At 40.6% G+C, this 57,671-nt stretch carries 61 protein-coding genes (2 of these 61 cut by a window edge); 51 read left to right on the top strand and 10 right to left on the bottom strand.

The features are described from left to right. The 10 genes from hrcA to IRB43_RS01755 all read left to right on the top strand — a co-directional run. Positions 1 to 214, top strand: partial view of a heat-inducible transcriptional repressor HrcA gene (gene hrcA, locus IRB43_RS01710; protein WP_203361697.1) — the 3' portion only. 815 nt of this gene lie to the left of the window's left edge; the window shows 214 of its 1,029 coding nt (coding positions 816-1,029); its start codon lies beyond the left edge, outside the window; it ends in the stop codon at positions 212 to 214. 103 nt (positions 215 to 317) lie between these two features. Further along, positions 318 to 875 (top strand): nucleotide exchange factor GrpE, encoded by a 558-nt coding sequence (gene grpE / locus IRB43_RS01715; protein ID WP_203361698.1) that lies wholly within the window; start codon positions 318 to 320, stop codon positions 873 to 875. A 34-nt stretch (positions 876 to 909) separates the two neighbouring features. Beyond that, entirely contained in the window at positions 910 to 2,736 is a 1,827-nt protein-coding gene (gene dnaK, locus IRB43_RS01720; RefSeq protein WP_203361699.1) for a molecular chaperone DnaK, read from the top strand. A gap of 169 nt (positions 2,737 to 2,905) precedes the next feature. Beyond that, on the top strand, positions 2,906 to 4,024 hold the full coding sequence (dnaJ, locus tag IRB43_RS01725; RefSeq protein WP_203361700.1) for a molecular chaperone DnaJ: 1,119 nt from the start codon (positions 2,906 to 2,908) through the stop codon (positions 4,022 to 4,024). 22 nt (positions 4,025 to 4,046) lie between these two features. Then, on the top strand, positions 4,047 to 4,985 hold the full coding sequence (gene prmA, locus IRB43_RS01730) for a 50S ribosomal protein L11 methyltransferase (protein WP_203361701.1): 939 nt from the start codon (positions 4,047 to 4,049) through the stop codon (positions 4,983 to 4,985). A 69-nt stretch (positions 4,986 to 5,054) separates the two neighbouring features. Further along, a complete protein-coding gene (locus IRB43_RS01735; RefSeq protein WP_203361702.1) occupies positions 5,055 to 5,807 on the top strand; it encodes a 16S rRNA (uracil(1498)-N(3))-methyltransferase in 753 nt (250 codons plus the stop codon). A gap of 5 nt (positions 5,808 to 5,812) precedes the next feature. Next, positions 5,813 to 7,153: a tRNA (N(6)-L-threonylcarbamoyladenosine(37)-C(2))-methylthiotransferase MtaB gene (mtaB, locus tag IRB43_RS01740; protein ID WP_203361703.1), complete on the top strand. Its 1,341-nt coding sequence runs from the start codon at positions 5,813 to 5,815 to the stop codon at positions 7,151 to 7,153. 145 nt (positions 7,154 to 7,298) lie between these two features. Further along, complete coding sequence (gene deoC / locus IRB43_RS01745; protein ID WP_203361704.1) at positions 7,299 to 7,979, top strand: deoxyribose-phosphate aldolase; 681 nt, start codon at positions 7,299 to 7,301, stop codon at positions 7,977 to 7,979. A gap of 124 nt (positions 7,980 to 8,103) precedes the next feature. Continuing rightward, a complete protein-coding gene (gene rpsU / locus IRB43_RS01750; RefSeq protein WP_203361705.1) occupies positions 8,104 to 8,277 on the top strand; it encodes a 30S ribosomal protein S21 in 174 nt (57 codons plus the stop codon). A gap of 19 nt (positions 8,278 to 8,296) precedes the next feature. Continuing rightward, positions 8,297 to 8,740: a GatB/YqeY domain-containing protein gene (locus tag IRB43_RS01755; RefSeq protein ID WP_203361706.1), complete on the top strand. Its 444-nt coding sequence runs from the start codon at positions 8,297 to 8,299 to the stop codon at positions 8,738 to 8,740. Positions 8,741 to 9,115: 375 nt separating this feature from the next. Here IRB43_RS01755 and IRB43_RS17955 read toward each other — a convergent pair whose 3' ends face one another. Continuing rightward, the gene (locus IRB43_RS17955; RefSeq protein ID WP_275296741.1) at positions 9,116 to 9,247 is read right to left on the bottom strand and encodes a hypothetical protein; all 132 of its coding nucleotides are present in this window, start codon (positions 9,245 to 9,247) and stop codon (positions 9,116 to 9,118) included. Positions 9,248 to 9,374: 127 nt separating this feature from the next. Here IRB43_RS17955 and IRB43_RS01760 point away from each other — a divergent pair, with 127 nt between their 5' ends. The 23 genes from IRB43_RS01760 to IRB43_RS01870 all read left to right on the top strand — a co-directional run bounded on the left by IRB43_RS01760 (position 9,375) and on the right by IRB43_RS01870 (position 31,732). Beyond that, the gene (locus tag IRB43_RS01760) at positions 9,375 to 10,691 is read left to right on the top strand and encodes an NfeD family protein (protein ID WP_238941777.1); all 1,317 of its coding nucleotides are present in this window, start codon (positions 9,375 to 9,377) and stop codon (positions 10,689 to 10,691) included. Between the two features lie 13 nt (positions 10,692 to 10,704). Next, a complete protein-coding gene (gene floA / locus IRB43_RS01765) occupies positions 10,705 to 11,703 on the top strand; it encodes a flotillin-like protein FloA (protein ID WP_203361707.1) in 999 nt (332 codons plus the stop codon). Between the two features lie 28 nt (positions 11,704 to 11,731). Beyond that, the gene (locus IRB43_RS01770) at positions 11,732 to 12,094 is read left to right on the top strand and encodes a hypothetical protein (protein WP_203361708.1); all 363 of its coding nucleotides are present in this window, start codon (positions 11,732 to 11,734) and stop codon (positions 12,092 to 12,094) included. Between the two features lie 58 nt (positions 12,095 to 12,152). Next, positions 12,153 to 12,437: a sporulation protein YqfC gene (yqfC, locus tag IRB43_RS01775; protein WP_203361709.1), complete on the top strand. Its 285-nt coding sequence runs from the start codon at positions 12,153 to 12,155 to the stop codon at positions 12,435 to 12,437. Between the two features lie 12 nt (positions 12,438 to 12,449). Continuing rightward, positions 12,450 to 13,682, top strand: coding sequence for a sporulation protein YqfD (yqfD, locus tag IRB43_RS01780; protein WP_203361710.1), 1,233 nt, complete (start codon positions 12,450 to 12,452; stop codon positions 13,680 to 13,682). Then, complete coding sequence (locus tag IRB43_RS01785; RefSeq protein WP_203361711.1) at positions 13,642 to 14,604, top strand: PhoH family protein; 963 nt, start codon at positions 13,642 to 13,644, stop codon at positions 14,602 to 14,604. The genes yqfD and IRB43_RS01785 overlap by 41 nt, the downstream gene beginning before the upstream one ends. A gap of 140 nt (positions 14,605 to 14,744) precedes the next feature. Then, a complete protein-coding gene (locus IRB43_RS01790; protein WP_203361712.1) occupies positions 14,745 to 16,868 on the top strand; it encodes an HD family phosphohydrolase in 2,124 nt (707 codons plus the stop codon). Positions 16,869 to 16,886: 18 nt separating this feature from the next. Next, on the top strand, positions 16,887 to 17,360 hold the full coding sequence (gene ybeY / locus IRB43_RS01795) for an rRNA maturation RNase YbeY (RefSeq protein ID WP_203361713.1): 474 nt from the start codon (positions 16,887 to 16,889) through the stop codon (positions 17,358 to 17,360). Further along, the gene (locus tag IRB43_RS01800) at positions 17,338 to 17,718 is read left to right on the top strand and encodes a diacylglycerol kinase family protein (RefSeq protein ID WP_203361714.1); all 381 of its coding nucleotides are present in this window, start codon (positions 17,338 to 17,340) and stop codon (positions 17,716 to 17,718) included. The genes ybeY and IRB43_RS01800 overlap by 23 nt, the downstream gene beginning before the upstream one ends. Positions 17,719 to 17,813: 95 nt before the next feature. Next, positions 17,814 to 18,212: a cytidine deaminase gene (locus IRB43_RS01805; RefSeq protein ID WP_203361715.1), complete on the top strand. Its 399-nt coding sequence runs from the start codon at positions 17,814 to 17,816 to the stop codon at positions 18,210 to 18,212. After that, positions 18,205 to 19,122 (top strand): GTPase Era, encoded by a 918-nt coding sequence (era, locus tag IRB43_RS01810; RefSeq protein WP_203361716.1) that lies wholly within the window; start codon positions 18,205 to 18,207, stop codon positions 19,120 to 19,122. Before IRB43_RS01805 ends, era begins: the two co-directional genes overlap by 8 nt. A gap of 109 nt (positions 19,123 to 19,231) precedes the next feature. After that, positions 19,232 to 19,387 carry a YqzL family protein gene (locus IRB43_RS01815; RefSeq protein WP_203361717.1) on the top strand — a complete coding sequence of 52 codons (156 nt, stop codon included), beginning with the start codon at positions 19,232 to 19,234 and terminating at the stop codon, positions 19,385 to 19,387. Between the two features lie 24 nt (positions 19,388 to 19,411). Beyond that, positions 19,412 to 20,185, top strand: a complete 774-nt coding sequence (gene recO / locus IRB43_RS01820) for a DNA repair protein RecO (RefSeq protein ID WP_203361718.1) — start codon at positions 19,412 to 19,414, stop codon at positions 20,183 to 20,185. A gap of 293 nt (positions 20,186 to 20,478) precedes the next feature. After that, complete coding sequence (gene glyQ / locus IRB43_RS01825; protein WP_203361719.1) at positions 20,479 to 21,369, top strand: glycine--tRNA ligase subunit alpha; 891 nt, start codon at positions 20,479 to 20,481, stop codon at positions 21,367 to 21,369. Continuing rightward, entirely contained in the window at positions 21,362 to 23,434 is a 2,073-nt protein-coding gene (glyS, locus tag IRB43_RS01830) for a glycine--tRNA ligase subunit beta (RefSeq protein ID WP_203361720.1), read from the top strand. Before glyQ ends, glyS begins: the two co-directional genes overlap by 8 nt. A gap of 264 nt (positions 23,435 to 23,698) precedes the next feature. Further along, complete coding sequence (gene ccpN, locus IRB43_RS01835) at positions 23,699 to 24,331, top strand: transcriptional regulator CcpN (RefSeq protein WP_203361721.1); 633 nt, start codon at positions 23,699 to 23,701, stop codon at positions 24,329 to 24,331. A gap of 29 nt (positions 24,332 to 24,360) precedes the next feature. Then, on the top strand, positions 24,361 to 25,170 hold the full coding sequence (locus IRB43_RS01840; protein WP_203361984.1) for a pyruvate, water dikinase regulatory protein: 810 nt from the start codon (positions 24,361 to 24,363) through the stop codon (positions 25,168 to 25,170). A gap of 436 nt (positions 25,171 to 25,606) precedes the next feature. Continuing rightward, the gene (gene dnaG / locus IRB43_RS01845) at positions 25,607 to 27,415 is read left to right on the top strand and encodes a DNA primase (protein WP_203361722.1); all 1,809 of its coding nucleotides are present in this window, start codon (positions 25,607 to 25,609) and stop codon (positions 27,413 to 27,415) included. 38 nt (positions 27,416 to 27,453) lie between these two features. Next, positions 27,454 to 28,575 (top strand): RNA polymerase sigma factor RpoD, encoded by a 1,122-nt coding sequence (rpoD, locus tag IRB43_RS01850; protein ID WP_203361723.1) that lies wholly within the window; start codon positions 27,454 to 27,456, stop codon positions 28,573 to 28,575. 146 nt (positions 28,576 to 28,721) lie between these two features. Further along, the gene (locus IRB43_RS01855) at positions 28,722 to 29,252 is read left to right on the top strand and encodes a YfhO family protein (RefSeq protein WP_238941738.1); all 531 of its coding nucleotides are present in this window, start codon (positions 28,722 to 28,724) and stop codon (positions 29,250 to 29,252) included. A gap of 195 nt (positions 29,253 to 29,447) precedes the next feature. After that, complete coding sequence (gene cccA, locus IRB43_RS01860; protein WP_203361724.1) at positions 29,448 to 29,816, top strand: cytochrome c550; 369 nt, start codon at positions 29,448 to 29,450, stop codon at positions 29,814 to 29,816. Positions 29,817 to 29,909: 93 nt separating this feature from the next. Then, positions 29,910 to 30,617, top strand: a complete 708-nt coding sequence (locus IRB43_RS01865; RefSeq protein ID WP_203361725.1) for a tRNA (adenine(22)-N(1))-methyltransferase — start codon at positions 29,910 to 29,912, stop codon at positions 30,615 to 30,617. Continuing rightward, positions 30,614 to 31,732, top strand: coding sequence for a Nif3-like dinuclear metal center hexameric protein (locus IRB43_RS01870; RefSeq protein ID WP_203361726.1), 1,119 nt, complete (start codon positions 30,614 to 30,616; stop codon positions 31,730 to 31,732). The genes IRB43_RS01865 and IRB43_RS01870 overlap by 4 nt, the downstream gene beginning before the upstream one ends. A 115-nt stretch (positions 31,733 to 31,847) precedes the next feature. Here the strand turns inward: IRB43_RS01870 and IRB43_RS01875 are convergent, their stop codons facing one another. Continuing rightward, the gene (locus IRB43_RS01875; protein WP_203361727.1) at positions 31,848 to 32,804 is read right to left on the bottom strand and encodes a 4-hydroxy-3-methylbut-2-enyl diphosphate reductase; all 957 of its coding nucleotides are present in this window, start codon (positions 32,802 to 32,804) and stop codon (positions 31,848 to 31,850) included. Between the two features lie 90 nt (positions 32,805 to 32,894). Beyond that, a complete protein-coding gene (gene vrrA, locus IRB43_RS01880) occupies positions 32,895 to 33,446 on the bottom strand; it encodes a VrrA/YqfQ family protein (protein WP_203361728.1) in 552 nt (183 codons plus the stop codon). Between the two features lie 182 nt (positions 33,447 to 33,628). Here vrrA and IRB43_RS01885 point away from each other — a divergent pair, with 182 nt between their 5' ends. Then, positions 33,629 to 34,951, top strand: a complete 1,323-nt coding sequence (locus IRB43_RS01885) for a DEAD/DEAH box helicase (RefSeq protein WP_203361729.1) — start codon at positions 33,629 to 33,631, stop codon at positions 34,949 to 34,951. 93 nt (positions 34,952 to 35,044) lie between these two features. Next, positions 35,045 to 35,938 (top strand): deoxyribonuclease IV, encoded by an 894-nt coding sequence (locus IRB43_RS01890; protein WP_203361730.1) that lies wholly within the window; start codon positions 35,045 to 35,047, stop codon positions 35,936 to 35,938. A gap of 59 nt (positions 35,939 to 35,997) precedes the next feature. On the opposite strand, the gene IRB43_RS01895 is transcribed toward IRB43_RS01890, so the two are convergent. Continuing rightward, the gene (locus tag IRB43_RS01895; RefSeq protein WP_203361731.1) at positions 35,998 to 36,252 is read right to left on the bottom strand and encodes a DUF2624 family protein; all 255 of its coding nucleotides are present in this window, start codon (positions 36,250 to 36,252) and stop codon (positions 35,998 to 36,000) included. Between the two features lie 97 nt (positions 36,253 to 36,349). On the opposite strand from IRB43_RS01895, the gene IRB43_RS01900 reads away from it, so the two are divergent. From IRB43_RS01900 to IRB43_RS01915, 4 genes are all read left to right on the top strand, one after another. Continuing rightward, positions 36,350 to 37,222, top strand: a complete 873-nt coding sequence (locus tag IRB43_RS01900; protein ID WP_203361732.1) for a YitT family protein — start codon at positions 36,350 to 36,352, stop codon at positions 37,220 to 37,222. A gap of 113 nt (positions 37,223 to 37,335) precedes the next feature. Next, a complete protein-coding gene (locus IRB43_RS01905; protein WP_203361733.1) occupies positions 37,336 to 38,121 on the top strand; it encodes a metal ABC transporter ATP-binding protein in 786 nt (261 codons plus the stop codon). Continuing rightward, a complete protein-coding gene (locus IRB43_RS01910) occupies positions 38,118 to 38,951 on the top strand; it encodes a metal ABC transporter permease (RefSeq protein WP_203361734.1) in 834 nt (277 codons plus the stop codon). The genes IRB43_RS01905 and IRB43_RS01910 overlap by 4 nt, the downstream gene beginning before the upstream one ends. Before the next feature lie 15 nt (positions 38,952 to 38,966). Beyond that, positions 38,967 to 39,380, top strand: coding sequence for a Fur family transcriptional regulator (locus IRB43_RS01915; RefSeq protein WP_203361735.1), 414 nt, complete (start codon positions 38,967 to 38,969; stop codon positions 39,378 to 39,380). 66 nt (positions 39,381 to 39,446) lie between these two features. On the opposite strand, the gene IRB43_RS01920 is transcribed toward IRB43_RS01915, so the two are convergent. Beyond that, complete coding sequence (locus IRB43_RS01920) at positions 39,447 to 40,028, bottom strand: hypothetical protein (protein ID WP_203361736.1); 582 nt, start codon at positions 40,026 to 40,028, stop codon at positions 39,447 to 39,449. 360 nt (positions 40,029 to 40,388) lie between these two features. Here IRB43_RS01920 and IRB43_RS01925 point away from each other — a divergent pair, with 360 nt between their 5' ends. Further along, positions 40,389 to 40,685 (top strand): hypothetical protein, encoded by a 297-nt coding sequence (locus IRB43_RS01925; protein WP_238941779.1) that lies wholly within the window; start codon positions 40,389 to 40,391, stop codon positions 40,683 to 40,685. A gap of 105 nt (positions 40,686 to 40,790) precedes the next feature. Here IRB43_RS01925 and ispG read toward each other — a convergent pair whose 3' ends face one another. The 3 genes from ispG to IRB43_RS01940 all read right to left on the bottom strand — a co-directional run bounded on the left by ispG (position 40,791) and on the right by IRB43_RS01940 (position 43,303). Beyond that, entirely contained in the window at positions 40,791 to 41,885 is a 1,095-nt protein-coding gene (gene ispG / locus IRB43_RS01930) for a flavodoxin-dependent (E)-4-hydroxy-3-methylbut-2-enyl-diphosphate synthase (protein WP_203361986.1), read from the bottom strand. Positions 41,886 to 42,045: 160 nt separating this feature from the next. Continuing rightward, positions 42,046 to 42,369 (bottom strand): hypothetical protein, encoded by a 324-nt coding sequence (locus tag IRB43_RS01935; RefSeq protein ID WP_203361738.1) that lies wholly within the window; start codon positions 42,367 to 42,369, stop codon positions 42,046 to 42,048. A gap of 160 nt (positions 42,370 to 42,529) precedes the next feature. Beyond that, a complete protein-coding gene (locus IRB43_RS01940; protein ID WP_203361739.1) occupies positions 42,530 to 43,303 on the bottom strand; it encodes a DUF1189 family protein in 774 nt (257 codons plus the stop codon). Between the two features lie 208 nt (positions 43,304 to 43,511). On the opposite strand from IRB43_RS01940, the gene IRB43_RS01945 reads away from it, so the two are divergent. From IRB43_RS01945 to pstB, 8 genes are all read left to right on the top strand, one after another. Next, positions 43,512 to 45,146: a Na/Pi cotransporter family protein gene (locus tag IRB43_RS01945; protein ID WP_203361740.1), complete on the top strand. Its 1,635-nt coding sequence runs from the start codon at positions 43,512 to 43,514 to the stop codon at positions 45,144 to 45,146. 163 nt (positions 45,147 to 45,309) lie between these two features. Continuing rightward, the gene (gene sodA, locus IRB43_RS01950) at positions 45,310 to 45,915 is read left to right on the top strand and encodes a superoxide dismutase SodA (RefSeq protein ID WP_203361741.1); all 606 of its coding nucleotides are present in this window, start codon (positions 45,310 to 45,312) and stop codon (positions 45,913 to 45,915) included. 101 nt (positions 45,916 to 46,016) lie between these two features. Then, positions 46,017 to 47,249 (top strand): MFS transporter, encoded by a 1,233-nt coding sequence (locus IRB43_RS01955; protein WP_238941740.1) that lies wholly within the window; start codon positions 46,017 to 46,019, stop codon positions 47,247 to 47,249. A gap of 204 nt (positions 47,250 to 47,453) precedes the next feature. Then, positions 47,454 to 49,583, top strand: coding sequence for a peptidoglycan D,D-transpeptidase FtsI family protein (locus IRB43_RS01960; RefSeq protein WP_481748105.1), 2,130 nt, complete (start codon positions 47,454 to 47,456; stop codon positions 49,581 to 49,583). A 162-nt stretch (positions 49,584 to 49,745) separates the two neighbouring features. Beyond that, positions 49,746 to 50,720, top strand: coding sequence for a PstS family phosphate ABC transporter substrate-binding protein (locus IRB43_RS01965; RefSeq protein WP_203361742.1), 975 nt, complete (start codon positions 49,746 to 49,748; stop codon positions 50,718 to 50,720). Between the two features lie 117 nt (positions 50,721 to 50,837). Next, the gene (pstC, locus tag IRB43_RS01970; RefSeq protein WP_238941780.1) at positions 50,838 to 51,761 is read left to right on the top strand and encodes a phosphate ABC transporter permease subunit PstC; all 924 of its coding nucleotides are present in this window, start codon (positions 50,838 to 50,840) and stop codon (positions 51,759 to 51,761) included. Between the two features lie 63 nt (positions 51,762 to 51,824). Continuing rightward, complete coding sequence (gene pstA, locus IRB43_RS01975) at positions 51,825 to 52,652, top strand: phosphate ABC transporter permease PstA (protein ID WP_481748106.1); 828 nt, start codon at positions 51,825 to 51,827, stop codon at positions 52,650 to 52,652. A 35-nt stretch (positions 52,653 to 52,687) separates the two neighbouring features. After that, positions 52,688 to 53,488: a phosphate ABC transporter ATP-binding protein PstB gene (pstB, locus tag IRB43_RS01980; RefSeq protein WP_203361745.1), complete on the top strand. Its 801-nt coding sequence runs from the start codon at positions 52,688 to 52,690 to the stop codon at positions 53,486 to 53,488. 40 nt (positions 53,489 to 53,528) lie between these two features. Here pstB and IRB43_RS01985 read toward each other — a convergent pair whose 3' ends face one another. After that, positions 53,529 to 54,002 (bottom strand): endolytic transglycosylase MltG, encoded by a 474-nt coding sequence (locus IRB43_RS01985; RefSeq protein WP_203361746.1) that lies wholly within the window; start codon positions 54,000 to 54,002, stop codon positions 53,529 to 53,531. 4 nt (positions 54,003 to 54,006) lie between these two features. Then, positions 54,007 to 54,369 (bottom strand): hypothetical protein, encoded by a 363-nt coding sequence (locus IRB43_RS01990; RefSeq protein WP_203361747.1) that lies wholly within the window; start codon positions 54,367 to 54,369, stop codon positions 54,007 to 54,009. Between the two features lie 137 nt (positions 54,370 to 54,506). On the opposite strand from IRB43_RS01990, the gene IRB43_RS01995 reads away from it, so the two are divergent. The 3 genes in view from IRB43_RS01995 to IRB43_RS02005 are tightly spaced (each overlapping or abutting the next) and all read left to right on the top strand, a layout consistent with a single transcriptional unit that may run on beyond the window. After that, positions 54,507 to 55,205, top strand: a complete 699-nt coding sequence (locus IRB43_RS01995) for a DUF4912 domain-containing protein (protein WP_203361748.1) — start codon at positions 54,507 to 54,509, stop codon at positions 55,203 to 55,205. Beyond that, entirely contained in the window at positions 55,198 to 57,510 is a 2,313-nt protein-coding gene (locus tag IRB43_RS02000) for a glycosyltransferase (protein ID WP_203361749.1), read from the top strand. The genes IRB43_RS01995 and IRB43_RS02000 overlap by 8 nt, the downstream gene beginning before the upstream one ends. Beyond that, positions 57,507 to 57,671, top strand: partial view of a nucleotidyltransferase family protein gene (locus IRB43_RS02005; protein WP_203361750.1) — the start only. The gene runs 693 nt beyond the window's last position; the window shows 165 of its 858 coding nt (coding positions 1-165); the start codon lies at positions 57,507 to 57,509; the stop codon falls past the right edge of the window. Before IRB43_RS02000 ends, IRB43_RS02005 begins: the two co-directional genes overlap by 4 nt.

The raw sequence follows: 57,671 nt of genomic DNA on the forward strand, positions 1-57,671 counted from the left end.
AACCGGCATTCAAGTCAAGATAGGGAAAGAAAATAATAATGAAGCGATGGCGCATTGCAGCTTAATTACCGCTTCGTATTCCATTGGAGAAGAACAAGTGGGAACCATCGCGATCCTTGGACCGACCCGAATGGAATATTCGCGTGTGATCAGCCTCGTCGATTTTTTAAGTCACGATATGACAAAAGCATTGACGAAGTTGTATGAGAGCTAAGTAAGCATGGGAAGAGTATGGAAGTTATTGCTGACTTCCCTCTCTTTCTGTGTATAATATAAAAGGTGGATTGTTAGGGTGAATTTTGAAGGAGGTGAAACCAATGGCAGAAGAGAAGCAACTACATGAAGAAGAACTCAAACAAACTGACGAGCAGCTAGTAACAGAAGAAGCGGTAGAGACAACAGAAACTGTTGAGGAAGAGGCTTCTTTTGACAAAATAAATGAATTAGAACAAAAATTAGAAGAAGCAGAGAACTCTTATTTGCGTTTACGTGCTGATTTTGATAACTTCCGTCGCCGCACGCAAATTGAGCGTGAAGCAGCAGATAAGTATCGTGCGCAAAATTTAATTTCTGACTTGCTTCCATTGTTAGATAACTTCGAACGTGCACTGAAAGTCGAAGCAACGAACGAGCAGACAGAATCCGTTCTTCAAGGAATGGAGATGGTTTATAAAGGATTGCTCGCAGCGTTAGAAAACGAAGGTGTCGAAGTAATCGAAGCTGTTGGCAATGAATTTGATCCGCATATTCATCAGGCAGTGATGACAGATAATGATGAAAATTACGGATCAAACATCGTGGTGGAAGAATTTCAAAAAGGGTACAAATTAAAAGACCGTGTTATTCGTCCATCAATGGTCAAAGTTAATCAATAGTGAACTACATAAATTTTTTCAGGAGGTAGTACAAATGAGCAAAATTATCGGTATCGACTTAGGTACAACAAACTCATGCGTGGCGGTTCTTGAAGGGGGAGAAGCGAAAGTTATTCCGAACCCAGAAGGCAATCGCACAACACCATCTGTTGTCGCATTTAAAAATGGTGAGCGTCAAGTAGGGGAAGTAGCAAAGCGTCAAGCGATTACAAACCCAAACACAATCATTTCTATTAAGCGTCACATGGGTACAACTCATAAAGAAACGATTGAAGGAAAAGAATACTCTCCTCAAGAAATTTCTGCGATGATTCTTCAGCACTTGAAATCTTACGCAGAAGAGTATTTAGGAGAAAAAGTAGATAAAGCGGTTATTACAGTTCCTGCTTACTTTAACGATGCAGAGCGTCAAGCAACTAAAGATGCGGGTAAAATTGCTGGTCTTGAAGTAGAGCGTATCATTAATGAGCCGACAGCTGCCGCTCTTGCATACGGTATGGATAAAATGGATGAAGATCAAACGATTCTTGTATACGACCTTGGTGGCGGTACATTTGACGTTTCGATTTTAGAACTTGGCGACGGTGTGTTCGAAGTTCGTTCAACAGCAGGTGATAACCGTTTAGGCGGAGATGACTTCGACCAAGTAATCATCGATTATTTAGTACAAGAATTCAAAAAAGAAAACGGCATTGACTTATCTCAAGATAAAATGGCGATGCAACGTTTAAAAGATGCAGCGGAAAAAGCGAAAAAAGACCTTTCTGGTGTGACTTCTACACAAATTTCTTTACCGTTTATCACAGCGGGCGAAGCTGGTCCACTTCACTTAGAATTAACATTAAGCCGTGCTAAATTTGAAGAGCTATCAGCGAACCTTGTAGAACGTACAATGGGACCTGTACGTCAAGCGCTTCAAGATGCAAATCTTTCTGCTTCTGAACTTGATAAAGTTATTTTAGTTGGTGGATCAACTCGTATCCCAGCTGTTCAAGAAGCGATTCGCAAAGCAACAGGTAAAGAGCCTCATAAAGGCGTAAACCCGGATGAAGTAGTAGCTATGGGTGCTGCTGTTCAAGGTGGGGTATTAACAGGTGATGTAAAAGACGTTGTTCTTTTAGACGTTACTCCACTTTCATTAGGAATTGAAACAATGGGCGGCGTATTTACAAAGTTAATTGATCGCAACACTACGATCCCAACTTCTAAATCACAAGTATTCTCTACGGCTGCTGATAACCAAACAGCTGTTGATATTCATGTGCTTCAAGGGGAGCGCTCCATGGCAGCGGCAAACAAAACATTAGGTCGCTTCCAATTAGCGGACATTCCACCAGCACCGCGTGGTATTCCACAAATCGAAGTAACATTTGATATCGACAAAAACGGTATCGTGAATGTTAGTGCGAAAGATATGGGCACAGGTAAACAACAAAACATCACGATTAAATCATCTTCAGGTCTTTCTGATGAAGAGATTGATCGCATGGTGAAAGAAGCAGAAGAAAATGCTGAAGCAGATAAAAAGCTAAAAGAAGAAGTCGAACTTCGCAATGAAGCGGATCAACTAGTTTTCACAACAGAGAAAACATTAAAAGAGCTTGAAGGCAAAGTAGATGCTGAAGAAGTGAAGAAAGCGGAAGAAGCAAAAGAAGCATTGAAAGCAGCCATCGAGAAAAACGAAATTGAAGAGATTCGTACGAAGAAAGATGCGCTATCTGAAATTGTGCAAAACTTGTCCATGAAACTGTATGAAGAAGCAGCCAAGCAAGCCCAGGCGCAAGAAGGACAGGCACAAGGCGGACAAAAAAGTGATGACGTCGTCGATGCTGAATTTGAAGAAGTAAACGACGATAAGTAACACACGCTTGAGCCTTTTCGCTAGGCAGCTAAAGTCAAAGTCAGGGGTTCCTTGGCTTTGACTTTTTTCATGATGAGCTGAAACAATCGATTGGTATTAACTATTCACTATTAAGGAGTAACTATGTTAAAATAGCCTTTATGTGAAAGGAATCGGGGAGTGGAAAGTGATGAGTAAACGGGACTATTATGAAGTGCTTGGTGTAGAGAAAAGCGCCTCAAAAGAAGAAATCAAAAAAGCATATCGCAAGCTCTCAAAAAAATATCATCCGGATATTAATAAAGAAGCGGGAGCCGATGAAAAATTTAAAGAAGTCAAAGAAGCTTACGAAGTATTAAGTGATGACCAAAAACGGGCACAATATGATCAATTTGGTCATACAGATCCGAACCAAGGATTTGGCGGGGCTGATTTTGGTGGCTTCGGAGGGTTTGAAGATATTTTTAGCACGTTCTTTGGAGGCGGCGGCGGTCGCAGAAGAGATCCGAACGCTCCACGCCAAGGAGCAGACTTGCAATACACGATGACCATCAAATTTGAAGAAGCGGTTTTTGGAAAAGAGACAGATATTGAAATTCCGAAAGAAGAAACTTGTGAAACATGTACAGGTACAGGGGCCAAACCTGGCACGAATCCAGAAACTTGTTCACATTGTCATGGTTCAGGCCAGTTAAATGTCGAGCAAAACACACCATTTGGTCGTATTGTGAACCGTCGTACTTGCCCATATTGTAGCGGTACAGGTAAGATGATTAAAGAAAAATGCTCGACATGTGGCGGTGATGGAACCGTAACGAAAATGAAGAAAATCCATGTGAAAATACCGGCTGGAATTGATGATGGTCAGCAACTTCGCGTCTCTGGGCAAGGAGAGCCAGGGGTGAACGGAGGACCTTCTGGAGATTTATTTATTGTGTTCCGTGTTCTTCCGCACGAACTGTTTGAGCGAGATGGCGACGATATTTATTGTGAAATTCCAATCACTTTTGTTCAAGCTTCCCTTGGTGATGAAATCGAAGTACCAACGATTCATGGAAGAATTAAACTGAAGGTACCAGCAGGAACACAAACGGGAACAAAATTCCGTCTGCGCGGCAAAGGTGTGCCAAATGTTCGCGGTTATGGTACAGGAGATCAACATATTCGCGTGAAAGTGGTTACTCCAACGAAATTAAATGAAAAGCAGAAAAACTTGCTTCGAGAGTTTGCAGAAGTAAGCGGTGAGATGTTGGATGAGCAGCAAGCAAGCTTTTTTGATAAAGTAAAACGCGCGCTAAAGCGTGATTAATAAAGAATGGAGCTGGCAACAGATGAAGTGGTCGGAGATTAGCATTCAAACAACAAATGAAGCAGTAGAGGCTATTTCTAATATTTTGCATGAAGCAGGTGCAAGTGGCGTTGTTATTGAAGATCCTTTTGAATTACAGAGAGAGCGTGAGGATCAATTTGGTGAAATTTATCAGCTAAATCCCGATGACTATCCTGAAGAAGGTGTAATCGTTAAAGCGTATTTACCTGTAAACAGCTTTCTGGCAGAAACCGCTGAAGGGATTGCTCAATCGATTAAGAATCTTGTTGAATACAATATTGACATTGGTCAAAATGTGATGACATTGATAGAAGTCAATGAAGAAGATTGGGCAACTGCATGGAAGCAATATTATAATCCAGTGAAAATCTCTGAGAAATTTACGATCGTGCCTACTTGGGAAGAGTATGAACCGGTCAGTACAGATGAGTTAATTATCGAATTGGACCCAGGTATGGCTTTCGGAACAGGTACACACCCGACAACAGTCATGTGTTTGCAAGCGTTAGAACGATACGTTCAGTCAGGTGACCATGTAGTAGACGTTGGTACTGGTTCTGGCGTGTTAAGTATTGGAGCAGCCTTGCTTGGTGCCAACAAGGTGACAGCTTTAGACTTAGATGAAGTAGCTGTTGAGTCGGCGAAAGAAAATGTTCGTCTTAATCACGTGGAAGAAATAGTGAATGTGTCGAAAAATAATTTGTTAGATGGCATTGATGAACAGGTAGATGTAGTGGTAGCCAATATTTTAGCGGAAGTGATTATGTCATTTACCGATGAAGTAGCTCAAGTGGTGAAGCCAGGCGGCTATTTTATTTCTTCAGGGATTATTAGTCAAAAGCGTGATGATGTGAAAGAGGCTGTTCTGGCGGCTGGCTTTGATATTGAAGAAACTGTGTTAATGGAAGACTGGGTCGCTATTATTGCCAAGAAAAAATAATAAAGATGGAGCTGTCTTAGAAGTCTGTGAGACAGCTGGAATGAAAATGAAATAGACGGGGTGACAATCGTGCAGCGCTACTTTGTAAATGAACAGTTAGAGGACGGCAAATCAATCAAAATCGAAGGAGAGGATTTTCATCATTTGTCACGAGTGATGAGGATGGAAGTAGGCGATCATGTCTATGCTGTGTTTCCTAATGGAGAGACAGCAGAGGTAGAAATTGAGCACCTTTCTAATGATTATGCTCTTGCCTTTCTCGTGGAATGGATTCATGATAAGAAAGAGCTGCCGGTTGATATCGCCATTGCGAGCGGTCTGCCGAAAGGGGATAAATTTGAACTGGTCATTCAAAAGGGAACCGAACTGGGGGCTAACTTGTTTGTCCCTTTTCATGCGGATCGCTCCATCGTGAAATGGGATGAAAAAAAGGGTGAGAAAAAGACGGAACGCTGGTCGAAAATAGCAAAAGAAGCCGCTGAACAATCCCATCGTAACCGTGTGCCAAAAGTAATGAAGCCGGTGAATATAGATCAATTGATTGAAATCGGAAAAGACTATCCGTTTAAATTATATGCTTATGAAGAAGAAGCGAAGCAAGGAGAAAAACAGGCATTTCATCAAGTATTAGCCGATATGCATCTTGGTGATCGGCTGTTCATTGTTTTTGGGCCTGAAGGTGGAATTTCAGAGAAGGAAGCGGAAAAATTACGGAGTCATGGTTATATTCCATGTGGGTTAGGACCGAGAATTTTACGCACAGAGACTGCTCCGCTATATGCTTTATCTGCAATCTCCTACCATTTTGAATTAATGAGGTGATGATCATGCCAACAGTGGCATTCCAAACGCTTGGATGTAAAGTAAACCATTATGAAACAGAAGCCATCTGGCAGCTTTTTAAAAGCCAGAATTACGAGAGAGTCGACTTTGAAGCAACAGCAGACGTATATGTCATTAATACATGTACAGTAACGAATACAGGAGATAAGAAAAGTCGCCAAGTCATCCGTCGAGCCGTTCGAAAAAATCCAGATGCGGTCATTTGTGTAACGGGTTGTTATGCACAAACATCGCCAGCTGAAATTATGGCAATTCCAGGAGTCGATGTCGTTGTTGGAACGCAAGATCGTGCGAAAATGCTCGACTATATTGAGCAGTTTAAACAAGAACGCCAGCCGATTAATGGCGTTGGCAACATTATGAAAAACCGCGTGTACGAAGAGTTGGATGTACCAGCTTTTACAGACCGTACACGGGCTTCTTTAAAAATTCAAGAGGGTTGTAATAACTTCTGTACGTTTTGTATTATTCCGTGGGCGCGCGGCTTAATGCGTTCTCGTGACCCGCAAGAAGTGCTTCGTCAAGCACAGCAGCTAGTTGATGCCGGTTACAAGGAAATTGTGTTAACAGGCATTCACACCGGCGGATACGGTTCGGATATGAAGGATTACAATTTAGCGATGCTTCTTGCTGATTTAGAAAAAGTCAAAGGCTTAAAGCGCATCCGTATTTCTTCTATTGAAGCGAGTCAATTAACAGATGAAGTGATTGATGTCATTGATCGCTCGAACATTGTAGTGAGACATTTGCACGTACCTTTACAATCAGGCTCAAATACCGTATTAAAAAGAATGCGACGCAAATACACAATGGAGCAATTTGCCGATCGTTTAAATCGTTTGAAGCAAGCATTACCAGGTCTAGCTGTGACATCAGATGTCATTGTAGGCTTCCCGGGCGAAACAGAAGAAGAGTTTATGGAAACGTATAATTTCATTAAAGAACACCAGTTTTCTGAGCTTCACGTCTTCCCATATTCGAAACGAACAGGAACGCCAGCTGCCAGAATGGACGATCAAGTGGATGAAGAAGTGAAAAATGAACGGGTTCATCGATTGATTGCTCTTTCTGATCAATTAGCGAAGGAATATGCTTCTCGCTTTGAAGGAGAAGTGTTAGAAGTGATTCCGGAAGAGCCGTTTAAAGAAGGGGAAAAAGAAGGTTTATACGTCGGGTATACCGATAATTATTTAAAAGTGGTCTTTGAAGCGACAGAAGAAATGGTAGGCCAAATCGTGAAAGTGAAAATCACGAAAGCGGGCTATCCATACAATGAAGGTCAATTTGTCAGAGTGTTGGAAGAAGAATTAAAAGCAGTGAATTAATTTCCCGCCTTTTGTGCAATAACTAATTGCATGAAAGGCTTTTATTTTTTTTAGAAAAAACAATATCGTGCATTCTCGCAATTTTATGACGGTGGTGGTAAGATAGAGATGTACGGACAACTTGTCTGAAGGGAGATAATCATTGATGACGAAACAATTTGAAGAGATGGCAAAAATGATTGACCATACATTATTAAAAGCAGATGCAACGAAAGCGGAAGTAAGTAAACTTTGTGAGGAAGCCAAGACATATGAGTTCGCTTCTGTTTGCGTTAATCCGACATGGGTACCTTTTGCTAGTGAACAGCTAAAAGGGACACCAGTAAAAGTGTGTACAGTCATTGGCTTTCCATTAGGAGCGATGACGTCTGAAGTGAAGGCGTTTGAGACAAAGAATGCCATTAAAAATGGTGCACAAGAAGTAGATATGGTCATTAATATCGGCGCCTTAAAAGACAAAGATTACGACACGGTATTAAAAGACATTCAAGCAGTGACATCCGCTGCGAAAGGCAAAGCCTTAACGAAGGTGATCATTGAAACTTGCTTGTTAACAGATGAAGAGAAACAGAAAGCTTGTGAACTTGCTGTCGAAGCAGGAGCAGACTATGTGAAAACATCGACCGGTTTTTCAACAGGCGGCGCTACAGTTGAAGATATCGCGCTGATGAGAAAAACAGTTGGCCCTGATATTGGCGTGAAGGCATCAGGCGGCGTCCGCAGCCAAGAAGACGCGGAAAACATGACGAAAGCCGGGGCAACAAGAATTGGAGCAAGCTCTGGTGTGAAAATTGTTCAAGGGCTTCAATCGGATACTGATTATTAATTAGCCGATGTTTTGTAAAGAAAATTTCTTGACGGTTATAATTGCTTGTATTATAATTATTTAGTACATGGAATTTCCATAACGGAACATGTAATCGTAAGTGTTCGGAGGGAGGGAAAGAGAAATGTCAAGAACAGTTGTTCGTAAAAACGAATCGCTTGAAGATGCTCTACGTCGTTTCAAACGTTCTGTTTCCAAAACTGGAACTTTACAAGAATATAGAAAACGTGAATTTTACGAAAAGCCAAGCGTAAAGCGTAAAAAGAAATCTGAAGCGGCTAGAAAACGTAAGTGGTAAAGAGAGAGAGGGTGTAAGAATGAGTCTTCTCGAGCGTTTAAATAATGATATGAAGCAAGCGATGAAAAACAAAGAAAAAGATAAGTTGACTGTCATCCGCATGCTTAAGGCCGCGTTGCAAAATGAGGCCATTAAGGCAGGCAAAGAGCTGACAGAAGACGATGAATTGACCGTACTTTCTCGCGAAGTGAAACAACGCAAAGACTCCCTCCACGAATTTGAGAAAGCAGGACGTGAAGATCTGGTTTCGAAAATTCAAACTGAACTAAATTACGTGAACATATACATGCCGAAGCAGCTTTCAGAAGAAGAACTAGAAGCAATCGTTCAGGAAACAATTGCCGAAGTTAATGCTTCCTCTAAAGCTGATATAGGTAAAGTAATGAGTGCACTCATGCCGAAAGTAAAAGGTAAAGCAGACGGCGGAACAGTGAATAAGCTAGTTCAGACAAAATTATCATAAGAAAGAGATGGCAGCAACCTGCCGTCTCTTTTTTATATTTTCGGGAGCTTTTGCTTGTCGTGTCTAAACAGTCGTCTCCGCTTTTCGTGTCCAGCTCCAGGCGCTATCGGCTCGAGGTCAAAAGCCGATGATCGAGCGCCTTTCGCTTTTCTATGTCCAGCTCTAGGCACCAGCGACTAGTGAACTTCTACGAACCTCCTTACGATAAGTCAACATCGATTCACTATCGTTCATCGTGTTTCCTTTATCTCATACGGCTGGCTCCAGTTCATACGTCGCTAAACGGCGCCTTCCGCTTTTCGTGTTGTCCAGCTTCGACTCCTAGACACTCGAGTCAAATGTCAGCCTGACTGCATGGCAAAGAGCGCCATTCCGTCATTCTGTCATTTGCTTGTCGTGTCTAAACAGTCGTCTCCGCTTTTCGTTTGTCCAGCTGCAGGCACCAGCGACTAGTGAACTTCTACGAACCTCCTTACGATAAGTCAACATCGATTCACTACCGTTCATTGTGTTTCCTTTATCTCATACGGCTCGCTCCAGTTCATACGTCGCTAAACGGTGCCTTCCGCTTTTCGTTTTTTCTTGAAACTTTTTTGTTGGGTTGTTCGTATAGTAGGAGAGTGAGGTGGTGAGTTTGGGCAAAAGATATGGGGTTTGTTGGTTGTGGTTGGTATTATTAGCGGTGGGGATGTTTGTTCCAGCTGTTTCGCAAGCGGAGGGTCAGCCTGTTTATGTGATTCCGGTTCATCATGAAGTAGAGAAAGGTTTATTCGGATTTATGAAGCGTGGGGTAGAAGAGGCAAAGGAACAGAGTGCCCAGTTAATTGTGCTTGATATCCATACTCCTGGTGGACTCGTTAATGCAGCAGGAGATATTGGTAAACTATTAGATGAAACAGATATTCGTACCGTTGCGTTTATCAATAATCAAGCGTTGTCAGCGGGTGCATATATTGCTCTTCATGCTGATGCCATTTACATGACGCCTCATGCACAAATAGGAGCGGCAGCGATTATTGATCAGGAAGGAAATATGGCTGATAAAAAAGCGCAAAGTTATTGGCGATCAGCGATGAAAAGCGCCGCTGAACAACAAGGGCTTGATCCTGAATATGCCATGGCTATGGCGGATCCGATGATCGACTTACCACAATACGATGCTCCTAAAGGCGAGTTGTTAACGTTTACTTCTAAGCAGGCGCTAGAAACAGGTTATTCTAAGGCTACTGTTGAGCAGTTAGAAGATGTATTAAAGCAAGAAAAAGTGGAACGTGCTTCGATTAAACAGGTGGAAGAAAGCTGGGCGGATAAGATTGCTCGGTTGGTTACCCATCCCATTGTCGTACCGATCCTATTATCTCTTGCTAGTCTTGGTCTCATTTTAGAGCTGTATTCTCCTGGTTTTGGGTTGCCGGGTTCGGTTGGCTTAGTCTCCTTGCTATTATTTTTCTATGGTCATCTTGTGGCGGGTTTAGCAGGATATGAATCTGTGTTATTATTTGCTATCGGCGCTATATTAATTATAGCAGAGTTGTTTTTGCCAGGTGGAATTGCTGGCTTTCTTGGGATTACAGCCGTCACAGGTAGTATTTTGCTTGCTGGTGATAGTGTTAAATGGATGAGTGTTTCATTATTAATTGCTATGGCGGTTGCCATCATCGGCATGATCTTAATGGTAAAGGTGTTTGGTAAGAAGATGAAATTTTTTAAGAAAATGATCTTAACGGATGCAACGAGCACAGAAAGCGGTTACGTCTCTAACGCCAATCGTTTAGAGCTAATTGGAAAAATAGGAACGACTAAAACACCTTTTCGTCCAGCTGGTACAGTAATGATTGATGGAGAAAGGATCGACGCAGTCACTGAAGGTGGATTTATTAACGCTGGAAAGTCCGTCAAAGTCGTTAAAGTGGAAGGTTCACGAATTGTTGTAAGAGAAATTGAGGGTTGAAGGAGGATATGATATGGATGCAAGTTTGATTTTAATTGGAACAGCTGTTGTAATCGGTATTATTTTGTTGTCTATTTTATTGACTTTTGTGCCGGTCATGCTTTGGGTATCCGCGCTTGCTGCTGGGGTCAAAGTCAGTATTTTAACATTAGTAGGGATGAGGTTGCGCCGAGTCATTCCGAGCCGAGTCATTAATCCATTGATCAAGGCATCTAAGGCCGGGCTTGATGTATCGACGAATCAATTAGAAAGTCATTATTTAGCTGGAGGAAACGTCGACCGAGTAGTCAATGCGCTCATTGCGGCGCATCGTGCTAACATTGAGTTAACATTTGAGCGCTGTGCAGCGATTGATCTTGCTGGCCGGGATGTGCTCGAAGCGGTACAAATGAGCGTGAATCCAAAAGTGATTGAGACACCGTTTATTGCTGGGGTCGCGATGGATGGAATTGAAGTGAAAGCGAAAGCTCGTATTACGGTACGTGCCAATATTGATCGCCTCGTTGGGGGAGCTGGGGAAGAGACGGTTGTCGCCCGCGTAGGTGAAGGGATTGTTAGTACCATTGGTTCCAGTGATAATCATAAAAAAGTGTTGGAAAATCCAGACATGATTTCGCAAACAGTACTTTCTAAAGGATTGGATGCAGGAACAGCGTTTGAAATTTTATCGATTGATATTGCAGATGTGGATATCGGTAAGAATATTGGGGCGGAATTGCAGACCGAACAAGCGGAAGCAGATAAGAAGATTGCTCAAGCGAAAGCGGAAGAGCGCCGGGCTATGGCAGTGGCGACGGAGCAGGAAATGAAAGCTCGCGTGCAGGAAATGCATGCGAAAGTAGTGGAAGCAGAAGCGGATGTCCCGTTAGCGATGGCAGAAGCATTGCGCAACGGCAACATCGGTGTGATGGATTATATGAATTATAAAAATATTGATGCAGATACAGGTATGCGTGGCTCTATCGGCAAAATGGCGGGTGGAAAAAAGGATAGAAAAGACGAGGAGAGATAACAGTTCTTCCTTGTGTTGAAGGGAGGTTTTGGCGATTGAATCCTTTATTATAGCGATTGTTATCGGACTTATTGTCAACATCTTTAAACGTTTTAGCGATCGTGAAAAAGATAAACGATCACCGGGACCAGTGGCTCATCTGCCTGAAACAAACAGACAGACCAAACAGAAAAAAACTGTACGGTCATCCAAGCCGCTTATAGAAGAAACGCGAACAGAAACGGTTCCGCCTTTTAAAGAACCGGAGCTGAGAATCGGTAGCGGGAGACGAGAACGTTTGGAAGTCCAGGAGGAAAAACACTCCTCTTATGAAATGGAAGAGGACGATCTATTAAAAGGGATTATTTTTTCACAAGTGATCGGCCCTCCGAAGGCGCGCCGCCGGAAATAAACTGACATGAACCTTGCTTTCTTTTCATACATTTGAAAGGAAAGGAGGGTTCTTTTTTATGGCGAAAAAGTGGGGCCAACAAATGAAAAATTGGCTGGCAAATTCAATGAATCTACCCGAAGATGTCATGATGGACCTTCCACGCATCACGATCATTGGTCAGCTGCATATTTATATTGAAAATCATAGAGGTCTGCTTGCTTTTTCAGATAAGGAAGTTCGGCTATTGCTGACGAAAGGACAATTATTAATTCAAGGCCATTCGTTTACGATCAAAACGATCTTACCAGAGGAGCTCTTGCTTGAAGGAAAAATCGTCAAGCTCGTGTATTTAGAAGGATAGGAGGGAGAAGGGTTGAACAATCAGTGGCTCGCTTTTTTTAGAGGGGTGGTCCATGTCAGAATTACAGGGCCGGGGGTTGAACGATTTCTTAATCGGCTGATTCGTTCCCGTATCCCTCTTTGGCAAGTGCGGCGGCAAGAAAAAGAGGCGATTACATTTTCGCTTTCTCTTCACCATGTTCAAGATTTACGAAAATGCGCTCGTGATTTTGAAGGAAAAGTCTTTTTTTTAAAAGGGGAAGGATTGCCTTTTCTGCTTAAGAGAATGCTTAAAAGCTCTGGATTTATCATTGGAATGGTCGCGTTTTTCGTGCTGGTGTTGCTGTTATCTAATGTGGTTTGGCGAATTGATATTAATGGAGCCAGTCCGGAAATGGAGCATAAAATTCGTCAAGAATTAGGTCGAATCGGCATTCAGAAAGGACGATTAATTTTTTCATTAGATGATCCGGAGACGGTGCAAAAAAAATTACTTCATGACGTAGATGGATTAACATGGATTGGAGTAGAATTAAAAGGAAGTACTTATCATTTCCGGGTCGTTGAGAAAAATGCACCGAAAGAAAAACAAGCAAAAGGACCGCAGCATCTCATAGCTAACAAAGATGCCGTCATTGTCAATATGTTCGTTGAGAAAGGACAGGCTATCGTAAAGAGAAATCAATTTGTTCGGAAAGGACAGCGGTTGGTTTCTGGATATATAGGAGATGAAAAGAAGTTTCGGGTTGTATCAGCAGATGGCAAAGTATATGGAGAAACGTGGTACAAAACGGCTGTGGAGCTACCGTTAACCACTAGCTTTCATGCATTGACAGGTTCGAATGTGAGAAAGCATTATATAAAGGTGGATCGTTTCAACCTGAAGGTATGGGGGTTTAAAGAGCCGGCTTTTCAGAACATGCAGGTAGAGGATAAAGAGTATCCGATCTCCTTTTTAGGGATGAAATTACCCGTTCATTATATTGAAAAAAGCTATTATGAAAGCAATCTGATCCAGCGCTCATATACAGAACAGACAGGAAAAGTACAAGCTCTTCAAGCGGCAAGAGAAGATTTACAAGGTCAATTATCTGAAAAAGCAAAAATTACTGGGGAAAAGATTTTACACAATGAGATTAAGAATGGTAAAGTTAAGTTAATTGTTCACTTCCAAGTACTAGAAGATATAGCAGTAGGTCAATCAATTACTCAAGGAGATATAGAGAATGCCAGAAGAAAAAAACATAATGAACCTTCAGCTCGATAACCCAAATGAAGCTCAAGCTTTATTGGGAGTATCAGATAAAAACGTAAGTATATTAGAAGAAGAATTCGATGTTTCGATCATTACCCGCGGAGAAATGATCCATATTGCCGGAATGGAAGAGGCGACAGCGTTAGTGAAAGAAATTATTTATCGCTTGTTGCTAATTATTCGGAAAGGGATTCAAATCAGTGAGCGGGACGTGATTAACGCGGTGCAAATGGCGAAGCGCGGAACGATTGAATATCTCGAGGAGCTATATGAGCAGGAAATTACGAAAAATGCCCAAGGTAAATCGATTCGTATTAAAACGCTCGGACAGCAGCAGTATGTCAGTGCGATTCGCCATAAAGATTTAGTGTTTGGTATCGGTCCTGCTGGTACAGGAAAGACATATTTAGCGGTCGTAATGGCTGTTCATGCCCTTAAAAAAGGACAGGTGAAGCGAATTATTTTAACTCGCCCAGCAGTGGAAGCGGGAGAGAGTTTAGGCTTTCTTCCCGGCGATTTAAAAGAAAAAGTAGATCCGTACTTACGCCCGCTGTATGATGCTTTAAATGATGTATTAGGAACAGAACATACTCAGCGGCTCATTGAAAGAGGAACGATTGAAATAGCTCCGCTTGCTTACATGAGGGGACGAACACTTGATGATGCGTTTGTTATTTTAGATGAGGCGCAAAATACGACAAAAGCACAAATGAAAATGTTTTTAACCCGCCTTGGCTTCGGCTCGAAAATGGTCATTACCGGCGACCGCACACAAATCGATTTGCCGAAAGGGGCCCAATCAGGGCTGGTCTCTGCGGAATATATACTGAAAGATGTGACGTCTGTTGCCTTTGTTTATTTAGAGCAAAGCGATGTAGTTCGTCATCCGCTTGTGGCTAAAATTATTCAAGCATATGAAGAAGCGGAAGAATAAAAAGGCGGCTGCTGAGCCGCCTTTTTCGTTCGATTTGGACTCATGCATTCAACAGGGCGATACATGAATTTTTTGGAGAAATCTGTTATTGTTTTACATGTACCGCAAAGGTGAAACTACCGTGTTAACAGGAGGATGTAATGAATATACAATCTATGATTGACCGGATTCGCACATATGTGAGTGATCGGGTGCTTACCTTGATTGTGTTTATATTAGTAGCTATATTAATGTTTGTGCTGCTTTATACTCATGTGAAACCGGAAACGTATGAAATTGAGCTTTTCTCCGTTTCAGATCGAACCATTCGATCGCAAGTAACAATAGTAGATGAGCAGAGTACAGAAAAAGAGAAAAAAAGAGCAGCTGCTGAAGTGGAAGAGGCCTATATTTATAAAAGTGATATCGTCAACAATCGCTTGCTGTTAGTGAATTCGTTATTTGATTTTGTTCTTGAGGCGAAAACGAAATATCCTGATGATCAAGATGAGCAGTTAGCATGGCTGAAGAAGAGCTTCACAAATGAAGCGGAAGGAGCAACAAGAGTCATTAGTGATCGGGAATTATCTTCTTTGCTCGAGTCCAAGCCGAAAGAATTGGCTTTATTAAAGACGAAGACAGAGGATCTTGTGAAAACGTCTTTAGAAAAGAGAATCCGCACAGAAGATACAGCGACAGCAAAATCGGAGGTTGAACAGCGTGTCCGAACGTCTTCCATCCCCAATGAATATCAAGATGCAGTGGCTTCGATCGCGCGTTACGCCATCGCCCCGACAGTGGTGTATGATAAGGAGTTAACAGAAAAAAGAAGAACAGAGGCAATGGCAAGTGTAGAGCCTGTCCGCATTTTGCAAGGACAGGTGATTGTGCAGGAAGGGCATTTAATTGATCGGGAGACATACCGCCAGTTAGAAATGCTAGGCTTGTTGAAAAATGATCCATCTTATAAACCGGTGATTGGCTTGCTGATTTTTATTGCAGTTGTGTTATTTTTGCTTTACTATTATTTTCGCTATTCTCTTATGGAGGAACAGAAAAAAACATCAGTGTTGTTGCTTTCAAGCGCTGTCTTTCTTTTTGCTTTATTTATTATGAAGCTTGCGGATATATTAAACTATAGTGAGTTATATGAGCTGACGTACGCTTATCCGGCTGCACTGGCGGCGATGTTGTTAACGGTCCTTGTGAATGAGCGAATAGCTATTGTTGTAACGATCGCTTTATCTGCTTGCGGCACGCTGATTTTTAACGAACATTTAAATGGAACACTAAATGTTGAAATGGGCTTATACATTTTATTTAGTGGCTTGGCTGGTATATTATTTTTAATGGGCAGCAAAAATATTAATTTGTTGCGGGCAGGGATGCTGGTTTCTTTAGTGAATGTGTTTGTGATTTTGTTTTTGAAATTGCTTGTGACTGGCCAGTACACAGAAAAAGAGTTTTTGTATTTTACTTTATTCTCCTTTCTTTCTGGTTTGTTATCTGCTGTTTTGGCAATGGGGATGCTGCCGTTTATTGAAGCAGCATTTGGGATGTTATCTAAGATGAAATTGATTGAGTTATCTAATCCGAATCACCCACTGTTAAAAAAGTTATTAACCGAAACGCCAGGTACGTACCATCATAGCGTCATGGTGGCCAATTTATCAGAAGCCGCTTGTGAAGCAATTGGAGCAAATGGATTATTAGCGCGAGTAGGGTGTTATTATCACGATATTGGGAAAACAAGCCATCCGCAACTTTTTATTGAAAATCAAGGCAGTTTAGGCAATCCTCATGATCGGCTTTCTCCTGAAGTGAGCAAGAATATTATTATTTCCCATGTGACGGATGGAGTAAAGATGTTAAAAGAGCATAAATTTCCCCGAGAAATTATTGATATAGCCGAGCAGCATCATGGAACAACGCTTGTGAAGTATTTTTATTTTCAAGCAAAGGAAAAGAATCCCGACATAGTCGAACATGATTTTCGTTATGCAGGCCCAAAACCTCAGACGAAAGAAGCGGCTGTTATTAGTATTGCGGATAGTGTTGAGGCGGCTGTTCGATCAATGGATCATCCGACGACGGAGCAAATTGAAACACTCGTCGATCAAATCGTGGCGGATCGATTGTGCGATGGTCAATTTAATGAATGTGATATTTCGTTAAAGGAAGTACAGATTGTAAAGAAAACATTATGTGAAGCGTTAAGTGGGATCTTTCATTCCCGAATTAAATATCCGGGAACAGAGGAAGTGGCCGTTGCGGAACAAAATTAACTAACTGGAGGACGTCAAATGGATTTAGTGATCGATATTATCGATGAAACAGAAGAACAGGGAGAAGAAATAAGTCAACTGATCACAGATGTCTTGAACTTCACCGCTCAGAAAGAAGGAGTAAACGCTGGAAGTGAGGTATCCATCACCCTTACTGACAACGAAAAAATTCAAGAAATTAACCGGGACTATCGGGGGAAAGATCAGCCGACAGATGTGATTTCTTTCGCTTTAGAAGAGATGGGGGAGGAAGAAGTGGCGATCACCGGAGCAGAGGATCTTCCACGTGTGCTTGGGGACATTATTATTTCTATTCCTCGAGCGAAGGAGCAGGCAGAGGAGTATGGCCATAGTGTTGAGCGGGAATTAGCTTTTCTTGTCGTTCATGGGCTGCTACATTTATTAGGTTATGATCATATGACAGAAGAAGAAGAGAAAGTCATGTTTACAAAGCAAAGAGAGATTCTTGATGAGTATGGACTTAAAAGATAAACGAACTTTTCATTGGAAACGGTTGATTGCTTCTCATCGCTTTGCATTAGAAGGTATTCGATTAGCCATGGACGAACCGAACTTTCGCTTCCATATGGCGGCAGCTGTTGTGACGATTAGCATGGGAATGTGGCTATCGCTTGCGAAAATGGAGTGGGTTGTTGTTTTATTTTTAATTTTCGGCATGTTTGTATTAGAAATCATCAATACGGCGATTGAAAAGACGGTCGATTTAGTGACGGATGAGTATCACCCCTTGGCCAAGCAAGCGAAAGATTTAGCGGCAGGAGCTGTTTTGCTATATGCTATTCTTTCTGTTATCGTAGGTTTAATCATATTTATACCTAAGTTATTGTAATTATTTTTAAAAATTTAGATTTTTCAGATTTTTATCAGATAAGGGATTACAAATGGTTGATTTTGTATTAAAATAAAAAGTGAAGGAGCATGAATATGACTATTGATCAATTAATTCAAGAAGCGAAAGCAGCAAGAGAACGTGCCTATGTTCCTTATTCTCGTTTTAAAGTAGGAGCGGCGCTTTTGACCACGGATGGAAAGGTCTTTCAAGGGTGCAATATTGAAAATGCTGCCTACAGCTTATGCAATTGTGCGGAACGGACCGCTTTGTTTAAAGCGTGGTCGGAAGGTGCGACGAAGTATGCGGCCTTAGCTGTCGTAGCAGATACGAAACGTCCTGTCCCTCCATGTGGGGCTTGTCGCCAAGTGATTTCCGAACTTTGTCCGCCCGATATGAAAGTTATTTTAACGAACCTTCAAGGAGATATAGAAGAACATACAGTTCAAGAATTATTACCAGGAGCATTTTCACCGGAGGACTTACATGAATAATCAAACGAACACGAAACACAAATCAGGCTTTATTTCCATCATCGGTCGCCCAAATGTCGGCAAATCCACATTTTTAAATCGAGTGATCGGACAAAAGATCGCGATTATGAGCGACAAGCCGCAAACAACAAGAAATAAAGTGCAAGGCGTCTATACAAAGGAAGAGGCGCAAATGATCTTTATTGATACGCCAGGAATTCATAAACCGAAGCATAAGCTTGGGGACTTTATGATGAAGGTAGCCATCAACACATTAAGAGAAGTAGACCTTGTGCTATTTATGGTGAATGCGGAGGAAGGATATGGACGGGGAGATGAATTTATTATCGACAAGTTGCAAGGCATTCAAACCCCTGTATTTCTTGTCCTCAATAAAATCGATCAAATTCATCCAGATCAGTTGTTGGAACTGATCGAACAGTATAAAGATTTATACCCGTTTAAGGAAATTGTTCCGATTTCTGCTCTTGAAGGCAATAATGTGGAGCAATTGCTGATGCAAATCGAGGGAGTTTTACCAGAAGGTCCTCAATATTATCCAGCTGATCAAGTGACCGATCATCCGGAACGATTTATTGTGTCTGAGCTTATTCGTGAAAAAGTTCTTCATTTAACAAGGGAAGAAATTCCTCATTCAATTGCTGTTGTGATTGATAAGATGGAGCGCAGGGAAGATAAAGATATTGTCAATGTCATGGCGACGATCGTCGTAGAACGAGATTCACAAAAAGGAATTGTGATTGGCAAGCGCGGAAGTTTGTTGAAAGAAGTAGGAAAACGTTCACGAATCGATATTGAAAATCTGCTTGGTTCTCAAGTGTTTTTAGAGCTATGGGTGAAGGTGCAAAAGGATTGGCGCAATAAACAATCCAATCTTCGGGATTTCGGATTTCGTGAAGATGAGTATTAATGAAAACATTAGAAATTTTTGCTCCTCATAATCAATAAGGAATCGGTGAAGCTAAAAAAGAATCCGTAAGTGAATGCCAGTTTCAATTTTTAAGAAAGGCGGGAAAAACATGTTGGATTTTAGCTGGAAAGTCTTTTCGGAGACGGGAAGTGTAGAAGCGTACCTTTTGTATAAGGAAATTCAAAATGATAACGAAGGAACCCCGTTTGAACAGGAACACCGGCTGGCGGAATTAGATTTCCCGATTACTGGGATTACGAACTGAGGAGGATGGAAGGATGGCCTTCTCATGCTTCAAAAAGTTGAAGGAATCATTATTCGGACAACAAATTATGGTGAAACGAATAAAATCGTCACGATATTTACAAGAGAGAAAGGCAAGATGGCTTTCATGGCTAGAGGGGCCAGAAAGCCAAATAGTCGCCTTTCTGCGATTACTCAGCCGTTAACACATGGACAGTTTCTTGTGCAGCAAGGCGGTGGTCTAGGGACCCTGCAACAAGGAGAAATTCTTACTTCTATGCGGCATGTTCGTGAAGATTTAATGATTACGGCCTATGCTGCTTACATGGTAGAACTATTGGATAAAAGTACGGATGACCAGCAGGTGAATCCGTACTTATATGAATTTCTAAAGCAATCGCTTTATTATTTAAATGAAGGCTATGATGCGGAAATTTTGACGAACATTTTTGAAATGAAAATGTTGCAAGTTATCGGCTTACATCCTGAACTGTCACACTGTGTTCACTGTCAAAGCCGTGAAGGGCATTTCGCCTTTTCCATTCGTGAAAATGGTTTGCTCTGTCATCGATGCTTCGATGTCGACCCTCATCGATTGCCGCTTTCTCAGCCAACCATTCGGCTGTTGCGCTTATTTTATTACATGGATCTAGAACGTTTAGGAAATATCAATGTCAAACCGGAGACAAAAAAGGAGTTGCGAGCAGCGATTTCTCTTTACTATGATGAATATTCCGGTTTGTTTTTAAAATCGCGTAAGTTTCTAGATCAGCTAGAAAAGATGGAATCGATCTTAGTGGAACGGAAGCAAGAGGATTGACAAAAGTCAAGTTTTCGATTAAATTTTATATACTTAATGAATAGCAAATAGCTGCAGTGAAGGAATAGAGTACTTGATTTCCCTCTGCTTTAAGCGAACCCGGGATGGTGCGAGCCGGGTAGAGAGCGTCAAGGAAAGGCAGTCTGGAGCAGCCAGTTGAAAAGAGGTCATGGATGGAAAGTCTGTGGCAAGTAGGGTGGAACCGCGGGTAACTCTCGTCCCTATGTACAATTTTGTGCATAGCGACGAGAGTTTTTTATTTTTTTAACATAAGGAGAAAGAGGGGCTAAACCATGAATATTCAAAACATGATTTTAACATTGCAAAAGCATTGGTCTGACCATGGCTGTATTTTAATGCAAGCCTATGATGTAGAAAAAGGGGCAGGAACGATGAGCCCATATACATTTTTACGGGCAATTGGTCCAGAACCTTGGAATGTAGCATATGTGGAGCCAAGCCGTCGTCCGGCGGATGGACGTTATGGAGAAAATCCGAATCGCTTGTATCAGCACCATCAATTTCAAGTAATTATGAAACCATCTCCAGATAATATTCAAGAAATGTATTTAGACTCTTTAAAAGCATTAGGAATCGATCCGTTAGAGCATGATATTCGCTTTGTAGAGGATAACTGGGAAAACCCTTCCCTCGGCTGTGCGGGACTGGGCTGGGAAGTGTGGCTAGACGGGATGGAAATCACGCAATTTACGTACTTCCAGCAAGTCGGTGGCTTAGAGTGTAAGCCTGTTTCAGTTGAAATTACATACGGAATTGAGCGTTTGGCTTCATACATTCAAGAAAAAGAAAATGTATTTGATCTTGAGTGGACAGACGGATTTACCGTAAGAGATATTTTCTATCAGCCAGAGTTTGAACACTCTAAATACACATTCGAAACGAGCGATGCTGATATGCTGTTTCATTTATTTACGATTTATGAAAAAGAAGCGAAGCGTCAAATGGACGAAGGACTTGTTCATCCGGCATACGATTATGTACTGAAATGCTCCCACGTTTTTAATGTGCTAGATGCAAAAGGAGCGATTTCTGTGACAGAGAGAACGGCTTATTTAGGTCGAATGCGCAGCTTAGCGAGACAAATTGCCAAAACATTTTATGAAGAACGTGAAAAATTAGGATTTCCAATTTTAAAGGGGAAAGGGGAGCCAGAACATGAATAAAAGAGAGTTATTATTAGAAATAGGTTTAGAGGAAATGCCGGCTCGCTTTGTCACTGAGTCGATGAATCAACTAGGTCAAAAAGTAGAGGCCTTTTTATCTGAACAAAATATTGCTCATGGTGACATTCAATTATTTTCCACTCCTCGCCGTTTAGCTGTGATTGTGAAAGATGTAGCTGAGGCGCAGCCTGATATGGAAGAAGAGGCGAAAGGGCCAGCGAAGAAAATTGCCCTTTCCGAAGACGGAGAATGGTCAAAAGCAGCGATCGGCTTTACTCGCGGTCAAGGGATGAGCGTCGAGGATATTTATTTTAAAGAAATTAAAGGGGTCGAATATGCCCATGTCAATAAATTCGTGAAAGGAAAACCAGCAAAAGAATTACTGCCTGAACTTCGCGAAGTGATTACGAGCCTGCACTTTGGCAAAAACATGAGATGGGCTGATAATGATTTGCGTTATATTCGTCCGATTAAGTGGATGATTGCGTTATTCGGACAAGAGGTAATTCCGTTTAGCATTACGAATGTATCGACAAGCAATCATACAATGGGGCATCGTTTCCTCGGAGAACAAGTGGAGATCACCGATGCTAATGCTTACGTTCAACGCTTAGAAGAGCAATACGTCATCGCCGATCCAGAAAAAAGAAAGTCCATGATTCGTGAGCAATTAATAGCGATTGAGAAAGACCAATCATGGGTTATTCCAGTCGATGAAGCGCTACTTGAAGAAGTGAATAACTTAGTCGAATTTCCAACCGCCCTTTATGGCTCATTTAACGAAGAGTTTCTTGAGTTGCCAGAAGAAGTGCTGATTACTTCGATGAAAGAGCATCAACGTTATTTTCCGGTGAAAAGTCCAGAAGGTACTCTTCTTCCATACTTTGTTACGGTGCGCAACGGAAACAGTAGCGCTTTAGAGAAAGTGGCTCACGGAAATGAAAAAGTGCTTCGTGCCCGTCTAGCCGATGCCGACTTCTTCTATAAAGAAGATCAAAAAACAGCGATCGATACGTTTTTAAATAAGCTAGAAGCGATTGTTTATCATGAAAAAATCGGTACGCTAGCTGAAAAGGTCGCACGTATTCGCAAAATCGCTGCCAGCTTAGCCGAGTTAACAGGAGCAGAAAGTGACACAAAGAACAAAGCGGACCGTGCTGCGCAAATCTGTAAATTCGACCTAGTGACGCAAATGGTGTATGAATTCCCGGAACTGCAAGGGATTATGGGAGAAAAATATGCGCTCCAAAAAGGCGAAGACGAAGAGGTCGCTCGAGCGATTAATGAACATTACCAGCCGCGCCATGCTGAAGATGATACACCTGCTACTTTCACAGGTGCATTAGTAAGCTTGGCAGATAAGTTGGATACAATCGTTTCTTGCTTTGCTGTCGATATCATTCCGACCGGTTCTCAAGATCCTTACGCATTAAGAAGACAGGCGGCGGGTATCGTTCATATTTTAGCCGATAAGAAATGGAATGTTTCGTTAGAGGAAGTCATCGAAGCCGCTGTAGCGATTGTCAAAGAAGATCAGATTGGCGACAAAGAAGCGCATGCTGTGTTAGAAGAATTAATGGCCTTCTTTAAACTGCGAATGAAGCATAATCTGCAAGAACAAGAGGTGCGTTACGATATGATCGACGCGGTTCTTGAAGGTCGTATCGGCGTGGTGCCAGTCTTATTTGAAAAAGCCGCTGTTTTAATGGCTCATAAAGAAGCCGCGAACTTTAAAGAAGCGGTGGAAGCTCTTAGCCGCGTGTTAAATATCGCGAAAAAAGCAGAAGGTACAGGAGAAGTAGATCCAAGCTTGTTTGCTAATGATGAAGAACAAGCATTGTATGAGGCAACTGTTCGTGTTCAAGAGGCATGGAAAACAGCGGAATCAGTAGAAGAAAAGTATCAGCTGCTTACTAATCTTCAACCGCTGATTGAAAATTATTTTGAGCATACAATGGTTATGGCGCAAGAGGAGAATATAAAGGCAAACCGATTATATCAAATGCAAACGTTGGCTAGTTTGATTACTGATTTTGCTGATTTTAATGCCGTTTTAGTTAAATGAATAACTATATGATTGATGATGTATTTGCTCTCTTGATGATCGATGATTCAGTAACATACCACATGAATGCCGACTAAAAGAGCTGTCTGGAACAAAACAAGAACAAACGATGCTGTTCATTTTTGTTAAATAGTATATAATATTTCTTATATGGTATAACACTTTTAGTTCATTCAAGCATCCTTGTCTAGCTGTTGAAACGATATTCTCTGCATGGTCGTTTCTGACAATTAGACAAGTGATGCCTTTAATGCGTGTTAGGTGGTGAGGACATTGGAACTAAATAAGCGACAAGATCAAATATTGCAAATCGTGAAAGAAAATGGCCCCATTACTGGTGAGAATATTGCTGAACGCTTAAATTTAACGAGAGCGACTTTGAGACCTGACTTAGCGATATTAACGATGGCAGGCTTTTTAGACGCAAGACCAAGAGTTGGCTATTTTTATACAGGCAAAACGGGTACCCAGCTGCTTACGGAAAATTTAATGAAAATTTATGTGCGGGATTACCAAGCGATTCCGGTTGTAGTCAGAGAAAATGTATCGGTGTATGACGCGGTTGTCATGATGTTTTTAGAAGACGTTGGAACGCTGTTTGTGGTGGATGAGCACTCTTGTCTGGCAGGTGTGCTATCAAGAAAAGATTTGCTGCGGGCGAGTATTGGCAAACAGGATTTAAGTGCGATGCCGGTAAATATTATTATGACGAGAATGCCTAATATTACCGTTTGTGAAAAGGACGATCTACTGCTTGAAGTAGCAAAAAACTTAATCGATAAACAAATAGATTCCGTTCCTGTTGTTAAAAAGACGGACCTAGGTTATGAAGTAGTCGGACGAATCACAAAAACAAACATTGTCAAGGCCTTCGTATCACTCGCTGATGACGATTGAGTGCGGAAGTAAAAGGAGGTTGCTCATTGTTGGTAAACGACCCAATTATTTATATTGTTTCTGATTCTGTAGGAGAAACGGCTGAACTAGTAACAAAAGCAGCAGTGAGCCAATTTAATGGTTCCCATGCGGTGATTAAACGTTTCCCTTATGTAGAAGACTTTTTTCATATTAATGAAGTCATTGATCTCGCTAAAAATGAGCAAGGGATCATTGTATACACGTTAGTGAAGCCAGACATGAGAAAATATATGCATCAACGAGCGCTTGAAGAAAATATTGTCATTTTTGATTTGATTGGTCCGCTAATGGATCAATTACAATCGATGTATGGTCGAGAGCCACTTCTTGAGCCGGGGCTTGTTCGCAAGCTAGATGAAGAATATTTCAAAAAAGTAGAAGCGATTGAATTTGCTGTTAAATATGATGATGGAAGAGATCCTAGAGGGTTACTGAAAGCGGATGTTGTACTAATTGGTGTTTCAAGAACATCGAAAACCCCTTTATCCCAATATCTTGCACATAAGCGGTTAAAAGTAGCGAATGTGCCGCTTGTGCCTGAAGTGGATCCGCCGGAAGAATTGTTTTCGATCCCTCCGGAAAAATGTTACGGTTTAAAGATAAGTCCAGAAAAGCTGAATCAGATTCGTCGCGAACGATTGCTGTCCCTTGGGTTAAATGATAGTGCTAGCTACGCGGATGTAGAGCGAATCAAAACAGAAATGGCCTATTTTGAAAAGATCACTAGCAAAATTGGCTGTGAAACCATTGATGTCACCAACAAAGCGGTAGAAGAAACAGCGAATATTATTATGAGTAAATTGAGAAATAGAACATAGAGGGTGCCCTACAAGCATAGCTTCTTTTGCGCCATTTATAGTGTAACTATACTATATTGTGTCGTTGAAACAGAAGTTGCATGAGAAAGGGGGCAGCCTCTTTCACTTTCTTTGGAAAGTTGTAAAAAAATATAGTCTTTTTAGAGGAAATATACTATAATAAAAAATTGTGATAAAAATGTATTTAAAACAGGTTTAGAGGTCTGAATAAAGGAATAAACTATTTATGTGCTTTAGCCATCCTCCATAAAAAGCTTCGAGAGGGAAGGATCGTAAATTTTTTAGGTTATTTCGTATATAAGAAGGATTCTAAACAAGCTTGTAGAATAATAAAGCATAGGAAAGAAAGAAAAAAATGAAAGTATTTGTCGATAATCATTTCATATGGTGAAACAAGTCTTGTTTATCGATCAATTGTATAGCTGGTGATGTTTAAGTGGCAAGGAAGATTCCTGAAGAAACGATTCAACAGATTAAGCAATCGCTTGATATTACTGAAGTCATAGGCGATTACGTTCAGTTGAAGAAGCAAGGCCGAAATTACTTTGGACTGTGTCCTTTTCACGGAGAAAACTCTCCTTCGTTTTCCGTATCACCAGATAAACAGATTTATCATTGTTTTGGGTGCGGAGCCGGAGGGAATGTTTTTACTTTTATCACGGAAATTGAGAACATTTCTTTTCAAGAGGCTGTCAGTAAGCTTGCTGATCGCGCTGGTGTAGCAGTGGACATTCAACTTCCTGGTGACCATCCTGAGCGGCCTGCTTCAAAAGAAGAGGATCGAATGCTTGAAGCCCATGAGCTCCTAACAAAATTCTACCACCATTTGCTGGTAAATACAAAGGAAGGGCAAGAAGCATTACAATATTTGCAAGAACGAGGTTTTACCGAGCAGGAAGTAGAAGCCTTTCAAATAGGTTGGTCGCTTCCGCAATGGGACTTCACGACCGCTTTTTTGCAAAAAAGAGGCTTTTCACTTGAAGAGTTGGAAAGAGCAGGACTGATTATTCAGAAGGACGATGGTTCTTACTTTGATCGTTTTCGAGGAAGGATTATGTTTCCGCTTCATGATGAACGGGGAAAAGTTGTTGCTTTTTCGGGACGCGCTTTATATGAGGAGAAACCAAAGTATTTGAACAGTCCAGAAACACCTATTTTCAACAAAAGTCGCCTATTATATAATTTTCATCGAGCAAGGCCAGTCATTCGCAAACAGCATAGTGCGATCCTATTCGAAGGATTTGCTGACGTCATTGCAGCAGCATCCGCAGGGGTAGAAGCCGGCATTGCAACAATGGGCACGTCATTAACAGATGCTCATATCCAACAAATTAAACGGATGACTGATCAAGTGATCGTTTGTTATGATGGTGATTCAGCTGGTATTCAAGCGGCCTATCGTGCCTCTGAAATGCTCAGCGAAAGCGGCTGCCATGTGAAAGTGGCGATGATTCCTGACAAGATGGATCCTGATGACTATATTAAGAAGCATGGGGCTGAGAAGTTTCATGATAATATAATAGGGACTGCCTTGACATTAATGGCTTTTAAAATGGAATATTTCAAGCAAGGAAAAAACCTTCAAGATGAAGGACAAAAGCTTGCTTACATCGAAGAAGTGCTAAAGGAAATTGCTAAGTTGCAAAAGGCTGTGGAGCGTGATTATTATTTACGCCAAATAGCCGATCAGTTTTCTCTTTCTCTGGATGCCTTAAAGCAACAAGAGAAGCAGGTGTTTTTCAAAGAGAGGAAAAAGCAGCCAACCAATCAGCAAGCATTGATTGCGCCTGTGGCCCCTCAGATGAACAAAAAGCTTTATCCAGCCTATCAAACGGCTGAACGAAGGCTGATTGCTCATATGTTGAAAGATGCGGATACTGCCTATAAAGTGAAGGAACTAATGGGCGGTGAAGCTTTTAACATGGATGAACATCAAGCTATTTTCACGTATTTACTTGGTTTTTATGAAGAGGGTCATGAACCAGATTCAAGCATCTTTATTAACTTTCTTCCTGATGCCAACTTGCGCCGACTCGTTTCAGATATTGAAATGATGATGGTCAGTGAGTATGTAAATGACGAGGAAGTGCATGATTATATAAAAGAAGTATTTAAGTATCGCAAAAAGTTAGTCATCAAGGCAAAGAAACAACAGCAAATAGCAGCGGAAAAAGCAAAGGACTATCAAACAGCCGCTCAACTTGCGATGGAAATAGTAAAGCTTAAAAAAGAGTTAAAAGTGTAATGCCGTATGAGGTAAGGATGTTGGAAGGAGGGGGACAAATGGCTGAAAAGTCAACACGTTCCAAAGAAACTGAAGTCACTTTAGAAAGAGCAAAAGAGCAAATTATAGAAATAGGGAAAAAGCGCGGGAAGCTATCCTATGACTATGTAGCGGATAAATTGTCACCATTTGAAGTAGAATCTGATCAAATGGATGAATTTTATGAGCACCTTGGAGAGCAAGGAATCGATATCACTAACGATGAGGATGAAGAGGAAGATCCAAACCTTCATGAACTTGAAAAAGAGAGTGAAGAGTTTGATTTAAATGATTTAAGTGTTCCTCCTGGTGTGAAGATCAATGATCCGGTGCGCATGTATTTAAAAGAAATTGGTCGTGTCGACCTTCTTTCAGCAGATGAAGAGATTGAACTGGCTACTCGCATTGAAGAAGGAGACGAAGAGGCGAAGCGCCGCCTTGCTGAAGCTAATTTGCGACTAGTTGTTAGTATTGCTAAGCGTTACGTTGGACGTGGCATGCTCTTCCTTGACTTAATTCAAGAAGGAAACATGGGTCTCATTAAAGCAGTGGAGAAATTTGATTACCGTAAAGGTTTTAAGTTCAGTACGTATGCAACATGGTGGATTCGTCAAGCCATTACTCGCGCGATTGCTGACCAAGCGAGAACCATTCGGATTCCTGTTCATATGGTGGAAACGATCAATAAACTCATTCGTGTCCAAAGACAATTGCTTCAAGATTTAGGTCGCGAACCATCTCCAGAAGAAATTGCGGAAGAAATGGATTTAACCCCTGAAAAAGTAAGAGAGATTTTAAAAATAGCACAAGAGCCGGTTTCCCTTGAAACGCCAATTGGTGAAGAAGATGATTCTCACTTAGGAGACTTTATTGAAGACCAAGAGGCGACTTCACCATCTGAGCATGCTGCTTATGAATTATTGAAAGAGCAACTAGAAGATGTGTTAGACACATTGACGGATCGTGAAGAAAACGTACTTCGCCTTCGCTTCGGTCTAGATGATGGACGCACACGCACATTGGAAGAAGTTGGAAAGGTGTTTGGTGTTACTCGTGAACGTATTCGCCAAATTGAAGCGAAAGCACTCCGTAAGCTCCGTCATCCAAGCAGAAGTAAACGTCTGAAAGATTTTCTTGAATAATCGGTAAAAAAGCTAATCTATAAGTGCCTCATCTCTCCGAGTAGCTAGTATTTGCAAATGATAAATACTAAGGAGAGGTCGGGCACTTTATTTTTTTGAATCATAGGTTTGTGACACATTACATATCAATTAGGATGTGACAGCAATTGGATGATAAACAAAAGATTATTATAAAAGAAATATTGGTTTGGAAAGAAAATCATATGCTTCCTGAGCAATATTGTGATTATTTACTTTCTTTATACAGTCAGGGAGAAGAATGGGACGAGTCTTCGGTTCAAGCAACGAAAGGCAACTACTTCCCGCTGAAAAGTATTTTTGTGTCTTTATCTATTTTAATTGTTTCACTATTTGTCCTATATTTTACTGAAATGTCCTTCCCTTTGCAAACAGCGATTTTGGTATTTTTTGTCGTAGTGCTTTTAACTTTAGGTTTTTATTTTTCTAAAAAAGGTTTATTGTACCCCATGTTTTATATTGTTTCTGCCATTTTATTACTTGTATATTCGGTGGAACTTCATGACATAATAAAAGGAAAAGTTCCCTTTTCTCTTCATCTTCTTCTTTTTATGAACTGTTTACTATGGTGGGTAGCAGGAAAGAAACTACAATTGATTTATTTCACCATTTCGGCTTGGTTAGGTTTGGTTGTATTGGTTATTTTTATATTCATATAATATAAAAAATGGAGAAATTTAGGTTCGAGAGTAGTTTTTTTTGGATTTTAACAATCAAGGAAGAAATTGTGTCTAAATTACGACAAAAGAGAAAAAACTTCGTGATAAGGGCTTTTCGTCTCCTTGTTTTTCAAGTAAAATAAAAGGTGTTTGTACTTTCTATTTGTCATACGTATACATAAGGGAGGTTAAGAAATGAATCGCAATCCGGTTATTCCATTTTTACTAATTATGGTATTTGGATTAGGTCTGATTTTCTTCTTGTCATTAGAGGGGCTTGGCAACTCGAAAGAAATGGCAAAAGAAAAAGAAGGTGGAGCTAAAACAGAGGAAACGGCTGGGGGAGAATTCGATGCAGAATCTCACTACCAGCAATCTTGTGTCGGCTGTCACGGTGGTAACTATGAAGGTGGAGCTGGTCCCGCATTAAAAGGTGTTGGCGAAAAACTATCAAAAGATCAAATTAAAGAAGTATTAGTTAACGGTCGTGGAGCTATGCCAGCAGGGCTTGTTCCAGCTGAAAATGCAGATGCAATGGCTGATTGGCTTAGCAAAGTTAAATAATTGACAAAAGTTCTTTGCCCAGTGCAAAGAACTTTTTTTATCAATTGAAGTTGTTTAAACTAGGTACGAAAAGAAAAGTAAAGTGGTGACATGATGAATATCAATCAATTATCTAAAAGGTTAACAGCTGTAGCCAGTCAAATTCCAAGCCAATCAACGTTGGCGGATATTGGATCGGATCACGCGTATTTACCTTGCTATGCAGTGAAGAAAGGAATAGTCACACAAGCGGTCGCGGGAGAAGTAGTAGAGGGCCCTTTTCAAGCCGCAAAACAGCAAGTGAAGGAAGCGGGGCTAGAAGCATTCATTGATGTTCGAAAAGGAAATGGCCTCGAGGTAATTGCCCCTGGAGAAGTCGAATGTATCACGATCGCAGGAATGGGAGGGACGTTAATCGCTTCTATTTTAGAAGAAGGAAAGGCAAAGCTTGAAGGAGTGAAGCGTCTCGTGCTTCAACCAAATGTTAGTGCGATTAATATTCGCCAATGGTTGCTAGCGAATGAATGGGAACTGGTGGCGGAAACAATAATGGAAGAAGATGGGAAAATATATGAGGTGCTAACCGCTGAGAAAGGAGATCCGCTAAAGCCTTATCAAGCGAATCAAGCGCAGCAACTGTTATTAGGGCCATTTCTGATGGAAGAAAAAAATGAAGCGTTTGTGAAGAAATGGAAGCGTGAGGCTCGTCAGCTTGAGCTCGTTTTGGAAAATTTAAAGAACGCGGAAGACGAAGAAGCGGTGAGGGAGAAAAAGAAGCAAGTGCTTGATGAATTAAAGTTGATGAAGGAGGCGATGGAATGAAAACAGCCAACGGTCACGAAATCATTCAGTTATTTGAACAATTTTCACCGAAAAAGTATGCAATGGAAGGCGATAAAATCGGATTGCAGATCGGCCGATTAAATAAACCGGTTGAGCGAGTCCTCGTTGCACTTGATGTATTAGAAGAAGTGGTAGAAGAAGCGATTGCTAATAAAGTGGAGCTGATTATTGCCCATCATCCAATGATTTTCCGTCCGTTGAAGTCGATTGTAACGAGTGAGCCGGCTGGAAGAATGATTGAGAAGCTGATTAAGCATGACATTGCTGTATATGCTGCTCATACGAACTTAGATGTGGCGAAAGGAGGCGTCAACGACCTTCTCGCTGAAGCGCTCGAACTGCAAGAGCCGGAAGTGCTTGTCCCAACGTTCGAGGACGGCTTGAAGAAGTTGGCGGTCTTTGTGCCAGAAACCCATGAAACAGCAGTGAGAGAAGCGTTAGGAGCGGCTGGAGCCGGTTTCATTGGCGAGTATAGCCAGTGTTCTTTTTCCTCTCAAGGAACAGGACGTTTTCAGCCGAGCGCAGCAGCCAATCCTTATATGGGACAAGCGGGAGCACTTGAAGAAGTAGTAGAAGTGAAGATTGAGACGATTTATCCTGAAAGTATCGAAAAGAAGGTCCTATCTGCTATGTTCAAAGCTCATCCTTATGAGGAAGTAGCATATGATCTTTATCCGTTAGCCAACAAGGGCGAGACGTTAGGGCTTGGAAGAGTCGGGAAATTGAAAGAATCCATGTCTCTTCGTCAATTTGCTGAATTTGTCAAAGAAAAGTTAGAAGTGAACGGAGTGCGTGTTGTAGGCGATTTAACTGATTCGGTCAAGAAAGTAGCTGTGCTTGGGGGAGATGGAAATAAATATTTCCAAGCCGCTAAATTTAAAGGTGCGGATGTATACGTTACTGGCGACTTTTATTACCACACTGCTCACGATGCAATGGCCGCTGGATTAAACATTGTTGATCCGGGACATAATGTCGAGAAAGTGATGAAAAAAGGAACCGCTATAAAAATGGAGGCCTTAGCCGCTGAAAAAGGGTTCAACGTTGAATTTATCCCTTCTAGCGTTCATACCGACCCCTTTACATTTCTATAAGTAATCTACAAACAGGGCTGCTTCTATTCGGAGCAACCCTGTTTGTATATTTCCTATATCTCATGCGGTTCGTTCCAGTCCATACGTCGCTGAACAGCGCCTTCCGCTTTACTTTTTACCTTGAAGTTAAGGTGGATTTTTTGACTTTTGGTAAGATTTTGTTTAATGGCACTTTTTTCTCTCTTGTCCATGTGCTTTCGTCGTTAGGATCGAAGGCTTCAAGGAATTGGATGACTTCTTTGACGATCGGTGTTGGGGTGGAGGCGCCAGCTGTGACAGCCACTTTCTTGATACCTTGTAGCCATTCCAGTTCGATCTCTGATACATCCGAGACGCGGAAAGCTTTTGTTCCAGCGATTTCTTCTGATACTTGAGCTAGGCGATTGGAGTTGTTGCTTTTTGGATCGCCGACGACAATTAATAAATCTGCTTCTCCGGCTTGCTCGGCTACAGCTTCTTGGCGAACTTGAGTCGCTAAGCAAATTTCTTTATGCATCTCGGCATGTGGGTATTTTTCTTTAATTTTGTCCATAATATCTGCAACATCCCACTGGCTCATCGTTGTTTGGTTCGTGACAATGATTTTTTCATTAGTGATCACGAGTTTTTCAACGTCTTCAGGTTTTTCCACTAAGTGGACAATATCAGGAGCGACACCCACTGCTCCTTCAGGTTCTGGATGCCCTTTTTTTCCGATATAAATAACGACATACCCTTCCGCTTTTTTGTCGCGGATTAAGTCATGTGTTTTAGTCACATCGGGACAAGTGGCATCAATTGTAACTAAGTTTTTTTGCTTCGCTAGTTCGCGCACTTCAGGAGAAACCCCATGTGCGGTAAAAATGACTGTGCCTTCTTGTACTTTTTCTAAAATTTCTTTGCGGTCTTTCCCGTCGATCGTGATAATTCCTTCTTCTTCAAAAGCGTCCGTTACATGCTGATTATGAACAATCATTCCGAGTATATAAATCGGACGAGGCAAGCTTTTATCTAAGGCAGCATTGCGGGCGATGACCATCGCATCGACAACACCATAACAATATCCTCTTGGGGCAATTTTAATAACATCCATGAAAAAATCCTCCTATATCATTTTTCGGAGTAAAACTACTACAGTTGTATTATATAGGAGGGAAGCAAGCATGAAAAGAAAAGGGCCGTTTTATACATAAAGTTTAGGGATAGAGGTACCGTTTGTTGAGGCGTCGCTTTTTTCTGGTTTTGGCTTTTTTGAGGCTGCTGCAGACGAAGGGGCCGGCAATGATTCTTCATTTTTGACTAGATTTTTCGCTGTTTCCTTTGTGTTTTCATCATTGTCTTTGTCCGCATCAGGCAGTGATTTTAAGCCGCGATACAGTTTCCACATGGCAGGTAGATTTTTAACGAGTGGACCATATTGTTCAACAAGCGGTCCCATTTGTTGCACGGTTTGCAAGACTTGCTGGGTATTGGAGAGCATTTGCTGAAAATTCATCGGATTGGCCAGCTGTTGAGCGGTGGAGGAACCAGCTGTTGCTGCTCCCTGTCGTTCAAAGCCGGTGAGCGGTGTACTAGATGTTCCTTGCCGGTTCAACAGACGGCTAAGGAGACCACCTTGCCCGCGTCCCATTCTCTGAGGGGAGAGAGAAGGACGGTTAGTTGGGTACGGTCTCATCGGCTGTCCGTAAAAGAAGGGCTGCTGCTGCTGCGGTGGTCTAGGTGAAAATGGAGGCATGTTGTTTCAGTCCTTTCCTTGCAATTATTTGTTCTTTTGTATTGTATGCAGACAAACTAGAAAAGGTTTAGTGGTCATGGAGATACAAAAAATATTTGACAAAACTTTGATTTATCGGTGTTTTTAGTATAAGATACAGAATGGAGAAAAAGGCTTGTTTTAAGCCAAAAGGAGTGTCAAGATTGACAAAACAACGATTTGAACTATATGGTTTTCGACCGTTTATAAATAAAGGAATTGAAGAATTAGGATTTTATGAGCCGACAGAAATTCAAGAAAGAATGATCCCCCTCGTTTTAAAAGGGGAAAGTGCCATCGGCCAATCTCAAACAGGAACGGGAAAAACACATTCCTATGTCCTTCCTATCCTTCAAAAGATCAATCCTGCAAAGAAAGAAGTTCAAGCAGTGATTACTGCGCCAACGAGAGAATTAGCGGATCAAATTTATAAAGAGATTCTTAAAATGGTCAAATTTTCGGAAGAGGAAATTACCGTTCGCTGTTATATGGGGGGAACGGATAAGCAACGTGATATTGACAAGCTAAAGGCGCAGCCGCAAATTGTCGTCGGTACACCTGGGAGAATTAATGACCTGATTAAGGAACAAGCGCTGTTTGTTCACCGCGCTTCGATATTAGTCATCGATGAAGCCGATTTGATGCTTGATATGGGATTTATTGTCGACGTTGACCAAGTCGCCAGCAGAATGCCTGAACAGCTGCAAATCCTTGTCTTCTCAGCAACGATTCCAGAAAAATTAAAGCCGTTTTTAAAGAAATACATGGAGAATCCTGAATATGTGCATATTCAGCCTAAACATATTTCAGCTGAAAATATTAACCATGTATTAGTGTCAAAGAAAAGCCGTGAGAAAGTGGACTTGCTTCATGATATGTTAGTCGCTTACAACCCTTATTTAGCTGTTGTATTTACAAATACGAAGCAAAAAGCGGATGAAGTTGCTAATGCGCTTTTAGAAAAAGGGTTGAAAGTTGGCCGCCTACATGGTGATATGTCACCAAGAGACCGCAAAAGAATGATGAAGCAAATTCGTGAGCTGGATTATCAATATATCGTTGCTACTGATTTAGCAGCTCGAGGAATCGATATCGAGGGTGTCAGTCATGTGATTAACTACGAGCTTCCACGCGACCTAGACTTTTATGTTCATCGGGCCGGACGAACAGCTCGCGCAGGATTCTCGGGTATTTGTGCTACGATTTATACACCTAGTGACGAGGATGCGCTTGTTCGCTTAGAGAAAATCGGCATCAGCTTTACTCATGTCGATCTTCGTCAAGGGGAATGGATGGAAGTAAAAGATCGTAATCAACGAAAGAAAAGAGAAAAAACAGAAGACAGTATCGACTTAAAAGCGAAGTCGATCGTTCGAAAGCCGAAAAAAGTTAAGCCGGGCTATAAGAAAAAAATGCAAAGAGAAATGACTCAATTTAAAAAGCGCGAGCGGCGGTTAGAATCGAAACGAGGCAATAAGAAAAAGTAGTTGAACAAGAAAAGGTCTGCTTTTGCAGGCCTTTTTTGCTGATAAATGATGAAATTTTTAGTACAATGAAAGTAGGATAAAGGAGAGGAAAGTATGCTGAAAATTGGTTCTCATGTATCAATGAGCGGCAAGAAAATGCTGCTAGCTGCCAGTGAAGAAGCAGCTTCTTACGGTGCGAATACATTTATGATTTATACAGGTGCACCGCAAAACACAAGAAGAAAGAAAATAGAGGATTTGAACATTGAAAAAGGCCAGTTGCATATGAAAGAACATGGTATGGCTGACATAGTTGTTCATGCTCCTTATATTATTAATATTGGTAACACGAAGAATCCCGATACATTTGAGCTAGGAGTTAACTTTTTGCGCACAGAGATTGAGCGCACAGCAGCAATCGGAGCGAAGCAAATTGTTCTCCATCCAGGTGCTCACGTTGGTGCAGGAGCCGAAGCTGGTATTCAAAAAATTATCGAGGGGTTAAATGAAGTCTTAACAAAAGAAAACGACGTGCAAATTGCTTTAGAGACGATGGCCGGAAAAGGGTCAGAGTGCGGTGCTTCTTTCGAGGAACTGGCGATGATTATAGAGGGTGTTCATTTAAATGAGAAGTTATCCGTTTGCTTTGATACTTGTCATACACATGATGCTGGCTATGACATCATCAATGATTTTGATGGTGTGCTTGATCAATTTGACCGTATTGTAGGGCTTGATCGATTAAAGGTTCTTCATATTAATGATAGCAAAAATGAACGTGGTGCACGAAAAGATCGGCATGAAAATATTGGGTTTGGGCATATCGGCTTTGATGCGCTTCAATACATTGTCCATCATCCGCAGTTAGGTGATGTGCCGAAAATTTTAGAAACACCTTACGTCGGAGAAGACAAGAAAACAAGCAAACCGCCTTACCGCTTTGAGATTGAAATGCTTCGTGCAAAGGCATTTGATCCTGATATACGGAATAAGATCATGGCTCTTTAGATCAGTAAGTAAAATCCGGCAGTGTGATAGGTGTATTGCACCCTGCCGGATTCCTTCATTCATGATTGAAACATAGAAAACAGTCTGTTAATCTTTCTAGCTGTTTGTTCATTGGTAATGCGAGCAATTTCCTTCAATAATTGAATTCTTTCTCCATCATTAAACAAATCAATTTTTTTCCTTCGCAGTTGGCTAGCGATTTTCTCTGCTTCCTCTTGTTTCAAAGTGATGCTTAATCCTTTTGCATATTTCATTAACTCATCGGCTGTGATTGTTTGAGCCCGCTGATTGATTAAATGCTGAACAAATTTCACTGATGGTCACTCCTTTTCTATTCTCTATAAATGTATGAACAGGAAAAGACATGAGTGAATTAGCAACGAAAATAATATTTATAAAAGGAATGATGATATGCCTAAAGAACACAAAAAAGAAAAAACAACCCACTTAATTTATCGTCTGGCACTCGTATTTTTAGGAGCAGCACTTGCGGCCATTTCCATTGAATTATTTTTAGTCCCCAACAATATCATTGACGGTGGAATCATTGGAATTTCATTGATTTTAAGCTACTTAATTGATCATCCTGTCTTTTCATTTTCAACCTTTGTTGTTGTGCTAAATGTCCCTTTTCTCTATTTTGGTTATAAGCAAATTGGTAAAACGTTTATGTTTTCATCCTTATTTGGTATTGTATGTTTAGCTATTGTTGAGAGTCAGCTCCATCAATTTGATCCGTTTACAACCGAACCGGTTTTAGCCTCTGTATTTGGCGGCTTGATGTTAGGGGTGGGGGTCGGCCTCGTGATTCGCCATGGGGGAACGCTCGACGGTACAGAAATTTTAGGAATATTAATGACGAAAAAATTGCCGTTTTCAGTCGGTGAGTTTGTGATGTTCATTAATATTTTCATCTTCACTTGGGCTGCGTTTGTGTTTGGTCCAGAAAATGCGATGTATTCTGTCATGACGTATTATATTGCGTTTAAAGCAATTGATACGGTGTTGCAAGGGCTAGAAGAAACAAAGGCATGCATCATTGTGTCTGACCAATATGATGAAGTGTCTGATGCGATTTTACATCGGTTAGGCCGTGGAACAACGAAACTGAAAGGGAAAGGCGGTTTCACGGATGCTGATAAAGATGTGATCTATGTCGTTGTCACTAGGCTTGAGGTGATGAAGCTGAAAAATATTATTACCGACATTGATCCCAATGCGTTTTTAACCATTATGAATACACAAGAAACGCATGGAGCCCGCTTTAAATCAGCTATTCATTAAAAACAAGGCCGGAACTGCTTGTTTAAAACAGTTCCGGTTTACTTTTTGAATGAAATCCTGTATACTTCAATTTGTTCTTAAATCGTAATCATTCTTATAAAGGAGACATTTCAATGAATCAACCACCTATCATTGAAATAAAAGACGTATCCTACAGCTATGACCGTGATAATGTATTGGAAAATATTCAATTATCTGTCCCTAGAGGGGCATTTTTAGGTTTAGTAGGTCCAAATGGTTCAGGGAAATCAACGCTTTTAAAATTAATTTTAGGTTTATTAAAAGTGAAGCAAGGCGAAATTTTTCTTTTTGGTACTTCTCAACGAAATTTTAAAAGTTGGGATAAGATTGGATTTGTTTCGCAAAAAGCGAACTCTTTCAATACAGGATTTCCTGCGACTGTCTTTGAAGTAGTGGCAAGCGGTTTGACAAAAAAGCTTGGATTGTTTCGCAGGGCAGGTAGTAAAGAGAAGCAAGAAGTGTTAGAAGCGATTAAGGCTGTAGGTATGGAGCCGTTTTTGTACCGCAATATTGGCGAGTTATCAGGCGGCCAGCAACAGCGGGTGTTTATTGCCCGAGCGATTGTATCGAAGCCTGAAATCCTTATTTTGGATGAACCAACTGTTGGTGTCGATTCGAAACATGTTCAAGCTTTTTATGAAATGCTTTCGTATTTAAACAAGGAGCTAGGGATTACTTTACTGCTCGTGACCCATGATATTGGGATTGTTAGCGATAAAGTGACTCATGTCGCTTGTTTAAACAAGTATCTTCATTTCCATGGAAGTATGGCACAATTTAAGCATTTAGATGAATCCGATCTGTCTAAACTATATGGGCATGGTATTCACTTGTTAGAGCATCATCATGACCACGACCATAAGGAGGACAGCCAATGATTGAAGCCATTTTACAGTATGAATTTTTGCAAAATGCTTTTATTACAGGACTCATTATTGGAGTGATTGCCCCTCTGCTCGGTGCGTTTATCGTGGTGAGAAGATTGTCGCTCATTGCCGATGCTCTTAGCCATGTGACGCTTGCTGGGATTGCAGCCGGCTTGTATTTTGGGCAAACATTTGCTTTAACTTGGTTAAATCCGTTGTATGTAGGTATGGTGTTTTCTGTGTTCGGTTCCTTACTAATTGAGCGACTTCGCACAGTGTACAGGCATTATCAAGAGTTGGCGATTCCGATTATTTTATCCGGTGGAATCGGCATCGGTGTGATCTTTATTTCGCTTGCGGATGGTTTTAATACCGATCTATTCAGCTACTTATTTGGAAGCGTCAGCGCGGTTAGTCATAATGATTTAATTGTTATTACAATCATTAGTTTATTGGTGATTGCCACTGTCTTTTTATTGTATAAAGAGCTGTTTTTGCTCTCCTTTGATGAAGAACATGCAAAAGCATCTGGCATTGCCGCTAAATCCATTCACTTCGTATTTATCGTCCTTGTCGCGCTGGTGATTGCGGCTTCGATGCGAATCGTTGGAGTGCTATTAGTATCCGCCTTAATGACGCTGCCTGTAGCGGCGAGCATGAGAATTGCTCGAGGGTTTAAGCAAACGATTTTCTTTTCGATTTTATTTGGAGAAATCGCTGTCGTGTCAGGGCTTGTGAGTGCGTATTATTTAGATTTAGCGCCAGGAGGGACAATTGTTGTCGCTTCGATATTGATTTTGTTACTGGTCATTTCGTCGAAAAAGTTGAGCAAGCAATTTTAATATGGGGTGAATGAAATGAATTTAACTCAGGCAATGGAGCTTTTAAAGGCAAAGGGGTATAAGCAGACGGGCAAGCGAGAAGAGATGCTTTCGTTGTTTGCGCGAGCGGATAAATATTTAACAGCAAAAGACGTGCTTGAGGAAATGAAAGTAGATTATCCAGGGCTTAGTTTTGATACGATTTATCGAAATTTAGCCTTGTTTGTGAACATGGGGATTCTTGAAGAAACGGAATTGTCTGGAGAGCGTCATTTCCGTTTTACTTGTTCTCATGCGAAGCATCATCATCATTTTATTTGTATGGTGTGCGGGAAAACGAAAGAGATCCATTTATGCCCGATGGACCACATTGATGAGTTAAATGGATATGAGATCTCGGGCCATAAATTTGAAATTTATGGAACATGTCCGGAGTGTAAAGCTTCCTAATAAACATGAGAAATGAAAAGCCTGGTTCTTCCGTTACATCTTGGGAGAACCAGGCTTTTTTGTTTTTTAAAGAGTTAAGAAATGGTTGCACCAGCTGTTTACCCATTGTTGGGCTTGTCTCCAATTATCAACACGAATGACTCCGTTTGGAACAGGGTCTTGATTATAAGGTGTGTTAAACAATATGACAGGAATATGAAGTTCTTCGTGCAAGCTTACTGCGTTATCATGCTTGTCTTCAAAGAAAATATCCACTTGATATTTTTTAGCCGCTTTGATTTTGTCATGTGAGCCAATTAATTCAATATGGTCATATTGAAGGTCATGCTCATGAAACCATTGCTCGGTGATATATTGTAAATGATTTCTTCTTGCACTAATAAAAAATAGTTCGAATTGTTGTCTCCAGCTGTCTAATACTTCTTTAGCTCCTGTGGCAATGGGCGAGTTTTCATAAATCACGGGCTCTCGTTCATCAAACCAGTCACGGAAGCGATCAGCAGGAATGTTGAGCGCCTCTGATAAATCATATTTTTTTATATCATTTAAAGTTATGTTCAAGGAAAAATCTTGATTAATAAATGGAACTAAGCTAGTAGGACAAGTAACTGTTCCGTCAATATCAATACCAAAACGTTTTTGTTTCATTTTGTTTGCTCCTTACTTTGTTCACTGTTCCTCAAAGTGTAACATATTTTTGTGATGATTGTTATCCCGTGTTAACGGGCAGTAAGATCCCACCTCAAAAGAGTAGAGGAAGACAAATTATTTAGCTGAGGGATCAACGGCCCATAAACATCCAATTGGTTCAACTAACAATCAGTGGCGTATGAACAAAATCTCCACGGATTAAAGTTTCACTTTATGTGAATGAAGAGCAGTTTTGTATAAATTCTTTCTTCTCGCAAACAATAACAATGCTCCTCAATTTGCGAAAGTGAGGGATGAACAGTGAAAGATGAAACCAATGATAAGGATCGGTTTGTAAATGACACGGATTTGAGGCCTATGCGAGAAGAGACCGCGGCAGAAATTGCTGAACCGATTCCTTTTCGCCGAGACGATCATCGAGAAATAGACAGGGATGATGTTGAGGTTGAAGACGGGGGAGGGCGCGGGTTAGGCTATGCGGGCTTAATCGCCTCTATTCTTGCTCTCTTCATGCTTCCTGTATTATTTGGAGCCATCGGGATCGTATTAGGATTTATGGCTAGGAGAAGAGGATCTGAAGGGCTTGGAGCATGGGCGATTGGTATCGGTGTTGTCGCTCTTGTAGTTGGTTTGTTTGTTCTTCCGTTTTTCTAAATACTGTTTAAAAGAGGAGCAGAAAAGGGCCGTCTCGTAATAAATTGAGACGGCCCGTTCTCTGCACGAACAGCCAAGTGACAGCTGCAAAAATGAATGATCCAATTAAAGATTTGCTTCCGCTTCTTGATTTTGGAAATATTCTTCGGCGATTTTGTCAATTTCTTTTTTCAGTTCTTCTACCATTGTGTCCTCTGGTACTTTTCGAACCGTTTTCCCTTTACGGAACAATAATCCTTCACCTCTCGCACCAGCGATACCAATATCAGCCTCGCGTGCTTCTCCCGGTCCGTTCACGGCACATCCTAGAACAGCTACTTTAATAGGTGCTTTAATCTTTTGAATATATTCTTCGACTTCATTAGCAATGCTGATCAGATCAATTTCAATTCGTCCGCACGTCGGACATGAAATTAATGTTGCCGCATTAGAAGAGAGCCCGAATGATTTTAAGAGTTCTCTCGCCACTTTCACTTCTTCTACCGGATCAGCACTTAAAGAAATACGTAATGTATTCCCGATCCCTTTGCTTAAAATCGCTCCGAGACCAGCGGCACTTTTGACGGTACCAGCAAATAGCGTACCGGATTCAGTGATGCCCAAATGAAGCGGGTAGTCGAAGGCGCGCGCGGCCTTTTCGTATGCTTCAATGGCTAAATTGACATCGGATGCTTTCATGGAAACAATGATATCGTGAAAGTCGAGATCTTCTAAAATTTTAATGTGATGCAGAGCACTTTCGACCATACCATCTGCAGTAGGGTAACCGTATTTTTCTAAAATTTTACGTTCTAAGCTTCCTGCATTGACACCGATTCGAATCGGAATGCCCTTCGCTTTCGCCGCATTGACGACGGCTTCCACTTTTTCGCGGCGTCCGATGTTTCCTGGGTTGATCCGAATCTTATCAACGCCACCTTCAATCGCTTTTAAGGCAAGTTTATAATCAAAATGAATATCGGCTACTAACGGAATATTAATTTGTCTTTTTATATCAGCAATTGCATCCGCAGCACGCTCATCAGGGCAAGCGACGCGAACGATCTGGCATCCAGCTTCTTCCAAGCGGTGAATTTCTTTCACTGTGGCTTCAACATCGTGCGTTTTCGTTGTCGTCATACTTTGAATAAATAGTTCATTGCTTCCGCCAATGGTTAAATTGCCAACTTTAACTGGACGGGTTTTTGAACGATGGGTGATTTCACTCAATGGTGATTCGCTCCTTTATCAGATCTAATAATAAGCTTCTTCAATGAGTAATTGTACCAGTAGTTGAGCGTATATGACAAGGAAATGACTAGTGGAAATGTTTATCCTGTATGAACGGGCTATAAGATCTCCCGCTGATGGAAATTTCACTTTATTCATAAACCGGAAATTGATAGGATTGTCCGATTTGCACTTCTTCTGGTGTCATGCCTTTATTTAATCGGTTGAAGTCATTGACAGCCTGAGAAATATCAACCGGCAACTGTCCATGATGTATTTCTTCTAGAATGGACAGAACGGTGTCTCCTCTTTTCACCTTGACTGTTTGTGAAGCAATAGAAGTGTGGCTGGCCGGAGCACTGTCTGTTTCATGGATGACGGCTGTCTCTTTTTGTGGAAGTGAACCGCGAGTTAAATCATGCCAAACGCCAGCTACTACCAGTAGTAAAATAACAAGAAAGAGAAAATTCTTCATCATCCGCTCTCCTTTTTATCCCGCATGAACAGGGTGTAAGACCCTCCGCTGATAGAAGTTTCACCCTATAAAAATATATGCTTGTCCTAAAGAATAATGACAAAAATAAAGGATGAAGCGATCCATAAATGATTTAGGGGATTGCTTCATCCTTTATTAATTAATGTTTCGATTTTGGAAGCGGAATGGATCGGATGGCGACATAAATCATGACTGCAGTCAATAACCAGTCAAGCAAAAAGCTATAGGGAAATTGGATACGCGCGAAATCAAACAAGGTCATGATGACGATCGACGGTGTGATCGCATAGGCTGCTATCCGAAAGCTGTGGCGATACTCTATTTTTCTTTTAAGTCCTTTATTCATCAGTGAGCCTAATGCGGCAAAGATGGATACTTTCATAAATCCAACAGCGGCGACGAATAAATAGTAAATGAGAAATAAGACCGGCAGAAAAATGACTAAATAAGATTGCAATGTGTCGATATAGGACAGCATTTGTTTGTTTGTCACATTCGTTTCAGTGGGAAACAGGTAAGGAAAAGATTGTGTTTGTCCATGAATGGATAAAACGATGTCATGTTTCAAAAGTGCTATCACTTGTTCCTTGTTCTCTAGATCAGCTGCAGAAATAGAACCTACAGGGTCAAAAATGATTTCTGTTTGCCCGTTTTGAATGACTTTCGTCTGAGCGTCAGAAGAGGTGAGTGTGCCATCTTCAATCGTAAAGGAAGGTAAGTCTTTTTCAATTGAAGTTTGCAAGTTTGTCAGTCCGCTGATCGCCATGTAAGTAAAGTATGTCATAAAGGGTAAGCAAGAAATGAACATAACAAAAAACACATGGCTAATGGTTTGTCCAATTCCTTGAAGGCGAAAAAAGCCAATATGTTTAGGGGAATATAAACTTTTAATAAACCGCTGAAAAATATTCACGACACTTTCCTCCTTATGATTCTATTGTAAGGAAACAGAGGAAAGAAAGCTACTCTTCATTTTTTGTAACACAAATGTAATAAAACACTCCTTTTGTTAATCAATTGTAAATTTTAAGTTGATGTTATTTACATTTAACTCATAATTTATTAATAATTGTAGAGGGTTTGCAAGTTTTGTCGAATTAAATTGAGTAGGAGTTGGAGAAATGGAAATCAATGTCCAGGAAATGCTGTTTCAGTTTTTAGGTGGACTGGGGATATTCTTGTACGGAATCAAGTTAATGGGAGACGGGTTACAACAATCTGCTGGAGACCGGCTACGGGATATTCTAGATCGTTTTACAACCAATCCTTTGATGGGGGTATTAGCAGGAGTACTTGTTACGATCCTCATTCAAAGTAGTTCAGCAACGACCGTTATTACGGTTGGACTTGTCAGTGCTGGATTTATGACGCTGAAGCAAGCAATTGGTGTCATTATGGGAGCGAACATTGGAACAACTGTCACAGCTTTTATTATTGGAATTGATGTAGGGGAATATGCTTTACCTATATTAGCACTTGGCGCGATTTTAATTTTCTTCTTTAAGAATAAACAAATACATAATATCGGAATGATTTTCTTCGGATTTGGTGCCCTGTTTTACGGATTGGAACTCATGAGCAGCGGAATGAAGCCTCTACGTGAATTAGAATCTTTCCATGAATTAACGGTCAATATGAGTACGAATCCGATTTTAGGAGTGGTGGTAGGTACCGTCTTTACCGTCATTGTTCAAAGTTCTAGTGCGACGATCGGAATTTTACAAAGTTTATTTGCTGAAAATTTATTAGATTTGAATGCGGCAATGCCCGTTCTTTTCGGTGACAATATCGGAACAACGATTACGGCAGTATTGGCTTCTATTGGCGCATCAGTGGCAGCCAGAAGAGCAGCGGCGACTCATGTTCTATTTAATTTAATCGGAACCGCCATCTTCTTACTTATTCTACCTTTATTCACGCAGTTTATGTCTTATTTGAGCACTGTGCTTCATCTTGATCCGAAGATGACCATTGCTTTTGCTCATGGTACATTTAATATCACAAATACACTCATTCAATTGCCATTTGTTGGCGTGTTAGCTTTGATTGTGACGAAATTAATTCCTGGTGAAGATACTTTCTTTGATTATAAAGCGAAGCATCTCGATCCTATTTTTATTGAGCAGTCTCCTTCTATCGCTCTTGGTCAAGCAAAGGAAGAAGTGATTAACATGGGGCAAATTGCTGTTAAAGGAATGGAAGAGACGCACGAGTATTTAAAAACAAAGCAGCAGAAGCATTCAGAAAGAGCAGCTCAAATTGAAGATTCATTAAATAATTTAGATAGAAAAATCACGGATTATTTAATTGATCTATCAGGCTCTTCATTGTCTGATGCCGAATCAGAAAGACATTCTTTATTAATGGATACGGTTCGCGATATTGAACGAATTGGTGACCATTTTGAAAATATTTTAGAACTTGTTGATTATCAACAAACTAATAAGGTGAAGATTACTGACCAAGCGATGATGGAACTTGAGGAAATGTTTAAATTAACAATTGATACGGTGCGCAAGTCCGTTCAAGCGCTTGATGAAAATAATTTACAGTTGGCTCGTGAAGTAGCTGAAAATGAGGATTTAATTGACAAAATGGAAAGAAAATTGCGCAAACAGCATATTTTGCGCCTGACAGAAGGGGCTTGTACAGCGCAGGCGGGAATTGTGTTTGTCGACATCATCAGCAACTTAGAGAGAATGGGTGACCACGCAGTCAATATTGCAGAAGCCGTTCTTGGTATTAGAGGCTTATAAGTAGGGTGAATCGAAGAACGAACCTCTATTTGTCGTCTGACAATAAGGTGTTCGTTCTTTTTTCTTGCATTGATGGCGCTTAACAATTGAAAGAATCGTCCTCTTTTGGTAATCTAAATGATGAAAGACTAGAAAAAATTAACCTACATAGGAGGAATTTATTATGGCATTTCAATTACCAGAATTACCTTATGCATATGATGCATTAGAGCCTCATATTGACAAGGAAACAATGAATATCCATCATACGAAACACCATAACACATATGTGACAAAATTAAATGAGGCCCTTCAAGGTCATGAGGATCTTGCAAGCAAATCAGTAGAAGAACTAATTGCTGATATCGACGCTCTTCCTGAAGCAATTCGTACAGCTGTGCGCAATAATGGTGGCGGACATGCGAACCACTCGTTATTTTGGCAGCTTTTATCTCCAAACGGCGGTGAGCCAACAGCTGAATTAGCGGATGCGATTAACAGCAAATTCGGAAGCTTAGATCAATTTAAAGAAGAGTTTGCAGCAGCAGCAGCTGGCCGCTTTGGCTCTGGTTGGGCATGGCTTGTTGTGAACAATGGTGAGTTAGAAGTAACAAGCACACCAAATCAAGATTCTCCATTAATGGAAGGCAAAACGCCAATTCTTGGTCTTGATGTATGGGAGCATGCCTACTACTTGAACTACCAAAACCGCCGTCCAGACTACATTCAAGCATTCTGGAATGTTGTCAACTGGGATGAAGTAGCAAAGCGTTTCAACGAAGCTAAATAATTTTTTTAGGCAAGCAAAAGACAAGTCATAATTACGGCTTGTCTTTTTTCTTGTATAACTCCGCCCTTTTCTCCAAAACATAAGTGAGAAAGGGGGTACAGATGATGCTGATCAAAAAGTGGTACAGTCAGTTACATTTAACGAAAGACTTGTTTATTTTGCTTGTCATCGGTGGCTTGTATTCCCTAAGCGTTGCTTTATCGAATACTTTTGTTAATATTTATCTTTGGAAGCAATCGGGCCAGTTTATCGATCTCGCCATTTATAATTTGTCTGTCGTAGCCATTCAGCCAGTCGCTTTTTTTATAGCGGGCAAATGTGCGAAAAAGGTCGATCGGGTCATTGTTTTGAGAATCGGCATTACGATTCTTGGGATTTTTTATTTAGCAGTTCTGGCATTTAGTGACCAAGCCTCTCAATGGCTTGTCTTGTTGGGCATTCTTCTCGGAGCGGGTTATGGATTTTATTGGTTAGCATTCAATGTACTGACGTTTGAAATTACAGAGCCTGATACAAGAGATTTCTTTAATGGTTTTATCGGCACATTGTTTTCAGCAGGCGGAATGATCGGTCCGATACTAGCTGGTTTTATTATTAGCCGTTTCACTTCGGGAACAGGGTATTTTATCGTATTTGGCTTATCGCTCGGTGGCTTCATCATTGCGGTCATCTTTAGTTTCTTCTTAAAGCGGCGACGCGCGGAAGGTCGCTTTGTCCTCGTAGCTGTTTGGAAAGAGAGAAAATGGAATGCGGATTGGCGGCGTATCACCATTGCTCATTTTTTCCAAGGGTTAAGAGAAGGTGTGTTTGCTTTTATGATTTCTGTCATTGTCTTTTTGGCAACAGACAGTGAGTTAGCTCTTGGTACGTATGCGCTTGTTCATTCCGGAATTTCGTTTATTAGCTATACGTTAGCTTCGAAAGTCATCAAAAAAGATTATCGAAAACAAGTAATTTTTGCCGGTGGTGTGACGCTTTTCTTATCTTTATTTATCATCATGCCGGAGCCCACATACACGAAGCTACTGATTTATGCCGCCGTGATTGCCGTCGCTTATCCTTTTCTGCTCGTTCCTTATATATCCATGACGTATGATGTCATTGGCCAAGGGAGCAAGGCAGCGGAAAGGCGAATTGAATATATTGTCCTGCGCGAGATCTTTCTTAATGCAGGAAGAATCACATCTATTTTATCTTTTATTGTGGCGATTCTTTTCTTCGATCCACAAAAGAGCATCCCGGTTCTTCTCATTGTCCTCGGAGCTGGACATAGCATGATTTACTTTTGTATCCGGCAAGTTCGCTCGCATGCTGCAAGGATGGCTGTTCAGTAAACGCGTAAAGGGGCGAAGCAGTATTTTCCTGCTTCGCTTTTTTCATATGTATGCAAGCATGTGGAAGAAAGTTTCTTCTAGCTATTAGTAGAAAAAATAAACAAACTTCGTTAAAATAAAGACTAGAAAACAGAATGATTTAGAGAGGGTTGTGAACAGGTGAAAAAGACAAAGAAAAAAAGGAAGACGCATGTCTCTTTGCGAATGAACATGATGTTCTTCGTTGTCTTTTTGCTTTTTTCTCTATTAATTTTCAGACTGGGCATTGTACAAATTGTTCAGGGGGAAGATTATCAAAGAAAAATCGAGCGGACAGAAGATGTAACAGTGAATGCAAGTGTGCCAAGAGGGAAGATTTTTGATCGAGACGGCAAAGTTGTTGTAGATAACCTTCCGCAAAATGCGATTACGTATACACGCTCTAAAGGGGCAACACAAGAAGAAATGCTCAAAACAGCAACTAAACTTGCCGAGCTCATTGATAAAGAAACAGATCAAGTAACAGAACGGGATAAAAAAGACTTTTGGTTAATGAAGCACCCAGAAGAAGGAAAAGCAAAAATTACAGATAAGGAATGGGCACAATACGAAGAAGGCGGGATGGAAGAAAAGCAAATTTATCAAATGCAAATCGACCGCATTACGGAAGATGATTTGAAGGAATTAACGGCAAAAGACCTGGAGATACTGGCGATTTATCGAGAATTTACGACAGGTTATGCGATGGCTCCGCAAATTGTCAAAAATAAAAATGTGACCGAAGAAGAATACGCGGTTGTCAGTGAGAACTTAGATTCCTTGCCTGGCGTGAATACAACGACAGATTGGGAGCGTTCTTATGTCTATGATAATACATTAAAAACTGTGATTGGCAATATCTCCTCTTCAAAGGAAGGATTGCCGAAAGAAATGGTGGATTATTATACATCAAGAGGATACAGCCGAAATGATCGCGTAGGCAAAAGCTATATCGAATATCAATATGAAGATATGCTTCGCGGCCAGAAAACAAAAGTAAAAAATATCACGGATAAATCCGGAAATATTTTAGATTCTGAAGTGATTCGTGAAGGGCAGCGCGGAAATGATTTAATGTTGACGATCGATATGGAACTTCAGCAAGCAGTGGATGAAATTGTTGAGGAAGAATTAAGGAGAGAGAAAGCAGGTTATGGTCGCTATCTTTTAGACCGGGCATTTGTGACGATGATGGACCCGAACACAGGAGAAATTCTCGCCATGTCAGGGAAGAAAATCGAGACCAATGACGGTAAGACGGAAATGCTGGACTTTGCACTTGGAAATATGACGACTTCTTATGCCATGGGATCGGCGGTCAAAGGGGCGACAGTATTAACCGGTTATATGACGGGAGTCAATGAGCCAGGTAAATACATCTTGGATCAACCATTGATTTTTAAATCTACCCCTAAGAAAAGTTCTTGGTTTAACCGAAGCGGTGCGATTATGATTGATGATCGCTATGCCTTAATGCGTTCTTCTAACGTGTATATGTTTAAAACAGCGATCGAAATTGCCGGAGGGAAGTATATTCCAAATGCCAGTTTAAGGCTGAATTTGGAAGACGGTTTTGCCACGATGCGGCGTCATTTTGGTCAATTCGGTCTCGGGGTTCCGACTGGGATTGACTTACCAAATGAGCAAGTTGGTTTCCAAGGAAAAATCAATCTTTCTGAACCCGGGAAGCTTCTCGATTTTTCCATCGGTCAGTATGATACGTACACTCCGCTGCAGTTAGCTCAGTACGTGTCGACGATTGCTAATGGCGGCTACCGGATGCGGCCGCATATTGTGAAGGAAATCCGCGAGCCAGCTAAGGAAACCAATAAGATTGGTCCTGTTGTGAAAGAAATACAGCCGGAAGTGTTGAACCGAATTGATGTGACGCCAAATGAGCTCGAACGTGTGCAACAAGGGTTCCATATGGTGATGAGTGGGCCACAAGGTACAGCTAATAATCAATTCAGAGGGCTTCCATATGATCCGGCCGGAAAAACAGGAACAGCAGAAGGTGTATATGATGGGCCTAAAGGCGAACAGTTTTTGGAAAACGGTCAAGAATTGCCGATGACGTGGAATTTGACTCTTGTTGGTTACGCACCTTATGATAATCCAGAAGTAGCTTTTTCGGTCGTTGTTCCTTGGGTATATGAAGGGAACGGAAAGTCTTTAATCAATTATTCTATAGGTAAAAGAGCTTTAGATAAGTATTTTGAATTAAAATCTGAAAGAATGAAAAATGAAACAGCTGATGTAGTTGTGGAACAAGATATATACTTGAAAGACAAGAAAGAAAATAAAGAAGAAGAGTAGTCGAAAACACCCGATTTTGTAGTGAATCGGGTGTTTTTTTGTCTGGAAAAGTCTATCATTTACAAAAGCTTTACATTACATTAAAACGCAATTAATACTCCTTCGTTAATCTGTTTACTGTAGCGAAAAACAAAAACAAACATTTTTTAGGGGGAAATTGGAATGAAACCAGTAAAAGTTCTTGCTGTATCTGCTATGCTTGGATCTGCTTTAGTATTAGGAGCTTGTAACAGCAGCACAGGTGGAGAAGAGAAGAAAGAGGCAACTGAGCAAGCGGGGGAAACGGACAAGCAATTGCAAGGCAACATTCAAGTGGATGGATCTTCTACTGTTTATCCAATCATGGAAGCTGTATCCGAAGAGTATATGATGGAGCAGCCTGATGTCAAAGTAACAGTTGGTTTCTCAGGAACTGGTGGCGGATTTGAAAAATTCATCGCGGGTGAAACACAATTAAGTAACGCTTCCCGTCCAATTAAAGATGAAGAAAAAGCATCTTTAGAAGAGAAGAAAATTGACTTTACTGAATTTAAGCTTGCGTTTGATGGTCTTTCAGTAGTAGTGAACAAGGATAATGACTGGGTGGATCATTTAACAATTGAAGAACTTCAAAAAATGTGGGTAGATAATGGCAAGCCAAAGAAATGGTCTGATATTCGTAAAGGATGGCCGGATGAAGAAATCAAATTATATTCTCCTGGTACAGATTCAGGCACATTTGATTACTTTGATGAAGTTGTTTTAGAAGAACAACAAATTGATAAAGCTGCTACTTTATCTGAAGATGACAACGTACTTGTACAAGGGGTCACTGGTGATAAAAATGCTATTGGTTACTTCGGCTATGCCTACTACTTAGAAAATAAAGATAATTTAAAAGTTGTTCCGATTGATGGAGGCAAAGGTCCTATTGAGCCGACAAATGAAACAATTGAAAGCGGAGAATATGCTCCACTATCTCGTCCGCTATACACATATGTAGCGAATAAAGCTGTAGCAGAAGACGAAGCGGTATATAACTATGTGAAATTCACTCTTGAAAACGCAGGTGCATTATCAGAAGAAGTCGGTTATGTGAAGCTTCCGGATGAAGAATATACAAAAGCTTTAGAGACATTAGAAGGATTAAAGAAATAAAGAAATAAAGAATTCGGGGATAAAGGATTAGAATTCCATAAGATGGAGAGCGAATCCGCTTTCCATCTTATTATTGGGTTGAAGGGAGTATTCATTTTGAAAACAATTGAAAAGAAAATGAGCCCGGTTCAAGAATTGCTTCAAAAAAAATATAATAGCGGTTTTTTGAACAGAAGTGAAAAAGTTATTCCAGTGATCCTGTTTATTATGGCTGCCGTATCTGTATTAACAACGATCGGCATTGTATTTACCCTTATTTTTGAAACGGTAACATTTTTCCGTGAAATTTCGTTAGTAGAGTTCTTTACGGCTAAAGAGTGGTATCCGTTCTCAGCATCTGAAGCTACTTATGGTATTTTACCACTGGTGGTCGGAACGCTAAAAATAACTGCGATTGCTTCATTAACAGCGGTACCTATTGGCTTAGCTGTTGCAATTTATTTAAGTGAGTATGCTTCAGAAACAGTGAGAAAAATTATGAAGCCTGTATTAGAAGTGTTAGCGGGTGTACCTACTATTGTGTATGGTTTCTTCGCCTTAACATTTGTCACTCCTTTATTGCGATCTATTTTCCCTTCAGTGGAAATGTTTAATGCGATTAGTCCAGGGATTGTTGTTGGAATTATGATTATTCCGATGATTGTATCTCTTTCAGAAGATGCTCTTTCATCTGTTCCGCAATCTGTACGTCAAGGAGCTTTAGCGCTTGGAGCAACGAAGTGGGAAATGACTTGGAGAGTGGCGATCCCAGCTGCACTATCAGGGATTCTTGCTTCGATTGTATTAGCTATCTCTCGTGCTATCGGTGAAACGATGATTGTAACCATTGCAGGAGGATCAACTCCTACTGCTTCACTAGATGTAACCTCTTCTTTGCAAACAATGACTTCTTATATTGTTCAAGTAAGTACAGGTGATGCAGGATTTGGTACAACCATTTATTACAGTATTTATGCTGTTGGTTTTACTTTATTTATTTTCACATTGGCTATGAATGTGTTAGCTCAGCGCATCTCCAAGCGTTTTAGGGAGGAATATTAAATGCAGAACGTCCAAAAGCGGATTAATACAGATGAAATGGTAGGAAATATTCCTACACGTCTAATGAAAAATAATTTATATAAAGGAATTTTCTTAACAGCAACTATCCTGACATCAATCATTTTAATCATTCTTCTTGCTAGAATTTTTTCTCAAGGGGCTGGCCATCTTTCGTTAGATTTCTTAACAAACTTTGCTTCAAGACGTCCAGAGCAAGCTGGAATTAAAGCGGCCTTAGTGGGGACCCTTTGGATGATGGCTGTAGTTGTACCTGTTTCTACCTTGTTAGGGGTAGGTGCTGCTATTTACCTTGAAGAATATGCGAAGAAGAATCGAATGACTCAATGGATTCAAATGAACATTTCCAATCTGGCTGGCGTACCGTCCGTTGTCTTCGGTTTGCTAGGCTTAACGATTTTTGTTCGTGTGTTATTCCTTGGCAATAGCGTGTTAGCCGCAGGATTAACCATGAGCTTATTAATTCTTCCGGTTATTATTGTTGCTTCCCAAGAAGCGATTCGAGCAGTGCCAAATGAGTTGAGAGAAGCATCTTTTGGACTTGGGGCGACAAAGTGGCAAACGATTTTACGGGTCGTGCTTCCGTCTGCTCTTCCTGGGATTTTAACTGGAAGCATCTTATCTTTCTCAAGAGCGATTGGAGAAACAGCTCCGCTTGTAGTGATCGGGATTCCAACATTCGTTGCGTTTTTACCTAAGTCTATGCTGGATCAGTTTACAGCTTTGCCAATGCAAATTTACAACTGGACGAGCAGACCACAAGAGGAGTTCCATTTATTAGCCGCAGCTGGTATTATCATTCTGCTTGTGATTCTGATTTTGATGAATTCTGTCGCTGTTTGGATTCGTAATCGATACCAACAAAGATATTAACTATACTGAGGGAAAATTAATTGGAGGGAAAATCAATGGCACTAGAGGTAGTGAAAGCTCAAAAGAATGTAGCGAACGAAAGCAAAGCAGTCTATAGTACGAAAAATTGTAATCTTTGGTATGGAAATCATCATGCCTTAAAAAATATTCACTTAGAAATCATGGAGAAGGAAGTAACGGCCATTATCGGTCCTTCTGGCTGTGGCAAATCTACGTATATTAAAACGCTCAATCGAATGATTGATCTTGTACCAGATGTAAAAACTTCCGGTGTTATTGAATATCGCGGACGCGACATTTTTAACAAAAACTTTCTAGTAGAAGAATTGCGGACAAGAGTAGGAATGGTGTTTCAAAAACCTAATCCTTTTCCAAAATCGATTTATGAAAATGTTGCTTTCGGCTTAAAAATTCATGGAATTAAAGATAAACAAATCGTGAATGAAACAGTGGAGAAAAGCTTGCGCGGTGCTGCTTTATGGGAGGAAGTGAAAGATCGTCTTCATGATCCGGCATATGGTTTATCCGGAGGACAGCAACAGCGTTTATGTATTGCCCGCTGTTTAGCTTTAGAGCCGGATGTTATTTTAATGGATGAACCCACTTCTGCTCTTGATCCAGTATCAACATTAAAAGTAGAAGAGTTAATTCAAGAGTTAAAAGAGCAGTACTCAATCATCATTGTGACGCACAACATGCAACAAGCTGCTCGTATTTCTGACAAAACGGCTTTCTTCTTAAGCGGTGAGGTTGTTGAGTTTAATGATACAGAAGTCATTTTCAATCGCCCTCAAGATGCTCGTACAGAAGATTATATTTCAGGAAGATTCGGATAAACACGAAAAAAGTTAGCAGTCATCGATCTGCTAACTTTTTTTATCTATTGGTCAATAGAACAGCCAGTTGCTTCATGGACATCGAGGAATAAATTTTATATTCGCCTACTTGAATTTTTTTAGCATAGTCATTGTTCGTGAGGAAGGTATTGAATTCTTCGGCACTTTTAATCATGCCCGCTTTCTCAAGAGCCTCACCGATATCGGAAGAAGTCATCCCGGGAGTGATTTTTAATGTGTAATACGGCTTGCTGTTTTCTTTTTTGCTTGCTCTATTTTCCTTTGTCTTCTTAGGTTTAGAGAGAGTATCTATTTTCTTTTGCAGCTGATCCATTTTTGTCGTTTGTTGTTCAAATTCTTGTTTCGATAAGATGACATAGTTTTTTTCTTGCAAGGATTTAATCATTGCTTTGTCTGTGGTCTTAGGCATGGCTGTTGTTTGTAAATAGAACAATAGGGCTAGTGAAGCCGTGAATAATCCAGCTGCGAACGCTCTTGTCGTTTGTTTATCCATGACTTTACTCCTTTTGATCCATATATGTTTTCAATATTTGTTTCACTTGCTTAGTAGAAAGGGAAGACTGTTTAGCGATGGCGTCTATATGGGTTCCTTGGTAGTATAAGGAAATGACTTGATTCTTGATGATGGCGCTCACGTTTGGTTCGGTAGCTATTTCTTTATTTAATTCGAAAGAGTCATCTAAAAACAGTTCTTCTTCTAATATTTTAATTTTTTGTTTGAGCTGATAACTTTCTTGCAAGTGCTGCATAGATAGATCGTCGACTTCTTTAGATAACTGTTTATAGCGGTCTTTTTGAAAAAGCGAAAGAAGAAAGAAAATGACCGCAGCAGCGGCAAGACCAATCACTAGTCCGTACATGTTATATCGTCACCTCGATGTTTGATTACTCAAGTTATTTATATCATATTTAGTCTGTTTCTACTAGCTTCGTTAGGGAAAAATAGTCATATTGCGACAATATGTGTACATTGTGGATTATGTGGGACAATGTTACGATGAAAAGAAGAACGAAAAAGATGCTGAATAGGGTGAGAATGTTGCGAGCGGAAATTATTAAGTTGAAAAAAGAAGGAAAAACGCTACAAAGCATTGCTGAAATATTAGGTCTTTCCATTGGGAAGGTTCGTTACCAGTGGGGGGAAATCCAAAAGGATGCTGATGGGTTAGAGAAAGCGACAAACCCTTTTGTCTTTTCTTCTAAAGACGAAAAAATGGGAGGCTTTATAGCGGGATTTCTAACACTTACGCTTACTTCACCGAACCGAGTTGTTTGCCAATGGGAACTGGAAGAGTGGTTTCTTCAAGCGATTCAGCATATGTTTCAGACTCCTATAAATCAAACGGCCTATGACTTAAGGTTGTACGATGTATCAGACATTATATTTAATGGAAGCAATGCTCATCATATGCATAGTTTTAAAGTGCCCACAAACAGTCATTATTGGTTTGTGAAAGGTTTGCGAAGAAATCGTTCTTATATATGTGAAATTGGATTTTTGACAGAGCAACAAAGTTTTTTCCCTCTTCTTCGATCCAATCCTATTCATACCCCTTATGAACAGGCGGAGCAGCAACTCATGATGTATTCAACGATCGAACAATATCAAAAGGATGAAGTAGATAGACCTCTTTGGGTAGAACATATAAGCACGTATTCTTATTATGAACATTCATTGGAGGAAGACCATGAGTGAAAAAGTTTCTTCTATTATTTTGCACCCATCTGTTCCTTTTCGTCCGTTCCTTTTATTCAACCACCAAGAAAGATCATCTTATCTTCAACATATACTTGAAGAATATTTAGGATTAATAGATTTATTGAAAAAGCTGCCTGTTCATGGCTGCATCGGCGTTATTTTTAATCCATTAATGCTTAACTGGTTTCAGTCATCTACTTTTAAAGAAGCTGTTGAGCATTATTTTTCTAGTGCAGACGGTGAAAAGCACCCATTGTTATTGGAACATTGGGCGGAGTGGCACGGTGAATTGATCGAAGCATTTCATTATTATATGAAATGTGGCCGTTTAGCAGCTATCTCTTCAGTGATCAGTGATTTTCCTTTAACTATTTTACACACGCCAGAAGCAATGGACGATCAATTAAATCGAACAATTCAAATTTGGCAAGCTTGTTTTCAGTGCGCGCCGAAAGGTCTATGGTTGCCTCAATGTGCATATACTTCAGGAATAGATGTGTTTTTAAAAAAATATGGAATCACATACATATTTCTTGAAGATCAGGCTCTTCCACCGATGGAAGGCAAGAAGAAATATACGTACAAAACGGCTTACGGAGTGAAGATTCAACCAATTTGTGCTGTTGACGATGAGCATCCATGGGAAATCGGTGATATACCTGTCTATGTACCATTGCCGCGAGCTTCTCTTTCGTTCTTTCAGCAACTGGTAAAAAATACGAAACATGTGTGTACAGAATCGAGAAGAGACGAAGAAAAGCTTATTCACGTGCCGTTTTGCTATTTACATTTTCGTAAGCGTCCTTTGTTGGATGATCATGCGCTCGAATGCTCCATGCTCGCTTCTGAAATGGAACGAAAGATTGCTAGAGTTAAGGAACGTTTGCCTGATGAGGAGAGCTTTTTGTTACAAGCGCTTATCCAAGAATGGATGTATTATTTATATGCTATTGCTCATCGTGCTTCTGAGGAAGAGCGAATGAATTATTATCATGCATTTCACTATATATATGAAGGAATTCGTCAAGATCTTTGTGACTATGACTTTATTCAACAGCGCTATGAACGGCTGTTGCTGGAAATGAGTGCGCCAACGCAAGAGAAAAAAGCGGAAAGTCATCATTTAACGGACGAGAAAAGAGGAGTCCTTTTGTTTACTTGGGAGTATCCGCCTAGAATTGTTGGGGGCTTATCCCGACATGTACATGATTTAGCGATTTCGCTTGTGAAGGAAGGCCTCGAGATTTATGTGATTACGGCAGCGGCACCGGGTGCGCCTTCTTATGAGTGTGACGAAGGTGTTCATGTATTCCGAACGGGCCCTCTCCATTGTTGTGAACCTGATTTTTTAAAATGGTTAAAAGATTTAAATGCGTGTATGCTTAAAAAGGCTGTTGAGTTGATAGGGGAGAGAAGAATCCAATTGCTTCATGCCCATGATTGGCTTGTTAGTTATGTTGCCCTTTCTTGTAAAGATTATTTTCATCTTCCTTTAATTACCACCATCCATGCCACAGAATTTGGTCGCACTCAAGGGGACTTTACCGATTTGCAATTAGAAATTAGTTATATAGAAAAAAGTCTCATTAATCAATCCGATTATTTAATCGTTTGTAGTCAGCCGATGAAAGAAGAAGTGCAAACGTATTATTTAGAGAAGCAAAAACCAATCTTCATTATCCCTAATGGAGTATTTATTGATGAGCAAAGCGGTGCGGCGGTCCAGAAAAGGCAGACCCCTTATGTCTTTTCCATTGGACGAATGGTGAAAGAAAAAGGATTTCATGTGTTAATTGAAGCGGCGGAGAAGATTGTAGCGAAACAAAATATTCAATTTGTCATTGCGGGTAAAGGGCCTTTGCTAAACTATTTTCGCAAAGAAGTGGAAAAACGGAATTTAGCTCCATTTGTTCACTTCATTGGGTTTGTAACAGAGGAAGAGAGATGTCGTCTATTTACAGAATGTGAAATAGCCGTTTTCCCAAGTCTTTATGAACCTTTTGGTATTGTTGCTTTAGAAGCTATGGCTGCGCAAAAGCCGGTGATAGCGTCCCATATAGGAGGATTAACCTCTTTCGTTTTGCATGAAGAAACGGGATTATTGTGTATTCCCGGAGATGAGCGGAGTCTTCAGTTGCAATTAGAACGGCTTTTACAAGATCGGAAGTTATATGACCGTATAAGTAGGAGTGGCTATGAATTAGCGAAAAATATTTATAATTGGCAGAAGATTAGTGTACAGACGAAGCAAGTGTATGACCAGGCCATAGTAAATTTAAAGATGGAAGGTGTGCGCTCATGAAAGGAGTTATTTTAGCAGGAGGTAGAGGGGAAAGACTTAGACCGTTAACGGACTGGTCACCAAAGCCGATGGTGCCTCTTCTAAACAAACCGCTGTTAGAATACAACTTAGAACTTTTCAGAAAGCAGGGAATTACGGATGTGACCCTCACCGTCTGTTAC

The sequence above is a fragment of the Bacillus sp. REN10 genome (assembly GCF_016820555.1).
Lineage (GTDB): Bacteria > Bacillota > Bacilli > Bacillales > Domibacillaceae > Bacillus_CE.

Bases quoted from the DNA above. Each gene is read 5' to 3' on its own strand.
- glyQ (WP_203361719.1), top strand. From the start codon at position 20,479: ATGAATATTCAAAACATGATTTTAACATTGCAAAAGCATTGGTCTGAC.
- floA (WP_203361707.1), top strand. From the start codon at position 10,705: ATGGATGCAAGTTTGATTTTAATTGGAACAGCTGTTGTAATCGGTATT.
- recO (WP_203361718.1), top strand. From the start codon at position 19,412: ATGCTTCAAAAAGTTGAAGGAATCATTATTCGGACAACAAATTATGGT.
- deoC (WP_203361704.1), top strand. From the start codon at position 7,299: ATGACGAAACAATTTGAAGAGATGGCAAAAATGATTGACCATACATTA.
- prmA (WP_203361701.1), top strand. From the start codon at position 4,047: ATGAAGTGGTCGGAGATTAGCATTCAAACAACAAATGAAGCAGTAGAG.
- IRB43_RS02000 (WP_203361749.1), top strand. From the start codon at position 55,198: ATGAGTGAAAAAGTTTCTTCTATTATTTTGCACCCATCTGTTCCTTTT.
- IRB43_RS01945 (WP_203361740.1), top strand. From the start codon at position 43,512: ATGGAAATCAATGTCCAGGAAATGCTGTTTCAGTTTTTAGGTGGACTG.
- vrrA (WP_203361728.1), bottom strand. From the start codon at position 33,446: ATGCCTCCATTTTCACCTAGACCACCGCAGCAGCAGCAGCCCTTCTTT.
- IRB43_RS01785 (WP_203361711.1), top strand. From the start codon at position 13,642: ATGCCAGAAGAAAAAAACATAATGAACCTTCAGCTCGATAACCCAAAT.
- pstC (WP_238941780.1), top strand. From the start codon at position 50,838: ATGAGCCCGGTTCAAGAATTGCTTCAAAAAAAATATAATAGCGGTTTT.
- IRB43_RS01915 (WP_203361735.1), top strand. From the start codon at position 38,967: ATGAATTTAACTCAGGCAATGGAGCTTTTAAAGGCAAAGGGGTATAAG.
- IRB43_RS01955 (WP_238941740.1), top strand. From the start codon at position 46,017: ATGATGCTGATCAAAAAGTGGTACAGTCAGTTACATTTAACGAAAGAC.
- IRB43_RS01905 (WP_203361733.1), top strand. From the start codon at position 37,336: ATGAATCAACCACCTATCATTGAAATAAAAGACGTATCCTACAGCTAT.
- rpoD (WP_203361723.1), top strand. From the start codon at position 27,454: ATGGCTGAAAAGTCAACACGTTCCAAAGAAACTGAAGTCACTTTAGAA.
- era (WP_203361716.1), top strand. From the start codon at position 18,205: ATGAATAATCAAACGAACACGAAACACAAATCAGGCTTTATTTCCATC.
- IRB43_RS01875 (WP_203361727.1), bottom strand. From the start codon at position 32,804: ATGGATGTTATTAAAATTGCCCCAAGAGGATATTGTTATGGTGTTGTC.
- IRB43_RS01910 (WP_203361734.1), top strand. From the start codon at position 38,118: ATGATTGAAGCCATTTTACAGTATGAATTTTTGCAAAATGCTTTTATT.
- glyS (WP_203361720.1), top strand. From the start codon at position 21,362: ATGAATAAAAGAGAGTTATTATTAGAAATAGGTTTAGAGGAAATGCCG.
- IRB43_RS01890 (WP_203361730.1), top strand. From the start codon at position 35,045: ATGCTGAAAATTGGTTCTCATGTATCAATGAGCGGCAAGAAAATGCTG.
- IRB43_RS01965 (WP_203361742.1), top strand. From the start codon at position 49,746: ATGAAACCAGTAAAAGTTCTTGCTGTATCTGCTATGCTTGGATCTGCT.
- ybeY (WP_203361713.1), top strand. From the start codon at position 16,887: ATGGATTTAGTGATCGATATTATCGATGAAACAGAAGAACAGGGAGAA.
- IRB43_RS01985 (WP_203361746.1), bottom strand. From the start codon at position 54,002: ATGGATAAACAAACGACAAGAGCGTTCGCAGCTGGATTATTCACGGCT.
- mtaB (WP_203361703.1), top strand. From the start codon at position 5,813: ATGCCAACAGTGGCATTCCAAACGCTTGGATGTAAAGTAAACCATTAT.
- yqfC (WP_203361709.1), top strand. From the start codon at position 12,153: ATGGCGAAAAAGTGGGGCCAACAAATGAAAAATTGGCTGGCAAATTCA.
- dnaK (WP_203361699.1), top strand. From the start codon at position 910: ATGAGCAAAATTATCGGTATCGACTTAGGTACAACAAACTCATGCGTG.
- IRB43_RS01935 (WP_203361738.1), bottom strand. From the start codon at position 42,369: ATGAAGAATTTTCTCTTTCTTGTTATTTTACTACTGGTAGTAGCTGGC.
- IRB43_RS01900 (WP_203361732.1), top strand. From the start codon at position 36,350: ATGCCTAAAGAACACAAAAAAGAAAAAACAACCCACTTAATTTATCGT.
- pstB (WP_203361745.1), top strand. From the start codon at position 52,688: ATGGCACTAGAGGTAGTGAAAGCTCAAAAGAATGTAGCGAACGAAAGC.
- IRB43_RS01990 (WP_203361747.1), bottom strand. From the start codon at position 54,369: ATGTACGGACTAGTGATTGGTCTTGCCGCTGCTGCGGTCATTTTCTTT.
- sodA (WP_203361741.1), top strand. From the start codon at position 45,310: ATGGCATTTCAATTACCAGAATTACCTTATGCATATGATGCATTAGAG.
- rpsU (WP_203361705.1), top strand. From the start codon at position 8,104: ATGTCAAGAACAGTTGTTCGTAAAAACGAATCGCTTGAAGATGCTCTA.
- IRB43_RS01805 (WP_203361715.1), top strand. From the start codon at position 17,814: ATGACTATTGATCAATTAATTCAAGAAGCGAAAGCAGCAAGAGAACGT.
- IRB43_RS01925 (WP_238941779.1), top strand. From the start codon at position 40,389: ATGCGAGAAGAGACCGCGGCAGAAATTGCTGAACCGATTCCTTTTCGC.
- IRB43_RS01870 (WP_203361726.1), top strand. From the start codon at position 30,614: ATGAAAACAGCCAACGGTCACGAAATCATTCAGTTATTTGAACAATTT.
- IRB43_RS01960 (WP_481748105.1), top strand. From the start codon at position 47,454: ATGAACATGATGTTCTTCGTTGTCTTTTTGCTTTTTTCTCTATTAATT.
- IRB43_RS01865 (WP_203361725.1), top strand. From the start codon at position 29,910: ATGAATATCAATCAATTATCTAAAAGGTTAACAGCTGTAGCCAGTCAA.
- cccA (WP_203361724.1), top strand. From the start codon at position 29,448: ATGAATCGCAATCCGGTTATTCCATTTTTACTAATTATGGTATTTGGA.
- IRB43_RS01790 (WP_203361712.1), top strand. From the start codon at position 14,745: ATGAATATACAATCTATGATTGACCGGATTCGCACATATGTGAGTGAT.
- IRB43_RS01800 (WP_203361714.1), top strand. From the start codon at position 17,338: ATGAGTATGGACTTAAAAGATAAACGAACTTTTCATTGGAAACGGTTG.
- IRB43_RS01920 (WP_203361736.1), bottom strand. From the start codon at position 40,028: ATGAAACAAAAACGTTTTGGTATTGATATTGACGGAACAGTTACTTGT.
- dnaJ (WP_203361700.1), top strand. From the start codon at position 2,906: ATGAGTAAACGGGACTATTATGAAGTGCTTGGTGTAGAGAAAAGCGCC.
- pstA (WP_481748106.1), top strand. From the start codon at position 51,825: ATGAAAAATAATTTATATAAAGGAATTTTCTTAACAGCAACTATCCTG.
- IRB43_RS17955 (WP_275296741.1), bottom strand. From the start codon at position 9,247: ATGAACGGTAGTGAATCGATGTTGACTTATCGTAAGGAGGTTCGTAGA.
- grpE (WP_203361698.1), top strand. From the start codon at position 318: ATGGCAGAAGAGAAGCAACTACATGAAGAAGAACTCAAACAAACTGAC.
- IRB43_RS01815 (WP_203361717.1), top strand. From the start codon at position 19,232: ATGTTGGATTTTAGCTGGAAAGTCTTTTCGGAGACGGGAAGTGTAGAA.
- IRB43_RS01995 (WP_203361748.1), top strand. From the start codon at position 54,507: ATGAAAAGAAGAACGAAAAAGATGCTGAATAGGGTGAGAATGTTGCGA.
- IRB43_RS01755 (WP_203361706.1), top strand. From the start codon at position 8,297: ATGAGTCTTCTCGAGCGTTTAAATAATGATATGAAGCAAGCGATGAAA.